General features: G+C 70.6%; 50 protein-coding genes, 1 tRNA gene and 1 pseudogene (1 of these 52 cut by a window edge). 22 read left to right on the top strand and 30 right to left on the bottom strand.

Going from position 1 to position 56,503, the window contains the following annotated elements; translation table 11 throughout:
- Positions 1–598, bottom strand: partial view of a sugar phosphate isomerase/epimerase family protein gene (locus BM287_RS09715; RefSeq protein ID WP_090038807.1) — the 5' portion only. It extends 146 nt beyond the left edge of the window; the window shows 598 of its 744 coding nt (coding positions 1–598); its start codon is at positions 596–598; its stop codon lies beyond the left edge, outside the window.
- 143 nt (positions 599–741) lie between these two features.
- Between BM287_RS09715 and BM287_RS09710 the strand changes: the two genes are divergently transcribed.
- From BM287_RS09710 to BM287_RS09690, 5 genes are all read left to right on the top strand, one after another.
- On the top strand, positions 742–1,932 hold the full coding sequence (locus BM287_RS09710) for an ROK family transcriptional regulator (RefSeq protein ID WP_090038947.1): 1,191 nt from the start codon (positions 742–744) through the stop codon (positions 1,930–1,932).
- A 76-nt stretch (positions 1,933–2,008) separates the two neighbouring features.
- On the top strand, positions 2,009–3,130 hold the full coding sequence (locus BM287_RS09705; protein ID WP_090038809.1) for a Gfo/Idh/MocA family protein: 1,122 nt from the start codon (positions 2,009–2,011) through the stop codon (positions 3,128–3,130).
- 86 nt (positions 3,131–3,216) lie between these two features.
- A complete protein-coding gene (locus BM287_RS09700; RefSeq protein ID WP_090038811.1) occupies positions 3,217–3,951 on the top strand; it encodes a ThuA domain-containing protein in 735 nt (244 codons plus the stop codon).
- A gap of 39 nt (positions 3,952–3,990) precedes the next feature.
- A complete protein-coding gene (locus BM287_RS09695; protein ID WP_090038813.1) occupies positions 3,991–5,034 on the top strand; it encodes a Gfo/Idh/MocA family protein in 1,044 nt (347 codons plus the stop codon).
- Entirely contained in the window at positions 5,031–5,870 is an 840-nt protein-coding gene (locus tag BM287_RS09690) for a YqaJ viral recombinase family protein (RefSeq protein ID WP_090038815.1), read from the top strand. Before BM287_RS09695 ends, BM287_RS09690 begins: the two co-directional genes overlap by 4 nt.
- A 50-nt stretch (positions 5,871–5,920) precedes the next feature.
- Here BM287_RS09690 and BM287_RS18075 read toward each other — a convergent pair.
- Positions 5,921–6,622, bottom strand: a pseudogene (locus BM287_RS18075) (DUF998 domain-containing protein); the annotation flags it as partial.
- Between the two features lie 151 nt (positions 6,623–6,773).
- Here BM287_RS18075 and BM287_RS09680 point away from each other — a divergent pair.
- Positions 6,774–7,742 (top strand): NADP-dependent oxidoreductase, encoded by a 969-nt coding sequence (locus BM287_RS09680; protein ID WP_090038819.1) that lies wholly within the window; start codon positions 6,774–6,776, stop codon positions 7,740–7,742.
- Positions 7,743–7,745: 3 nt separating this feature from the next.
- On the opposite strand, the gene BM287_RS09675 is transcribed toward BM287_RS09680, so the two are convergent.
- The 9 genes from BM287_RS09675 to BM287_RS09635 all read right to left on the bottom strand — a co-directional run bounded on the left by BM287_RS09675 (position 7,746) and on the right by BM287_RS09635 (position 15,373).
- Complete coding sequence (locus tag BM287_RS09675) at positions 7,746–8,291, bottom strand: GNAT family N-acetyltransferase (RefSeq protein WP_090038823.1); 546 nt, start codon at positions 8,289–8,291, stop codon at positions 7,746–7,748.
- Positions 8,292–8,384: 93 nt separating this feature from the next.
- Positions 8,385–10,379, bottom strand: a complete 1,995-nt coding sequence (locus tag BM287_RS09670; RefSeq protein ID WP_244528119.1) for a S53 family peptidase — start codon at positions 10,377–10,379, stop codon at positions 8,385–8,387.
- Between the two features lie 208 nt (positions 10,380–10,587).
- Complete coding sequence (gene rplA, locus BM287_RS09665) at positions 10,588–11,277, bottom strand: 50S ribosomal protein L1 (RefSeq protein WP_090038825.1); 690 nt, start codon at positions 11,275–11,277, stop codon at positions 10,588–10,590.
- Positions 11,278–11,347: 70 nt separating this feature from the next.
- Positions 11,348–11,779, bottom strand: coding sequence for a 50S ribosomal protein L11 (gene rplK, locus BM287_RS09660; RefSeq protein ID WP_090038827.1), 432 nt, complete (start codon positions 11,777–11,779; stop codon positions 11,348–11,350).
- A 109-nt stretch (positions 11,780–11,888) separates the two neighbouring features.
- Positions 11,889–12,809, bottom strand: coding sequence for a transcription termination/antitermination protein NusG (gene nusG / locus BM287_RS09655; RefSeq protein ID WP_090038829.1), 921 nt, complete (start codon positions 12,807–12,809; stop codon positions 11,889–11,891).
- A gap of 52 nt (positions 12,810–12,861) precedes the next feature.
- Entirely contained in the window at positions 12,862–13,134 is a 273-nt protein-coding gene (secE, locus tag BM287_RS09650) for a preprotein translocase subunit SecE (protein WP_090038831.1), read from the bottom strand.
- A gap of 42 nt (positions 13,135–13,176) precedes the next feature.
- Positions 13,177–13,249, bottom strand: a tRNA-Trp gene (locus tag BM287_RS09645).
- A 196-nt stretch (positions 13,250–13,445) separates the two neighbouring features.
- A complete protein-coding gene (locus tag BM287_RS09640) occupies positions 13,446–14,126 on the bottom strand; it encodes a LuxR C-terminal-related transcriptional regulator (RefSeq protein ID WP_090038833.1) in 681 nt (226 codons plus the stop codon).
- Positions 14,123–15,373: an ATP-binding protein gene (locus BM287_RS09635; protein WP_090038835.1), complete on the bottom strand. Its 1,251-nt coding sequence runs from the start codon at positions 15,371–15,373 to the stop codon at positions 14,123–14,125. The genes BM287_RS09640 and BM287_RS09635 overlap by 4 nt, the downstream gene beginning before the upstream one ends.
- A 115-nt stretch (positions 15,374–15,488) precedes the next feature.
- Here BM287_RS09635 and BM287_RS09630 point away from each other — a divergent pair, with 115 nt between their 5' ends.
- The 3 genes from BM287_RS09630 to BM287_RS09620 all read left to right on the top strand — a co-directional run bounded on the left by BM287_RS09630 (position 15,489) and on the right by BM287_RS09620 (position 19,134).
- A complete protein-coding gene (locus tag BM287_RS09630; RefSeq protein WP_090038837.1) occupies positions 15,489–16,625 on the top strand; it encodes a PspC domain-containing protein in 1,137 nt (378 codons plus the stop codon).
- Between the two features lie 26 nt (positions 16,626–16,651).
- Entirely contained in the window at positions 16,652–16,918 is a 267-nt protein-coding gene (locus tag BM287_RS09625) for a hypothetical protein (RefSeq protein ID WP_244528117.1), read from the top strand.
- Positions 16,919–17,013: 95 nt separating this feature from the next.
- Positions 17,014–19,134, top strand: a complete 2,121-nt coding sequence (locus tag BM287_RS09620) for a RecQ family ATP-dependent DNA helicase (RefSeq protein ID WP_090038839.1) — start codon at positions 17,014–17,016, stop codon at positions 19,132–19,134.
- A 31-nt stretch (positions 19,135–19,165) separates the two neighbouring features.
- Here BM287_RS09620 and BM287_RS09615 read toward each other — a convergent pair whose 3' ends face one another.
- From BM287_RS09615 to BM287_RS09590, 5 genes are all read right to left on the bottom strand, one after another.
- Positions 19,166–19,969 (bottom strand): hypothetical protein, encoded by an 804-nt coding sequence (locus tag BM287_RS09615; RefSeq protein ID WP_090038841.1) that lies wholly within the window; start codon positions 19,967–19,969, stop codon positions 19,166–19,168.
- 122 nt (positions 19,970–20,091) lie between these two features.
- A complete protein-coding gene (locus tag BM287_RS09610; RefSeq protein WP_090038843.1) occupies positions 20,092–21,231 on the bottom strand; it encodes a UDP-N-acetylmuramate dehydrogenase in 1,140 nt (379 codons plus the stop codon).
- Positions 21,228–21,659 carry a MaoC family dehydratase gene (locus tag BM287_RS09605; protein WP_090038845.1) on the bottom strand — a complete coding sequence of 144 codons (432 nt, stop codon included), beginning with the start codon at positions 21,657–21,659 and terminating at the stop codon, positions 21,228–21,230. The genes BM287_RS09610 and BM287_RS09605 overlap by 4 nt, the downstream gene beginning before the upstream one ends.
- Entirely contained in the window at positions 21,659–22,105 is a 447-nt protein-coding gene (locus tag BM287_RS09600) for a MaoC family dehydratase N-terminal domain-containing protein (RefSeq protein WP_090038851.1), read from the bottom strand. Before BM287_RS09600 ends, BM287_RS09605 begins: the two co-directional genes overlap by 1 nt.
- Positions 22,106–22,468: 363 nt before the next feature.
- Positions 22,469–23,314 (bottom strand): helix-turn-helix transcriptional regulator, encoded by an 846-nt coding sequence (locus BM287_RS09590; RefSeq protein WP_090038853.1) that lies wholly within the window; start codon positions 23,312–23,314, stop codon positions 22,469–22,471.
- 101 nt (positions 23,315–23,415) lie between these two features.
- Here BM287_RS09590 and BM287_RS09585 point away from each other — a divergent pair, with 101 nt between their 5' ends.
- A complete protein-coding gene (locus BM287_RS09585) occupies positions 23,416–24,366 on the top strand; it encodes an SDR family NAD(P)-dependent oxidoreductase (protein WP_090038855.1) in 951 nt (316 codons plus the stop codon).
- A 133-nt stretch (positions 24,367–24,499) separates the two neighbouring features.
- Complete coding sequence (locus BM287_RS09580; RefSeq protein ID WP_090038857.1) at positions 24,500–25,675, top strand: MalY/PatB family protein; 1,176 nt, start codon at positions 24,500–24,502, stop codon at positions 25,673–25,675.
- An 18-nt stretch (positions 25,676–25,693) separates the two neighbouring features.
- Here the strand turns inward: BM287_RS09580 and BM287_RS09575 are convergent, their stop codons facing one another.
- From BM287_RS09575 to BM287_RS09565, 3 genes are all read right to left on the bottom strand, one after another.
- Positions 25,694–25,882 carry a hypothetical protein gene (locus tag BM287_RS09575; RefSeq protein ID WP_090038859.1) on the bottom strand — a complete coding sequence of 63 codons (189 nt, stop codon included), beginning with the start codon at positions 25,880–25,882 and terminating at the stop codon, positions 25,694–25,696.
- 81 nt (positions 25,883–25,963) lie between these two features.
- Positions 25,964–26,629, bottom strand: a complete 666-nt coding sequence (locus BM287_RS09570) for a GAF domain-containing protein (RefSeq protein WP_139230651.1) — start codon at positions 26,627–26,629, stop codon at positions 25,964–25,966.
- A 268-nt stretch (positions 26,630–26,897) separates the two neighbouring features.
- Positions 26,898–28,193 carry an O-acetylhomoserine aminocarboxypropyltransferase/cysteine synthase family protein gene (locus BM287_RS09565; RefSeq protein WP_090038951.1) on the bottom strand — a complete coding sequence of 432 codons (1,296 nt, stop codon included), beginning with the start codon at positions 28,191–28,193 and terminating at the stop codon, positions 26,898–26,900.
- A gap of 197 nt (positions 28,194–28,390) precedes the next feature.
- Here BM287_RS09565 and BM287_RS09560 point away from each other — a divergent pair, with 197 nt between their 5' ends.
- On the top strand, positions 28,391–29,383 hold the full coding sequence (locus tag BM287_RS09560; protein WP_244528115.1) for a class I mannose-6-phosphate isomerase: 993 nt from the start codon (positions 28,391–28,393) through the stop codon (positions 29,381–29,383).
- 62 nt (positions 29,384–29,445) lie between these two features.
- Positions 29,446–29,988 (top strand): GIY-YIG nuclease family protein, encoded by a 543-nt coding sequence (locus BM287_RS09555; RefSeq protein ID WP_090038863.1) that lies wholly within the window; start codon positions 29,446–29,448, stop codon positions 29,986–29,988.
- Positions 29,989–30,238: 250 nt separating this feature from the next.
- On the opposite strand, the gene BM287_RS09550 is transcribed toward BM287_RS09555, so the two are convergent.
- Positions 30,239–31,969, bottom strand: a complete 1,731-nt coding sequence (locus BM287_RS09550; RefSeq protein ID WP_244528113.1) for an MFS transporter — start codon at positions 31,967–31,969, stop codon at positions 30,239–30,241.
- A gap of 182 nt (positions 31,970–32,151) precedes the next feature.
- On the opposite strand from BM287_RS09550, the gene BM287_RS09545 reads away from it, so the two are divergent.
- The 5 genes from BM287_RS09545 (at position 32,152) to BM287_RS09525 (ending at position 36,763) form a co-directional block, all read left to right on the top strand.
- Positions 32,152–32,718, top strand: a complete 567-nt coding sequence (locus BM287_RS09545; RefSeq protein ID WP_090038865.1) for a TetR/AcrR family transcriptional regulator — start codon at positions 32,152–32,154, stop codon at positions 32,716–32,718.
- A gap of 68 nt (positions 32,719–32,786) precedes the next feature.
- Positions 32,787–34,514 (top strand): cation:proton antiporter, encoded by a 1,728-nt coding sequence (locus tag BM287_RS09540; RefSeq protein WP_090038867.1) that lies wholly within the window; start codon positions 32,787–32,789, stop codon positions 34,512–34,514.
- Between the two features lie 79 nt (positions 34,515–34,593).
- Complete coding sequence (locus tag BM287_RS09535; protein WP_090038869.1) at positions 34,594–34,788, top strand: hypothetical protein; 195 nt, start codon at positions 34,594–34,596, stop codon at positions 34,786–34,788.
- Between the two features lie 32 nt (positions 34,789–34,820).
- Entirely contained in the window at positions 34,821–35,273 is a 453-nt protein-coding gene (locus BM287_RS09530) for a Fur family transcriptional regulator (protein ID WP_090038871.1), read from the top strand.
- On the top strand, positions 35,270–36,763 hold the full coding sequence (locus BM287_RS09525; protein ID WP_090038874.1) for a catalase: 1,494 nt from the start codon (positions 35,270–35,272) through the stop codon (positions 36,761–36,763). Before BM287_RS09530 ends, BM287_RS09525 begins: the two co-directional genes overlap by 4 nt.
- Positions 36,764–36,962: 199 nt before the next feature.
- Here the strand turns inward: BM287_RS09525 and BM287_RS09520 are convergent, their stop codons facing one another.
- Positions 36,963–37,682 (bottom strand): PhzF family phenazine biosynthesis protein, encoded by a 720-nt coding sequence (locus tag BM287_RS09520; protein ID WP_090038876.1) that lies wholly within the window; start codon positions 37,680–37,682, stop codon positions 36,963–36,965.
- A 59-nt stretch (positions 37,683–37,741) separates the two neighbouring features.
- Between BM287_RS09520 and BM287_RS09515 the strand changes: the two genes are divergently transcribed.
- Positions 37,742–37,996: a three-helix bundle dimerization domain-containing protein gene (locus tag BM287_RS09515; RefSeq protein WP_090038878.1), complete on the top strand. Its 255-nt coding sequence runs from the start codon at positions 37,742–37,744 to the stop codon at positions 37,994–37,996.
- A 68-nt stretch (positions 37,997–38,064) separates the two neighbouring features.
- On the opposite strand, the gene BM287_RS09510 is transcribed toward BM287_RS09515, so the two are convergent.
- Both BM287_RS09510 and gabT read right to left on the bottom strand, forming a co-directional pair.
- Entirely contained in the window at positions 38,065–39,576 is a 1,512-nt protein-coding gene (locus BM287_RS09510; protein WP_090038880.1) for an NAD-dependent succinate-semialdehyde dehydrogenase, read from the bottom strand.
- Entirely contained in the window at positions 39,573–40,970 is a 1,398-nt protein-coding gene (gene gabT / locus BM287_RS09505; RefSeq protein ID WP_170857496.1) for a 4-aminobutyrate--2-oxoglutarate transaminase, read from the bottom strand. The genes BM287_RS09510 and gabT overlap by 4 nt, the downstream gene beginning before the upstream one ends.
- Before the next feature lie 92 nt (positions 40,971–41,062).
- On the opposite strand from gabT, the gene BM287_RS09500 reads away from it, so the two are divergent.
- Positions 41,063–42,514 carry a PucR family transcriptional regulator gene (locus BM287_RS09500; RefSeq protein ID WP_090038882.1) on the top strand — a complete coding sequence of 484 codons (1,452 nt, stop codon included), beginning with the start codon at positions 41,063–41,065 and terminating at the stop codon, positions 42,512–42,514.
- Positions 42,515–42,642: 128 nt separating this feature from the next.
- On the top strand, positions 42,643–43,566 hold the full coding sequence (locus BM287_RS09495) for an aldose 1-epimerase family protein (RefSeq protein ID WP_090038884.1): 924 nt from the start codon (positions 42,643–42,645) through the stop codon (positions 43,564–43,566).
- 256 nt (positions 43,567–43,822) lie between these two features.
- On the opposite strand, the gene BM287_RS09490 is transcribed toward BM287_RS09495, so the two are convergent.
- The 7 genes from BM287_RS09490 to BM287_RS09460 form a co-directional block, all read right to left on the bottom strand.
- Complete coding sequence (locus BM287_RS09490) at positions 43,823–45,427, bottom strand: alpha-amylase family glycosyl hydrolase (RefSeq protein WP_244528111.1); 1,605 nt, start codon at positions 45,425–45,427, stop codon at positions 43,823–43,825.
- A 75-nt stretch (positions 45,428–45,502) separates the two neighbouring features.
- A complete protein-coding gene (locus BM287_RS09485) occupies positions 45,503–46,264 on the bottom strand; it encodes an isocitrate lyase/PEP mutase family protein (protein WP_090038888.1) in 762 nt (253 codons plus the stop codon).
- Between the two features lie 70 nt (positions 46,265–46,334).
- Entirely contained in the window at positions 46,335–47,345 is a 1,011-nt protein-coding gene (locus BM287_RS09480) for a LacI family DNA-binding transcriptional regulator (RefSeq protein WP_090038890.1), read from the bottom strand.
- Positions 47,346–47,406: 61 nt separating this feature from the next.
- Positions 47,407–48,273 (bottom strand): carbohydrate ABC transporter permease, encoded by an 867-nt coding sequence (locus tag BM287_RS09475; protein ID WP_090038891.1) that lies wholly within the window; start codon positions 48,271–48,273, stop codon positions 47,407–47,409.
- Positions 48,270–49,211, bottom strand: a complete 942-nt coding sequence (locus BM287_RS09470; RefSeq protein WP_244528109.1) for a carbohydrate ABC transporter permease — start codon at positions 49,209–49,211, stop codon at positions 48,270–48,272. Before BM287_RS09470 ends, BM287_RS09475 begins: the two co-directional genes overlap by 4 nt.
- A 70-nt stretch (positions 49,212–49,281) precedes the next feature.
- A complete protein-coding gene (locus tag BM287_RS09465) occupies positions 49,282–50,604 on the bottom strand; it encodes an ABC transporter substrate-binding protein (RefSeq protein WP_090038895.1) in 1,323 nt (440 codons plus the stop codon).
- 37 nt (positions 50,605–50,641) lie between these two features.
- Positions 50,642–52,792 carry a glycoside hydrolase family 36 protein gene (locus BM287_RS09460; protein WP_090038896.1) on the bottom strand — a complete coding sequence of 717 codons (2,151 nt, stop codon included), beginning with the start codon at positions 52,790–52,792 and terminating at the stop codon, positions 50,642–50,644.
- Positions 52,793–53,055: 263 nt separating this feature from the next.
- Between BM287_RS09460 and BM287_RS09455 the strand changes: the two genes are divergently transcribed.
- Complete coding sequence (locus tag BM287_RS09455) at positions 53,056–55,761, top strand: CBM35 domain-containing protein (protein WP_090038898.1); 2,706 nt, start codon at positions 53,056–53,058, stop codon at positions 55,759–55,761.
- Positions 55,762–56,503 lie beyond the last annotated feature (742 nt).

Genomic DNA, 56,503 nt, shown 5'->3' with positions numbered 1-56,503 from the left:
CGGCGACCTGATCCTTCGTCTCGGTGGTGCCGGGGCCGTCCTTGATGTGCAGTGCCACCACGCGGTCGCCGAGCTTCGGGAGCAGGGCCACCGGGTCGACGCCGCCGACGGTCACCCAGTAGGTGTCGACCTCGAGCACGACCTCCGGGGCCAGCTGTGCAGCGAAGAACTCGAGAGCGGTCGCGCCCTCGATCGTGCTCTCCAGCTCGTGGGCGTGATTGTGGTAGCCCACGCGCACCCCGTGCCGGGACGCGACCTCGGCCGCAGCGTTCAGCTGGTCGGCGATCTGCGCCACGTCATCCGCCGTCTGCCACCGGTCCGGAGCCACGAACGGGTCGATGACCGTCTCGACGCCGAGCTCTTTCGCTGCGCCGAAGACCTCGTCCAGGTCGCCGCCGATGAAGCTCTGGTGCGTGGTCGGAGCGGACAGGCCGGCCTCCGCCAGTCCGTCGCGCAACGCATCGCCGAAGGAGACGAACGCGAACGGCTCGACCTGGGTGAAACCGATGTCCGCGATCCGCTTGAGCGTACCGACCGTGTCTTCGGTCAGGAGCTCGCGCACCGTGTACAGCTGAACGGAGACTTTTGACGTCGACACTGTTCTCCTCGTCGAGTTGTGGGGATGGAGGCGCCGGATGGCGTGGGTCCATTCAAGTCCGACTTCTGCCGGATGTCAATCAAAAGTCGAGCGGGCGGAGCGGATCTTTGAGACGCCGCCCGGCAATGTGGTTCAATACCCTCATGACGGACAGCCCGCGCGACTCGGTGCTCGTCGCGGCAGACGCCGCGGAGTTGCTCGCGATCCTGCGCGACGGCATCCCGCGCACCCGCGCGCAGCTGGCCGAGACGACGGGGATGGCGCGCTCCACCATCGCCTCCCGCATCGACCTGCTGGCAGAAGCCGGTCTCGTGGCACCGGCGGGCGACGACGTGTCCTCCGGCGGGCGGCCTCCCTCCCGCATCCGCTTCAACCCGGACTCGCGGGTGGTGATCGCGATCGACCTCGGCGCCACCCACGGCGTGGTCGCCCTCGCGAACCTCGCGGGAACGATCACGGCCAGCGAGTCACGGCGGCTCCGGATCGCCGACGGGCCGTTGTCCGTGCTCGACTGGGCGCTCGAGGTCGCGAGCGAGCTGTTCATCGCCTCCGGCCGGCAGCCCGGGGAGCTCATCGGTGTCGGGGTCGGCGTCCCCGGCCCCGTGGAGCACTCGACCGGCCTTCCGGTCAACCCGCCGATCATGCCCGGCTGGGACCGCTTCGACATCCCGGGGTACATCCGCCGCGTCTTCGACGTTCCGGTGCTGGTCGACAACGACGTGAATCTGCTCGCCCTCGGCGAGCAGACGCTGATGTGGCCCGACGAGACCGACCTGCTCTACATCAAGGTCGCCACCGGTGTCGGCGCGGGGATCATCAGCGGCGGCCGGCTCCAGCGCGGCGCGCTCGGTTCCGCGGGCGACCTCGGGCACGTCCGCGTCCCGTTCGGCAGCGACACGCCCAGCCACGGCGAGCAGGACGCCGACCTCGAGTCCCTGGTCAGCGGGCCGGCGATCGCTCGCGCACTCACTGCGGCGGGCATCCCCGCTGAGACCAGCGACGACGTCGTCACCCTGGCACGCACCGGCAACCCCGCGGTGCAGAATGCGATCCGTCAGGCCGGGCGCGATCTCGGCGCGGTCGTCGCGACCTGCGTCAACCTCCTCAACCCGTCGATGATCGTCGTCGGCGGCAGCCTCTCTCGCGTCGGCGAGCAGCTCCTCGCCGGGATCCGCGAGGTCGTCTATCAGCGGTCCACGCCGCTGGCGACGCAGCACCTCACCATCACGGAGTCCCGCTCGGGCGAGACCGGCGGCGCGATCGGGGCGGCCATGATGGTCATCCAGCGGGCGCTCGATCCCGACGCCGGCACTGCCCGGTCCCTGTTCCGCTGACGGGCGGCATCCCGGAGCATCCCATCCACTCGTCCACAATCGAATCGATTCGAACACAGAAACCGAAAGGAGTGCCGTGAGCACGCAAGTCCCCCAGGTCGCCGACGGCGAACGCCTCGAGCGCCCCCTGCGCGCCGGAGTCATCGGCCTCGGCTGGGCCGGCCAGCAGCACATGGCCGCCTACGACGACCTCCCGGGCGTGGAGCTCGTCGCCATCGCCGGGATGGAGGACGGCCCCCGAGCCGAACTCGGCGAGAAGTACGGCATCGAGCGCCTCTACCGCGACGCGACGGAGCTCGTCGCGGACAGTGGTCTCGACGTCGTGAGCATCGCCGTCCCCACCTTCCTGCACGCCCCGATCGCCGTCGCCGCACTCGACGCCGGCATCCACGTGCTCAGCGAGAAGCCGATCGCCCGGACGGCCGCAGAGGCCCGGACGATGGTGGATGCCGCCCACCGATCCGGCCGTGTGCTGGAGGTCGCGTTCAACCACCGCCGCCGCGGCGACATCCAGGCCCTGAAGGCGGCGATCGACGACGGCCGGATCGGCCGGCCGTACCACGCGCGCGCCATCTGGCTGCGCCGCGCCGGCATCCCGGCTCTCGGCAGCTGGTTCACCAACCGCGAGATGGCCGGAGGCGGACCGCTGATCGACATCGGGGTGCACGTGCTCGACTACGCACTGCATCTGTTCGGCGAGCCGCGTGTGGTTGCGGTCTCGGCGGTGACGCACGCGGAGCTGGGGGTGCGCGGCCGGGGCGGCTCCACGTCGTCCAAGCAGCACGTCGGATCGGCCTACGAGGTCGAGGACCTCGCCAGCCTGCTGCTCCGCCTCGAGGGCGGCGGCTCGATCGTCATCGAGACGAGCTGGGCGGCCTACCGTCCCGCCGGCGACGAGTTCGGGATCACGCTGTACGGCACCGAGGGAGGCGCCGACCTGCGCGTCGTCGACTACGCGCCCTCCGGCGAGCTGACCATCTTCACCGGCGAGGGCGAGCAGAGCCAGGACATCTCGGTCACCGCCGATCCCGGGCGCGGCCATCTCGCCGTGGTCGAGACCTTCCTCGAGCACGTCGCGGATCCGGCGAACTGGTCGAACTGGGACGGCTCCCTCGCCCTCGACCGCGCTCGCGTCATCGACGCCGCCTACGAGTCCGCCCGCATCGGCGCCGAAGTCCGCCTGCCCCCCACCCCCTAGCCCCCACCATCGAGTACGCACTGACTGCACGAAATCTCCGCCGAAACCGCAAGTCATTGTGGACTCGACGGTGCTACGAAAGGAGCATGACCATGGCGCTGCGCGTCACCGTCTGGAACGAGGGCGTCCACGAGGCGACCCAGCCCGAGATCGCCGCGATCTACCCGCACGGCATCCACGGCGCCATCGCCGAGGGCCTCCGCGAGCTGCTCGGCGAGGAGGTCGCCGTGCGCACCGCGACCCTCGACGAGCCGGAGCATGGACTCAGCGAGGAGGATCTCGAGCAGACCGACGTCCTCCTGTGGTGGGGCCACATCGCGCACGACCGCGTGTCCGACGACGTGGTGGAGCGCGTCCGCCGCCATGTCCTCGGCGGGATGGGGCTGATCGTCCTCCATTCCGGCCACTTCTCGAAGATCTTCATCCGGATGCTCGGGACGACGTGCTCGCTCCGCTGGCGCAATCCGGAGGGCGGCGAGCGCGAGCTCGTGTGGAACGTCGACCCGACGCATCCCATCGCCGAGGGAGTCGAGCAGCCGATCGTCATCGAGGCGCAGGAGATGTATGGGGAGTTCTTCGACATCCCGACCCCGGACGACCTGGTGTTCATCAGCTCGTTCACCGGCGGGGAGGTGTTCCGGTCGGGCGTGACGTTCACGCGCGGTCGGGGCAAGATCTTCTACTTCAGCCCCGGGGACCAGGAGTACCCGGTGTACTTCCACCCGCAGATCCGGCGCGTGCTCGCCAACGGCGTCCGGTGGGCCGCGCCGGTCCCCGGGATCCGTCAGGCGCCCGAGGTCTCGAACCCGCAGCCGGTCTGAACCCGCACGGACCCCGGACGACACCAGGAGACGACACCCATGGCCGACACGCTCGCCGCCCTGCCCGGACCGCGCCATCCCGATCCCGCGGACGCCCTGCCCCTGCGCTGGGGCGTCCTCGGGCCGGGAGCCATCGCCGCCGGCTTCACCGACGCACTGCACCGTCACACGCGCCAGCGGGTCGTCGCCGCCGGCTCGCGGTCCGCCGAGCGCGCCCGGGCCTTCGCGGCTGCGCACGGCGTCGAACGCTCGTACGGGTCCTACGAGGCGCTCGTCGCCGATCCCGAGGTCGAGGTGGTCTACGTCGCGACCCCGCACAGCGAGCACCTCGCGCATGCGCTGCTCGCCATCGCCGCCGGTAAGCACGTCCTCATCGAGAAGCCGATGGCGGTGACGGCCGACCAGTCCCGCCGGATCGTGGAGGCGGCACGCGCCGCCGGCGTCTTCGCCATGGAGGCGATGTGGACGCGCTACCTGCCGCAGACCGACATCGTGCGGCAACTGCTGGCCGACGGAGCACTGGGCGAGGTCCGGCTCGTCACTGCCGACTTCGGCGGACGCTCCCGCTACGACCCGGCGAGCCGGCTCTGGCACCCGGCCCTCGCCGGCGGAGCGCTCCTCGACCTGGGCGTCTACCTGGTCTCCTGGTCGTCGTTCGCCATCGGGCCGCCCGCCGGCATCGTCGCGACGGGGACGCTCGCCCCGACGGGCGTGGACGACCAGGTCGCGCTCGTGCTCTCCTCGGCGCACGGGGCGCAGGCGCTGCTGAGCACGACGCTCCTGGCCTCCACTCCGTCGCTCGCGACGATCAGCGGCAGTGCAGGCAGGATCGAGACCGACAGCCCGTTCTGGGGTCCGAGCGGCCTCCGGGTCTTCGACTCCGACGGGACGCTGCTGTCCCACTGGCGCGACCCGTACGGCCGCCCGCACCGCGACGGCATGGCGTACGAGGCGGCGGCGCTTGCGCGCTACGTGGCCGAGGGACGCAGCGAGTCGCCGCTGCATCCCCTCGCGGAGGCCGTCGACACGCTGGCGACGATCGACGAGGCACGCCGCCAAGTCGGGGCGACCCGCGTGGAGTGACGCGCACCGTCGGCACCGCGAGGCACAATGGACAGGTGCTCGACTCCGCTTCCTCCCGCACGGCCGACCTCTACCGGCCGGGAGTGCTCGCGGACCTGAGCCCGGCGCGTCCCGCGCCTGTCCCGGTCGTTCCGGCCGTCCCGGGGCAGACCGGGCACCTCGCGCGCGTCGTCGCGCGCTCGAGCGACCGCGCGGGCTGGCTGCGAGCCCGCAGCCGGGGCATCACCGCGACGGACGTGGCCAAGCTCTCGTCGCCGCGCTCGATCCGCGCCGCCGCCTACGACAAGCTGCACGGGACGGGCTTCAGCGGCAACGTCTTCACCGAGCACGGCCGCTCCCGCGAGCCGGAGATCGCGGCCTGGGTGGCGGCGACCCACGGCATCCAGCCCTCCGACCTGCTCTTCCACGCGGAGCGCGACCGCCGGCACCTGGCCACACCGGACGGCCTCATCCTCCGGAGCTCCGGCCGCATCGAGCTCGCCGAGATCAAGACGACGAACAAGCCGCTCCGCAGCATCCCGCGTCCCTATCTTCGTCAGATCTGGTGGCAGCAGTACGTTCTCGGCGCCGAGCGGACGCTCTTCGTCTGGGAGCAGCACGACGGCTTCGTCCCGCTGGGAGACGAGCCCCGCTGCCGCTGGGTGGACCGCGATGAGGCCGAGATCGCGAAGCTGGTCGCTCTTGCGGCCGACCTGATCGAGGTGCTCCGTCAGGCGACCTCGACGGCCGCGCCCGCTTCCGGTCCGACCCCCGTGGATGACCGGGCGGCATCACCGGCCGCCGCGACCGCATCCGCCGCGGCCATGACCGGGATGCGCGTCAGCGCGACGGCATAGACCGCGATCCAGCCGACCGCAACGGTCGTTCCGACCAGCTCGAACCACGCACCGACATCGGCTCCCACGCGGACGATGGCGAGCAGTCCCCCGATGATCGTGATGACCGCGACCGTCGCGCAGGTCACCCGGGACAGCCGGGAGATGCGTGGAAGGCTCCGGCTGAACCCCACCTGCAGCATGGCGAAGCAGGCGGCGGCGAACCCGACCACGGCGGACACCGTGTGGATGAGGTCCTGCGGTGTCGACTTCGGGTCGACCAGGGGGACCGGGCAGTAGGCGGTGCACGTCACCTGCGACGCCAGCACGAAGCACAGGGCCGCGAAGCCCAGAGTCAGTGCGGGCGACCAGCGGTTGAGGATCGGGGCGGACGAACGGATGTGCCCGCTGGCCAGGGCGATCGCGAAGCCGCCGGCCGCGATGAGCAGCAGCGCGACGGCGAACGGTCCGGCCGTCGCGGCGCCGCGCGCGCCCAGCTCGCTGACGTAGACGGCGTAGGGCACGGTCAGCCGGGCGGCCCAGATGACGGTGAGCCCGCCGAGCACGCACAGCGTTCCGATCGCCAGGAGCACAGGCACCGCGCGCTGCCAGCCGCGCGCCGATACCGGGAGGCCGAAAGGCTGGCGGGAGATCCGCAGCAGTCGTCGCACCTGTCGCTCCTCGGTCAGCCGTCGTGGTCCCGGTCGTCCGACCGGTGTGCCGCGGCCGACCGGTGTCAGCCACGCCGGCCGCGGTCGGCCGGGTCGCAGCATCCTAACCGGCGTGCGGCTGGGAACGACCTGGGGGTATCCGAAACACACTGTTCACATCTGGTGACCCGACCGTAACACCGGCGAAGCACGGGCAGGATTGACTGAGAGGACGCCACGCCGCCAGCGCGGCCGACCGACGAGGGGACGACGGATGCCGAAGACGATGCGAGCAGCGCTGCTGGATACGGCGGGAGCGCCGGAGGCTCTGCGCATCGGCGAGATCGCGTACCCCGATCGCGTCAATGCGGAGTTCATCGTCAAGGTCGTCGCATCCAGCGTGAACCCCATCGACGCGAAGACGCGGGCCGGACGCGGAGTGTTCAGCGCCATCCATTCGTTCCCGGTGGTGCTGGGCCACGACTTCAGCGGTGTGGTGGTGGAGTCGCCGTACAGCGCGCATCCCCTCCGCCCCGGCGACGAGGTGTTCGGGATGGTGATGGTCCCGCGACTCGGCGGAAGCTACGCCGAGTACATCGCCGTGCCGTCGCTCAGCGTCGTGCGGAAGCCGGCCACGCTCAGCCACATCGAGGCGGCCGCCGCCCCGCTCGCGGCCCTGACCGCGTGGGGCATGGTCGTCGACGTCGCCAAGGCGCACGACGGACAGCGGATGCTCATCCACGCGGGCAGCGGAGGGGTCGGCCACTTCGCTGTGCAGTTCGCCTCCTACTTCGGAGCGCACGTCATCGCGACCGCATCGGGATCCAAGGCGTCCTGGCTGCGTTCGCTCGGCGCCGCGGAGGTCGTCGACTATCGCACCACCCGTTTCGAGGACGTGGTGCACGACGTGGATGTGGTGATCGACCTCCTGGGCAACGTGCACGACAACACCGGGAGCCGCTCACTCGCATCCCTCCGCCCCGGCGGGCTCATCGTCAACGCGCCGACGGGAAGCTGGCCGACGTTCGCCGAAGACACCGCTGCGGCGGGCGTGCGCGGCACCGACTACAAGGTTGCGCCCGACGGCAACACCCTGGGCGTCATCGCCCGCCTGCTGGAGTCCGGGAACGTCCGTGTCCACGTCGACCAGATCTTCGAGCTCGAACAGATCGCCGACGCGCATCGCGCGATCGAGAGCGGCCACACCCGTGGCAAGATCGCGCTGAAGGTCGCGGAGGGCTGAGCGCTACGGGGCCGGCGCGAGCGCCCGCTCCATCACCCAGTCGTCCTCGTACCGATCGCCGACGAGGAAATGCTTGGACCCCACCTGCTCGAAGCCGTGCTTCGCGTAGAAGCGCTGGGCCTTCGCATTCTCCTCGTTGACGCCCAGCCACATCCCCGCAGCGCCCGCAACCGTTCCGGCGTCGAGACTCGCGGCCAGGAGCCGGCCCGCAACGCCTTCGCCGTGGTGCCCGGGGAGCACATAGCACTTGCTCAGTTCGGCGGTGGGGCGGATGCGCAGGCAGGTACGCACCTCCGCATCGGACGGTTCGCCCAGGTTGACCATCGTGTAGCCGACTGCGGAACCGTGGGCGTCCTCTGCGATGAGCAGCCGGCGCGACGGATCGGCCAGATAGCCGGCGAACCGTTCCTCCGACAGCACCGAGGCGATGAAGGCGGCCTTCGCCTCCGGGGTCGTGTGCGGCGGGCAGGCGAGCGGAAAGGTGGCCGCAGCGACGGCGGCCAGGGCCGCGGCGTCGCCGGTGAGAGCCGGGCGGATGGTGACGGTCACCCTCTCAGAGTAACCAACCGGCCGGCGGCCGGCACGCAACGGACCGGCCGCCTCCGATCGGGAGGCGGCCGGTACGGGGATGCTGCGGGTCGGTCAGTGCCGACCCTGTGCCACCCGGCTGAGCAGGTCGAACGAGACGCCTCCGAGGCCGGTGACGTCGTCGTAGCCCTTCGCCGTCTTCAGCGACGTGTCCTGGTCCATGCTCACCAGGTAGGTGTTTCCGCTGATGTGGCTCGTGTAGACCAGCGCCTGCGGCGGGTTCTGCGGCAGCACATCCCGGAACGCGCCGGGCAGGATGCGCTTCACGCCGTACAGCGTCGGGTTCGCGAACCCGATGGTGGCATGCGTCGCCTGCTGCACGATCGCGATCTGGGCTGCAACGATCGGCGAGGCCAGCGACGTGCCGCCGTAGGTCTCGTTGATGTAGTCGCCTGTCGCCAGCGTCGTGTCGTCGACGATCGGCCGGATTCCGATCTGGAAGCCGGTGTACGGGTCGGCCAGGGCCGCGACGTCCGGAGAGACGCGCTTGCCGTTCGCCAGAGCCGCCGGCACGATGCCGCGCTGGTAGTCCGGCTGCGCGAAGACCGCGCTGACTCCACCGCCCGCACCGCCGACGAACCGGGTGCCGGGCAACGGCAGCGCGTAGCTCAGCGTGCCGTCCGGGTTCTTGACGATCTGGTCGAACTGGTCTCCCCAGCCGGTCTCCCACGCGATCTTGCCGTTCTTGTCGATCGCCGTGCTCGTGCCGCCCACCGAGGTCACCCACGGGGAGGACGCTGGGAAGTCCGGGGAGGCGTAGCCGAGGTTCGCGACCTCGTCACCGTTGTCACCGCTGGAGAAGTACAGCCCGATGCCCTCGCCTGCAGCCTGCAGCTGCAGGTTCACCTCTCCCTGGATCACGTCGGCCGGAACGGCTTCGCCCACGTTGCCGTAGCTGTTGCTGACGATGTTCGCGAGCTTGTTGTCGAGGATCTTCGACATCGCGATGTCCAGGCCGCCCGAGCAGTCCGTTCCGCCGACATACAGGATGCGCGCACCCGGTGCGATGCCGTGCACGGACTCGACGTCGAGCGTCTGCTCGCCCTGCCATCCACTCGGCTGCTGGCACAGGGCCTGGTCGGTGAACTCGCTCGGGTTCGGCACCAGCTGCTGGTAGGTGGAGTTCGTCAGCCCGGGCTCGCCGTTCTGCAGCGAGTAGCTGTTGACGTCCTTCACGATGCTGGGGCTAGCATACGCGTCGATGATCGCGACCGTCTGTCCGCTGCCGTTGATGCCGCGGTTGCCGAGGTCGGTGAGTCCGTACGCGCTGCGGAGCTGCTCGGGCGTGTAGCCGCAGTTGTACGTGCTGTACTGCGTCTGACCGTCGTAGGCGGCCGGGACGGTCACGACGTTCTCGCCGATGTAGTGCGAGCACGGCGTCTGGATCACCGGAGCGGCAGCCGCCTTGCGGGCCGGCTGCGGAGCGCCGGACGGCCCGAGGTCGCCCTGCACGATCGAGTCCGGTCGCGTCGTGGTACGCGACTGCTCGATGCTGATCGCCGACACTTCAGGGGCGATGGATGCGGGCACCGACGGTGCGGAGGCCGGAGCGATCAGCTGGCGGCCGCCGTGCTTGAACGAGTGGAGGGAGGTGCCGAACACCGATCCGAGCTGGTCCGGAGTGCCGCGGAACACGACGTACTGCCGGCTGGCCGGAACCCCCTGGATGGTGAGGCCTGCCGCCTTGATGAAGCTGACGAGTGCGTCGAAGTCGGCCTGTGTCGGCGAGAAGCGGTTGATCCACTGCTGCGGCGACAGCGCTTTGCGGTAGCCGCGGTCGAGCGGGCTGGAGACGGCCTTTGCGAGCGCCTCGGCGCCCTGCTGGTCGCGGAGAGGCAGATAGATCTCGCCCTGTACCGTGGTGTCGGCCGGGGCTGCGCCTGCATCGTTGCCGGCGGTGGCCCAGGACGGGACGGAGCCGGCGTAGGTCACCCGGTCGGCGGCGCCGGCAGCAGATGCTCCCGCCAACGACAACGCCACCACGGCAGACGTGGTGGCGATGATACCGAGCGCCCTCTTGTGGAGGGACCGCGTGGTGCGAAGTGCCATGAATGTCATCCTTTGGTTCGGACGGACTCGACAGCGAGCCATCGCGCGACGCGCGACATGGCGAGACTAGACCTGGACGTTCTACCTCTACAAGAGGGGGTAGACGGTTCCGTTCGCACCCGGGCCTCCGCACCGTCCCCTCCACTGACGCCGACGGGGCCGGGACCGGCAACCGGTCCCGACCCCGTCGGTTGTTCCTGGAACGGACTCAGATGGCGTTGACGTCCAGCGGGATGCCGGGGCCGAACGTGGTCGACACGGCGCCCTTCTGGATGTAGCGGCCCTTCGCGGCGGACGGCTTGAGGCGCACGACCTCCTCGAGGGCGGTGGTGATGTTGTCGCTCAGCTGCTCGGCGGTGAAGCCGGCCTTGCCCACGACGAAGTGCACGTTCGCGTGCTTGTCGACGCGGAACTCGATCTTTCCGCCCTTGATGTCGGAGACGGCCTTCGCCACGTCCGGGGTGACCGTGCCGGTCTTCGGGTTCGGCATGAGGCCGCGCGGGCCGAGCACCTTACCGAGACGACCGACCTGGCCCATGAGCTCCGGGGTGGAGACGGCCGAGTCGAAGTCGGTGTAGCCGCCGGCGACCTTCTCGATCAGCTCAGCGCCGCCGACCTCGTCCGCGCCGGCCGCGATGGCCGCCTCGGCCGCAGGGCCGGTCGCGAACACGATGACTCGGGCGGTCTTGCCCGTACCGTGAGGAAGAATGACGGTACCGCGGACCATCTGGTCCGCCTTGCGGGGGTCGACGCCGAGCTTCAGCGCGACCTCGACGGTCGAGTTGAACTTGGCGGAGCCGGTCTCCCGCGCCAGGGCGACGGCCTCGGCGGGGGTGTAGAACTTTCCGGCCTCGATCTTCTCGGCCGCGGCCCGGTAGGCCTTGGACTTCTGTGCCATGTGATTTCTCCTAACGAGAATGTGGTGCGAGCCTGGCCGGCTCTTCCACGATGTGTCTGGGGAGTCGGGCTTACGCCTCGACCGTGATGCCCATCGAGCGGGCGGTGCCTGCGATGATCTTCGACGCCGCGTCGATGTCGTTGGCGTTGAGGTCGACCATCTTCTGCTCGGCGATCTGGCGCACCTGCTCCTGGGTCAGCTTGCCGACCTTGGTGGTGTGCGGGACGCCGGAGCCCTTGGCGACGCCGGCCGCCTTCTTGATGAGCTCGGCTGCGGGCGGGGTCTTGAGGACGAACGTGAACGAGCGGTCCTCGTACACGGTGATCTCGACCGGGATGACGTTGCCGCGCTGCGCCTCGGTGGCCGCGTTGTACGCCTTGCAGAACTCCATGATGTTCACGCCGTGCTGACCAAGCGCCGGGCCGATAGGCGGGGCGGGGTTGGCGGCGCCGGCTTTGATCTGAAGCTTGATCAGACCGGTGACCTTCTTCTTCGGTGCCATGTCTCTTCCTTCTTTGTGTGTTCGAGCGGTTCAGGCCGCAGCCCTCGTCGCTCTCCCGGTTTCTCGGCCCTTCCGAGACCCGGTGTTCTGAAAATCGTGGGGGATGTTCCTACTGCTTCGTGACCTGGTCGAAGCTGAGCTCGACGGGGGTCTCGCGCTCGAACAGGGAGACGAGCACGGTGAGCTTGCCGCTCTCCGGCTTGATCTCGCTGATGGAACCGGGCAGGCCCGCGAACGAGCCCTCCTTGATGGTGATGGTCTCGCCGATCTCGAAGTCGACCTCGGTGATGACGGTCCGCGCGGTGCTCTTCTGGCCCTTCGCAGCGCCCTTGGCCGGAGCGGCCTCGACCTGCACGAGGCTCTTCAGCATCGAGAAGGCCTCCTCGAAACGCAGCGGGGTCGGGTTGTGCGCGTTGCCGACGAACCCGGTAACACCCGGGGTGTGGCGCACGACCGACCAGCTGTCCTCGTTGAGGTCCATGCGCACCAGCACGTAGCCCGGGATGCGGACACGGTTGACCATCTTGCGCTGGCCGTTCTTGATCTCGACCACATCCTCCATGGGGACCTGCACCTCGTAGATGTAGTCCTCCATGTTCATCGAGACCATGCGGTTCTCGATGTTTGACTTCACGCGGCGCTCGAAGCCCGCGTAGGAGTGGATGACGTACCACTTGCCCAGCTTGGAGCGCAGCTCGGCGCGGAACTCCTCGTACGGGTCGGTGGAGGTGTCCTCCTCGTCCTCGACGGCCTTCACGGCCGCCTCGGCCTCCTCGGCGCTGTCGACCTCGAGGGCCTCGTCGACGGCGCGATCGGCCTCGGGGTCCACGGCCTCCGCCATGGCGTCGAGCACCGCATCGAGGTCGATCTCGGTTCCGTCGTCGGCGACCACGTGAAGCGCCTCGTGCTCGGCGGCCTCGGACGCTTCGTCCTCGCTCGCGAGCACGTTGCCGGTCTGCGCCTCGTCGTCCTCGGAGGACTGCTCAGCAGCGGGCGCCCAGTCCACGTCGTCGCGATTCGTCTCAGACACTGAATTCATTCCATTTCTCGTCGGGAGGGCCGTGCGGCCCGGTCGACATCGTCTACTTGGGGTGCCCGAAGACCCAGACGACACCCAAGCCGAACACCCAGTCCAGGAGCGACACGAGGGCCATCATGATCACCACGAACACCAGCACGACGCCGGTGTAGCTGAACAGTTCCTTGCGGGTCGGGGTGACGACCTTCTTGAGCTCGCCGATGACCTGCCGGATGAACAGGGCGATCCGCGCGAAGGGGTTGCGCCGTGCGGCGCGATCCTTCTTCGCGTTCGCGACGACATCCTCGCTCGGCTCGTCGATTACCTTTCGGGCCACCTCGTTACACCTTTCGTGGATCGGCACCTGGGTACCGACTTGCAGGGCGGACAGGAATCGAACCTGCAACCTGCGGTTTTGGAGACCGCTGCTCTGCCAATTGAGCTACCGCCCTAGGACAGCGAATCGCGCACTTCCTCCGCTGTCGTTCCAGGCTAGCCGATCGAACATCCGAACGTGCTGCGGATGCGCGGCCGGGGCGGGGCAGTACTGCCGTCGCCACCCGGAAAAATGGGCGCAGAAAAGCTTGGCAGATTCAACCACCGCGTCAAGTGTACGGGACGCGGCGTGCCGCTCGCAAAGCGGCCGCGCTACAGGAGTTTGCGCTCCAGCGCCCACGCCGTCAGCTCATGCCGCGAAGACAGCTGCAGCTTCCGTAGGACCGCGGAGACGTGGGTCTCGACGGTCTTGATCGAGATGAACAACTCGGCTGCGACCTCTTTGTATGCATAGCCACGCGCGATCAGCCGCATCACCTCGCGCTCCCGGGCCGAGAGGCGATCGAGCTCGTCCGTCGACTCCGCCTGCTCCCCCGAGGCCGCACCGAAGGCGTCGAGCACGAAGCCGGCCAGCCGCGGCGAGAACACGGCGTCCCCACCGGCCACCGCGACGACGGCGTCGCTCACCTGGCCGCCCGAGCTGCCCTTCGTGAGGTACCCCCGCGCGCCCGCCCGGATCACGCCGACGACATCCTCGGCGGCGTCCGAGACGCTCAGCGCCAGGAACCGGGTCGACGGCGCCTCCGCGCTCGTGCGCCGCACGACCTCGGCCCCGCCGCCTCCCGCGCCACCGGGCAGGTGCACATCCAGGAGCACCACGTCCGGCCGGGTCGCAAGGACCGCCGCGACCGCGGCATCCACGTCGGCTGCCTCGGCGACCACCCGCAGCCGCTCGTCGAGGTCGGCGCGCAGCCCCGAACGGAAGATGGAGTGGTCGTCGACGATCACCACCGAGACGGGTCGGCTGGTGCTGTCAGGGGCCGGATCGGTCATGTCGTCTCGCTCGGATCGTGTTTCGGCAGCTCGATGGTCAGCTGGATCTCGGTGCCGCTCTCCCGCGCGACGACGGCCGCCTGCCCGCCGGCGCGCCGCATGCGGCCGATGATCGATTCTCTGACGCCGAGGCGTCCTTCCGGAAGCGACCCCAGGTCGAATCCGGGTCCGCGGTCGCGCACGAACACATCCACCCGGTCCCCGGCGTGCTCGACGTAGACCGACACCTCTCCACCGGCATGACGCGCAGCGTTGAGCATCGCCTCGCGCGAGGCCGCCCCGAGCTCCGACGGCGCCCGCCGCACCGGCTCCCCGACCGAGACGACGTCGAAGTGGACGGCGTGGTCCACCTCGAGCGCGGCGGCGACCTCCCGCAGCTCGGCGGCGAGGTCGCGATCCTCCGCCGGCGACGCGTCGCCGCCATCCGTGTAGAGCCACTCGCGCAGCTCGCGCTCCTGCGCCCGGGCGATGCGGCCCACCTCGCTCGACGCGCCGGCGCGGTTCTGGATGAGCGCGAGGGTCTGCAGCACCGAGTCGTGCAGGTGGGCGGCCATCTCGGCCCGCTGCTCCTCCTTGATGCGCGCGGTCCGTTCGGTGATGAGCTCCCGCCACAGCCGCAGGCCCCAGGGCGCGACGAGGACGGCGGCTCCGGCGAACGTCGTGATCAGGATGCCGAGCCACAGGATCCCTGACCCTCCGGCGTTCTGGGTGAGGGCCAGCGCCAGCGCGACGACGACGAGGAAGGCGCCGCAGGAGAGCCGGAAGGCGGTCGGATTCAGCGGGGCGAAGGCGGCAGGCTCCTCGTCGGCCACCTGCTCCCATGCCACGGCCAGCACGAGCAGCGCCGCGGAGCCGACCAGGGCGCCGAAGCCCGGCGGAAGCGCTCCGCCCGCCGCGAGCACGATCGCGGCGACCCCCGCCACCGCGCCCGCGCCTGCCAGGACCCAGGGCACGTCGACCCGGCGGCGGACGCCCTCCGCCGGGTCGGTCCCGACCGGAGGACGCAGGGGCGCCAACGCCCAGAACCACAGGTACAGCAGGACGCCGGCGCCGCCGAGGAAGGCCGCTCCCACGAAGGCCCAGCGCACGGCGACCAGGGGCCACCCGAGGTGGTCGGCCAGCGCGACGCTCACGCCGCCCAGCACGCAGGAGCGCGGCCGGGCGAGCGGCGGCCGCGGGACGGGCGGCCGCTGCACGGGCGGCCGCTGGAACGCGGTCCGCCACCCGGTGCGGGCTGGTGACGACATAGCCCGATCCAAGCAGACCCCGAGCCGACCCGCATCCGGCGGCGGCAATGATCAGGGTCCGCTCAGGGGTTCACCCGATACCTGCCGGAGCCACGCCCCCGGCAGGATGAGGAGCATGTCACAGAACGAATCGACTCCCCCGGTGGGGACGCCCTCGAACCCCTACGGCGGCCCGAAGACCGGCTTCTCCGGTCGTGGAACGCGCTTCTTCGACTGGATGCGCGGGCTCGGCGTCGTGCGGGCGGACGGCTGGATCGGCGGTGTGAGTGCCGGAGTCGCGTACCGGCTCGGCATCGACCCGCTCATCGTGCGCGGCATCCTCGTCGTCGCCGGGATCCTCGGCGCGCCCGTCCTGCTCCTGTACGCGGCGGCGTGGGCGCTGCTCCCGGACCGCGAGGGTCGCATCCACCTGCAGCGGCTGTTCGAGGGCGACTTCGAGCCGCCGATGGTCGCGATCGGGGTCATCGTGCTGCTCTCGCTGATCCCCTGGACGAGCGGACTGTGGTGGGCAGGCGGGCCGTTCTGGAACGTCCCGGCCTGGGGGGAGGCTCTCGGCCGGGTCATCTGGACGCTGCTGGTGATCGGGGCGGTGGTCGCGCTGATCGTGCTCGCGGTGCGGCGCTCGGATGCGCGGGCGTCATCGGGCGCTGCTCCTGCTTCGGGGCCGGACGCCGAGACGGTCAGCGCCCCAGCACCCCACCTGGATGTCGCGACAGAGCCGGCAGCACCGCCGGCGCCCGCCGATGGTGCCTCGGCGGACGAGGTGGCCGACTGGCAGCAGCGCCAGGCCCAGTGGCGGGCGGAGCACGCCGCCTGGAAGCAGCGTCTGACAGCCGACATGCGCGCCGTGAAGGCGCAGCGGTCCGCCGAGCTGCGCTCCCAGGTCGCCGCAGCCTCGGCCGAGGCGGCCGCGCGGAGGGAGGCGTACCGGGCGGCGAATCCACGGGTCGGGGCCGCCGTCGGATGGCTGACCGTCGGGCTGGCCCTCGTCGCCGGGGCGGTCGCGGCCATCGTCTGGCCGCTCCTCGCCGACGTATCCCGGTTCACCACCGCCGCGGGCCTCGCAGCCGCCACGCTGGTCGTCGGCATCGTCGTCCTCATCGCCGGACTCGCGCGCCGCCGCAGCGGCTTCCTGATCTTCCTCGGGATCCTGCTCGCCGTGCTGACCACCGCTGCGCTGTTCCTCGCCGGTGACGGCGCCGCCGGCATCCACCTCACCAGCGAGGGCCTTCCGGCCCTCCTCCAGCACTGAACATCGTGTCCGACCAGGAGAAGACCATGACCGAACCGCAGCATCCCTCGATCGCACCCCTGCGCTGGGGCGGCGTCGTGTGGGGAGCCCTCCTCGCACTGTTCGCCGCCGCCGTCCTCTTCGTGCTCTCCTCGCGCGAGCGGATCGACGAAACGGGAGGCTGGCTCGCCTCGCTCACCCCCGGGTCCGCGTGGGCGCTGGCCGCTGCCGTGGTGGGTCTCGTCATCGTCGTGTCGGCCGTGCTCGGCGGCATCCGCGCCTCGCAGCGCCGTCGCATCCATCCGGGCCTCTGAACGGATTCCGTCCACAGGCTGCGTCACGACGCCCCACTCCACCGATCTGACGGATCCGGGAGCGGGGCGTCGGACGTCCCTGCGACGATGGCTCCATGACCACAGGCTCCACACCTCCCGGCTCCCCCTCTTCGGCAGATGACGCCCTCTCTCGTCTCCGCGCACTCGTCGGGCGGCCGGACGCGGAGTTTCACGACGGCCAGCTCGAGGCCGTCACGGCGCTCGTCGAGGATCACCGGCGGGCTCTGGTGGTGCAACGGACCGGCTGGGGCAAGTCGGCGGTCTACTTCGTAGCGACGATGCTGCTCCGGGCCCAGGGAGCCGGGCCGACCATCCTCGTCTCCCCGCTCCTCGCCCTGATGCGCGACCAGGTGGCCGCGGCGGAGCGCGCCGGCGTCCGAGCCGTCACCATCAACTCCGCGAACCGGCACGAATGGGAGGACGTGGCGTCACGACTGCGGGAGGACACGGTGGATGTCCTCCTGGTGTCCCCCGAACGCCTCAACAACCCCGGGTTCCGCGACACGCAACTGTCCGCACTGGTCGAACGCAGCGGACTCCTGGTCGTCGATGAGGCGCACTGCATCTCGGACTGGGGACACGACTTCCGGCCCGACTACCGGCGGCTCCGCGATCTGATCGCACTCCTCCCCGATGGCGTCCCCGTACTGGCGACGACCGCGACGGCGAACGAGCGGGTCGTGGCCGACGTGGTGGAGCAGCTCGGGGCCGGCCGAGCGGCCGACGTGCTGACGATCCGCGGCCCGCTCGCCCGTCGCTCGCTGCGGCTCGGTGTCCTCCCCCTGCCGGATGCGACGAGCCGGCTGGCCTGGCTGGCCGGCCATCTCGGCGACCTGCCCGGGAGCGGCATCGTGTACACGCTGACGGTGTCGGCCGCGGAGGACACCGCACGCGTCCTGCGCCGCGCCGGCCACGAGGCGCACGCCTACACGGGTCAGACGGACACGGCCGAACGGGAAGACCTCGAGGGTCGGCTGAAGCGCAACGAGGTGAAGGCTCTGGTCGCGACCAGCGCTCTCGGGATGGGCTTCGACAAGCCGGATCTCGGGTTCGTGGTGCACCTCGGTGCGCCGTCCTCGCCGGTCGCGTACTACCAGCAGGTCGGACGCGCCGGGAGAGCCACCGAGAACGCCGACGTCCTGCTGCTCCCCGGGCCGGAGGACCGCGCGATCTGGCAGTACTTCGCGACCGCATCGATGCCGTCCCGCGAGAAGGCCGCTTCCGTGCTAGAGGCACTGGGATCGGAGCCGCTGTCGACGCGCGCTCTGGAGAGCAGGGTCGACCTGCGGGCGTCCACCCTCGAGCTGCTGCTGAAAGTGCTCGACGTCGACGGTGCCGTCCGCCGCGTCAGCGGGGGCTGGGTGGCGACCGGCTCCCCCTGGCAGTACGACGAGGAGCGCTACACGCGTATCGCTGCCGCCCGCGAAGCAGAGCAGCGTTCGATGCTCGAGTACGAGACCACCACCGGATGCCGGATGGAGTTCCTCCAGCGGGCGCTCGACGACCCGGACGCAGGTCCCTGCGGCCGGTGCGACAACTGCGCGGGCGTGTGGTACACCGCCGAGGTGGATGGACGCGCGGCCGGCGACGTGAGTTCGCTGCTCGACCGGGTCGGCGTCGAGGTGGAACCGCGCAAGCTGTGGCCCACCGGCGCCGACCGGCTCGGCCTGCCTGTCCGTGGCAGACTCCGCCCCGACCAGCTGCTGCAACCCGGGCGCGCCCTCGCCCGCCTCACCGACCTGGGATGGGGTGGGCGGCTCCGGGAGCTGCTCGCCGACGACGCGCCCGACCAGCCGGTGCCACCGGCGATCCTCGACGCCTGCGTGCGCGTGCTCTCCGACTGGGACTGGAACGCGCGGCCAGGCGCTGTGGCGGCGATGCCGTCCCGGCGGCGGCCGGTCTTCGTGGAATCGCTCGCGCGCGGCATTGCGAACGTGGGGCGGCTTCCGTTCGCCGGAACCCTGGCGTGGCGAGGCGGACCGCCGTCCGGAAGTCCCGGCGGGAACAGCGCGTTCCGGCTGGCGTCCGTCTGGGATCGCTTCTCTGTCGACGGACTCGATCTCCCGGCCGGCGTTCCCGTGCTGCTCGTCGACGACCTGATCGACAGCCGCTGGACCGTGACCGTCGCAGGCCAGCAACTGCTGGGAGCGGGCGCGAACGCGGTGCTGCCGTTCGCCGCCGCGCTCCGCAGCTGAGTGTGTCGTGTTCCCGTGGCCGGGAGTGCGGCTAGATGAAGTCGCCTCCGCCGAAGTCGCCTCCGCCGCCCCAGTCGCCGCCACCGGTCCAGTCGCCGCCACCGGTCCAGTCGCCGCCACCGGTCCAGTCGCCACCTCCGGTCCAGTCGCCGGCCGAACCGGCGCCTGCGTCCCAGCCGGCCGCGTCGACGGAACCGTCCCCGCCCGACGCGCTCTCCGTGCCGGAACCGGCGTCGCCTCCCTGGTCTCCGTTCTGGTCGGTGGCTTGACTGTCCGCATTCTGGTCGCCGGCGCTGCCGTCCGCCTGCTGGTCCGCCGGCGAGGGAAGGAACGCGCCGACGAGAGCGGACCCGATGACATAACCGGCGACGCTCCCCAAGAGCGAGCTTGCGAACATGCCGCCGAACCCCATCCCACCGCCTCCTGCACCGCCGAAGGCCGCGCCGCGGCCGCCGCCGAGCGCGCGTTCGAGGGTGCCGGGCTGGCGGAGTTCCGAGCGTGTGGCGGCCTGCGCCAGCGAGCGCGGGTCGTCGCCGCGCGGTTGCTCGCCCGCGGGGGCGCTCTCGCTCAGCTGCTGGAAGAGCAGGCGCCGCTGCTCCGGAGTCAGCTTCGCGAACGCCTCCTCATGCACCTGTTCGATCGTCTCGGGAGGAGCGGTGCGCAGCAGATAGCGGTAGCGCTCGACGGCGATCTCGTCCTCGTTGCGAGGCACACCGGGCGCCCCGGAGGGGAAGGCGCCCGGGGCGGCAGCGGGCTGCCGGTCGGTGGCGCTCGGCGGCTGGGTGCTGCCCGAGCGCGGGTCTTCGCGTCCGAGAAGGCGGTCCAGGAATCCCATGTCGTCCCCTTCGATCCGTCCCGGCGCGGGCGCGCCGTGACTCCCTCAGCCTACGGAGCCGAGCGTGAGAACCCTCTCAGAATCGGCCGGGCATCTCCCGGACGGATGAGTCGAGGACTCGGTCAGAGCGTCAGCCCGACCAGCACCGGTTCCGGCTGCAGCAGGACGCCGAACTCCGCCTGGACGCGCGACTGGATGAACGCAGCCAGCTGGGCGATGTCCGTCGCGGTGGCGTTGCCCCGGTTCACGATCGCGAGCGTGTGCTTCGACGAGATGGCGGCCCCCGAACCGGGGAGGGCGAAGCCTCGGCCGATTCCGGCGTGCTCGATGAGCCAGGCCGCGCTGAGCTTCATCGTATACTCCCTGCCCGCGAGGCGCGGGACGTCGACAGGGTCCACGCCGCCCGGCGGAATGGTCAGGACGGTATCCGCCTCCAGCGGATCCTGCGGCCAGCGGGGCGCGTTCGCAGGGAGCGATCGGGCGAAGCTCTCCGACACGATCGGATTGGTGAAGAACGATCCCGAACTCACGGAGTCCGGGTCCGCCGGATCGAGGACCATCCCCTTGGAGGATCTCAGGGCGAGCACCGCCCGTCGCAGTTCGGCGATCGGCACCCGCGAGCCCGGCCGGACGCCGAGGGCGTCCGCGAGCTGGGCGTACGCGATGGGTGAGCTCAGCGGGGCCCCCACGTCCCCCGGGACCGTGCTGTCGGTGAGCTCCAGGTCGACGGACAGCACCACCCCACGCCGGTCGTGTTTGAGCACGGACGTGCGATATCCGAGGCCGAGCTCCGACCGTGCGAGGTACGAGACCTCGCCGGTCGCATCGTCGAGGAACTCGATGCCGAGGAGGGCCGACTCGAGCTCCTGGCCGTACGCACCGATGTTCTGGACAGGAGCCGCCCCGGTCGATCCGGGGATCCCCGACAGCGCCTCCACGCCCGACCAGCCGTGCCGTACCGTGAAGGCGACCACGTCGTCCCAGGGCTCGCCCGCCTCGATCCGCAGGCGGATGCGCCCCTCGGTCGCGTCGAGCCGCTCGATGCCTCGACTGCGGATGTGGATGACGGTCCCGTCGAATCCGTCGTCGCTCGCCACCGTGTTGGACCCGCCGCCGAGCAGCAGCCAGTCCTCGGCGGCGTCCCGGGCCTCGAGGACCGCATCCACCACGGCGGCACGGTCGTCGGCCACCACGAGCCGTTCCGGCACGCCGCCGACGCGGATCGTGGTGAGCTCGGCGAGCGCCGGTGTCGCGTCCGTCATGCCAGCCGGACGCGGACCTGCGCCTTGCCGAGCACAGTGTCGCCGCCGAAGGTCGTCGTCAGGTCGATGCGGGCGACGCGCGCCTCCGCATCCACGTGCCCCACCTTCGCCGAGATGGTCACCGTGGCGCCCTCCGTGGGGTCGACGACCACGGGACGGGTGAACCGCACCTGATAGTCCTCGACACAACCGGGGTCGCCGGCCCAGTCGACGACCGGCTGGACAGCGAGGCCCATGGTCAGCATCCCGTGGGCGATGACGCCGGGCAGCCCGACGGAGGTGGCGATGTCGTCGCGGTAGTGGATGGGGTTGAAGTCTCCCGACGCGCCGGCGTAGCGGACCAGGGAGTCGCGGCTCAGGTCCACAGTGCGCTCGGCGACGATGTCGCCGACGGTCAACGTGTCGAAGTCGGGGGCGGGGGCGGGCATCACTCGTCTCCTCGGACGACCAGGGTGGAGGTGGCGGTCACGACGTGCGCGCCGTCCGCGTCGACGATGGTGGACTCGGCGGTCACCATCGAGTGCGGGCCGAGCGACTTGACGGAGGTGACGCGGAGCGTCGCCGTCAGCTCGTCACCGGCGACGACCGGCCGGGTGAACGTGAATCGCTGGTCCCCGTGCACCACGCGACTGAAGTCGATCCCGGCGTCCGGCTCCGCGAGCAACTGTGCGAGAGTCGACTCCTGCACCACGATGGGAAACGTCGGAGGCGCCACCAGGTCGGGGTGACCGGCCGCGCGGGCCGCCTCCACATCGAAACTGATCGGCGACGTGGCGAACACGGCGGTGGCGAACTCCCGGATCTTCTCGCGTCCGACGAGGTACGGCCGGGCAGGCGGGAACTCCCGCCCCTGCAGCTCTGGATTCACTGGCACCTGTCGATTCTATCGGCGCGTCGGCAAGCCGCTCGGGACTCCGTGGACAGCACCGGCGAGCGCTCCCGGACGGCAGAAGACCCCGGAGGCCGATGGCCTCCGGGGTCTTCACGCTCGGTGCTAGCGCCTTACTGGCAGCTGTCGCACTGCAGCAAGTCCATGGGGTCGACGGGAACCGAGTAGCCGCCAACGCTGTCGTTTTCGTAGTCCATCATGGCCTCCCCTAGAAGTCGGTGGTCCGCGTTCCCGCGGTGTTCACCCACTATATAACCCGAATGACACGATTGTCATTCCACTACATGTAGTGTTTTGAAGATTTTTTCTCGCTGTCCCCAGATTAGGGGCGACCACCGACATCAGTGGTCACGGAACCAGGGACTGCGTGCCCAGGACGGTGGCAAGGGCCAGCCGTTCCGCATCCTCGGTCCCCGGCTCGGCGGTGTAGATCGAGATGCGCAGGTCGTCCAGGGCGGCGACGAGGGTGTCGCAGTCCAGCGTGATCGGGCCGACCACCGGGTGGAGAACGGTCTTCCGCCGCGAGAGGCCGGCCGGCGGCGGCGCCGCCTCGGTGTCCCAGAGCCCGGCGAAGCGCGCGCTGCCGGACCTCATGCCGGCGATGAGGCGACGCAGTGAGCGATCGGCGGTATAGCGGGAGGCCGTCAGTCGCAGATCCGCCACCAGCCGGGCTTCGTGGTCCGCCTGTTCGCGCGGAGTGTGCACCACCCGCGAAGGCAGGCCGGCCACATTCCGCCAGACGGCGTTGCGCTCGAGGCCTCGCCAGGACGTGGTCTCGCCCATCAGCGCGTCGAAGGGCGCGTTGGCGAGCACCAGCGTCCAACTCGCGTCGTACACGACGACGGGCGTAGTCGACAGCCGGTCGAGCATCCGCTGCACGCTCGGCGGCACGTGCGAGGGCACGACCTCCGGGCCCGGCGCGGCGTGGCCCGCCAGTGCGTAGAGCAGGTCGCGTTGGGCACCGGCCAAGCGCAGGGCGCGGGCGAGCGACTCGACCACCTGTGCGGATGGGGCGGTCGCGCGACCCTGTTCCAGCCGGGTCAGATAGTCGGCCGAGATCCCGGCGAGCGCTGCCAGCTCCTCCCGGCGCAGACCGGCAGCTCGTCGGCGCGGCCCGACGGGCACTCCGACGGCCTCCGGGGTCACCCGGTCACGCCACCGGCGTACTGTGCGCCCGAACTCCCACGTCTCCACCGCTCCAGTCTGCCCCTCCTCCCGCCCGGTGTCCTGGCCCTGGCAGTCCTACGAAAACCAGTCGACTGGATGAGGTGCGGCAGACCCCGCAGGCTGGCGGCATGACCCCTCCAGGAACTGTGCTCATCACCGGCCCGACCCGCAACCTCGGCCGCTACGCCACTCTCGCCCTGGCCGACCGGCCCGACGGCCGCCGGCCCGACCTCCTGCTGGTCGGCCGGGCCGGACCCGGCCTGACCGCCGTCGCGGAGGAGGCCCGCTCCCGCGGTGCCACCGTCCGCGAGATCGGCTGCGACCTGTCCAGCCTCGCCGAGGTCCGGACCGCGGGAGCGGCCGTGCGCGATCTGCTCGCCGCCGGCGACCTCCACCCGTTGCGGGCGCTGGTGGCCAACGCGGGCACCACGACCGCGGACACCCGGCGCGCCTCCGCCGACGGCTACGAGCTGACCTTCGCCGTCAACCACCTCGCCCACGCTCAGCTGATCGGCGACCTGCTCGACTCGCTCGCCGCTCCGGCGCGGATCGTCCTGCTCGGCTCCAACACCTACCACGCGAACATCTGGCGGAAGCTGCTGCACGTCCCGGAGGCCGTGTGGGCCGACCCGCTCGAACTGGCCCGCCCGGCCACCGGCGACCAGGCGCCGGGGATGAACGCCGCCGGCGTCGCCTACTCCAACGCCAAGCTGGCCGTCCTCTACTACGCCCACGAGCTCCAGCGCCGGGTCGGCGACGGTATCGCCGTCTCGGTCTTCGAGCCAGGGTGGATGCCCGGGACCGCACTCGGCCGGACCGCGCCGGAGGCCGTGCAGAGGATCGGTCGCGCACTGGCGCGGGTGCCCGGCGTGTCGACGCCCGAGCGTTCGGGACCGCTGCTGGCCTCGATGGCGCTCGACGACCGGTGGGCGCACCTGCGCGACGGCGCGTTCGTGGTGAAGACGAAGCTGACCGAGGTGCGCCCGGTCGCGCAGGACCGCGCCCGCGAGAAGCGTCTCTGGGAGGCGACCGCCGACCTGTTGAGCACGGCGCAGGCCTCACAGGATGCGTCGCGCTGAGCCTCCCGAGCGGGGCCGGCGTCCACGCGACGCCGGTCCCGCGCATCCTCGGTTCTCGGCGTCGCACGTCGCTTCACTACGCTTTTTGACGTCCGGGTCGCCCTCGCGCCCCGTCTCAGGGCACGATCTGTGCATGAGCTTCGCACCGGCACGCCCCTTGGAGCAGCTCTATGCCACCCGGTCGAGCATCAAGTGGCGCCGCTACCCGGCGGATGTGCTGCCCGTCTTCGTCGCCGAGATGGACTTCGACGTCGAGCCGGCCATCCTGGAGCGGGTCGCCCAGACCCTGCAGCATTCGGATACCGGGTACCTGGACTCCGCCGGACCGCTCGCTCCGGCCTTCGCGGACTTCGCCCGGGCATCGTGGGGCTGGGACGTCGACCCCGCCGACATCCATCTGGCCACGGACGTGACGGTCGGCGTCGTCGAGGCGCTGCGGCTGGCGCTGCCTGCGGAGGGCGGCCGCGTGGTCCTGACGCCGCCGGTGTACCCGCCCTTCTTCGAGATGGTGGAGGAAGCGGACGCGATCGCGGTCACCGTTCCGCTGCTCGAGGACCACGACTGGAGTCTCGACCTGGCCGGCATCGAAGCGGCCTTCTCCGCGGGCGCCGATGCGATGCTGCTGTGCAACCCGCAGAATCCGACCGGTCGATGTCACAGCAGCGAGACCCTCCAGGCCCTCGCCGCCCTCGCCTCCCGTTACGGCGTCTTCGTCGTCAGCGACGAGGTGCACGCGCCCCTCGCCCATCCGGGCACCCGCTTCCTCCCCTTCGCCCCGATCGCCCGTGAGGCCGGCTGCCGCGCCGTGACCGTCACCTCCGCGAGCAAGGCGTGGAACCTCGCCGCCCTGAAGTGCGCGGTCATCGTCGCGGCAGATGAGTGGTCGGCATCCCTCCTCACCGCCCTTCCGCAGGAGCTGGCCGCGCGCACGAGCATCCTCGGGCTCCACGCCAATGTCGCCGCCCTCTCCTGCGTCGGCTGGCGCGACGACCTGGTCGGACTGCTGGTGGAGAACTACCGCCTGCTCGAGGCGGAGCTCGCCGCCCATGCTCCTTCCGTGCGGCCTGTCCGGCCGGACGCCGGGTACCTGGCCTGGCTGGACTTCCGCGATGCCGGTCTCGGCGACGATCCGGCGGCCGTGCTGATCGAGGAGGGCCGCGTCGCCCTCAACTCCGGCCTCGCGTTCGGGGAGCCGGGCCGGGGCTTCGCCCGCATCAACCTGGCGTGCAACCCCTCGACCGTGATCGAGGCCGTGCGGCGGATCGCCGCCACCGTCTCGGCGCGCTCCACGGCCGCGCTCGCCGGCTGACGGTGCAACCCGCAGCGGCTAGCGGCCGGAGGACTTGTGCGCGGCCGCCTTTCGACCTTCGCGTTCGAGCTGCGCGGCCTTGCGCGCACTCTCATAGAACGCGTCGATGTTCTTCTGCTCGGAAAAGTCGACCGTCGTCCGCCGCTCGCGCGGCTGCACACGGATGACGCCGAAACCGGGCCCCCGTGCTGCCTGCGCCTCGCTCATGGCTTCAGTGTATGCCGCCGAGCTGAGATCGGCCGCGCAATCGGGGAGAATGCAGTCTTTGAGACGGAGCCACGAGTCGGTTCACGGGAGTCGACTCTCGACGATCGCGAACGCTGTCGCCAACAGGTCTGCGACGATCTCTGCCGTGTCCTTGTCGATCTGAGTGAATGATCCTGGGTGCGGCGAATCGATCGTCAGCATCCCGCACACGTTGCGGGGCTCATCATTGCGAGGGATAGGTGCCGCAATCGGAAAAGAGGCGAATGTCTTGTAGGTCCGGCGGCGGTCTGCGGCGCGCCACGGCTTCCGCACAGCGAGGTCGTCGTAGAAGATGAGAGGGTCTCCGCTGTTGAGGAAGGCGATCGCATCGACGGTCTCGGCTTCGCCGGGCCGGAACGCGCTGGGCTGGTGCTTCGTGGAAGATGCCATGCAGTTCAGCCCGTCCTTGTCCGGCGTGAGCTTGAACACGTTCGCGCGCACCGCCGGGACTCTCGGGTAGAGCATCAGCCGCAGAGCGCCCACGGCCAGATTCGCCACCATCTCCAGGCGGTCCTTCAGCCGCCCGTCATCCAGGTGCGGCATCTCGGCAATCTTCTCGATGGTCTGTTCCAGACCCGCTTTGATACTCGCGGTGAGGATCGTGGTGGCATTTGCCGCCGCGTCCTCTGCCGCCTGGATTCTGCGCACCGTTTCCCTCGCCTCGCGATGCTTCTCGCTCCGTTCCATCAAGAGCTTTGCAACGGTCAACGCGACTGTCAGGGCGGCGAGAAGAAAGCCCCAGAAGAGAGCGGCTTGTGGTCAGCGTCACCCTGCACCATTCGAAACTCCGTTGCTCGCTTCACGGACTTCCGCACGCGGCGGGATCTCCCGCCTTTCAAGGATACAGCCCGCTCACAGGTCGATTCCAGAAATGCAAGCAGTACACACGCAGAGCTTTAGTGTCTACCGCGCGGCCGGTCATCGTTGCTGGCTGTGCTGGTTACCGCCGCCCCGACGGCCGCATCAGGCTGACCGGTCAGCCGGCCGCGATCAGCCCGAGCTCGAGATCGGCGATGATGTCGCGCGCGCTCTCGATCCCGATCGACAAGCGGATGAGGCCGGGCGTGATCCCGGCGTCCGCCTGCTCCTCCGGGCTGAGCTTGGCGTGGATGGTGCTGCCCAGGTGGATGGCGAGGGTGCGGACGTCGCCGATGTGCGTCATGGGCGAGATCAGCCGCAGGGAGTCGATGAAGCGGCGTGCCGCATCCCTCCCTCCGGCCAGGTCGATCGACACGATCGAGCCGGCGCCTGCGGGAAGGTACCGCTGCGCGCGCTCGTAGTACGGGTTGGACGGCAGGCCGGGGTAGAACACCTGTGCGACCTCCGGCCGGCCCTCCAGCCACTCGGCGACCGCCTGCGCGTTCGCGATGTGCCGGTCCATCCGGACCGACAGCGTCTCGATGCCGTGCAGCAGCAGGAAGGTGCTGGTCGGCGGGATGGTGGGGCCGTACTCGAGGACGATGACCGCGCGGACGTACGCCAGGTACGCGCCGCTGGCGAACCGCTCCACGAACGACGGGACGCCCGGCCGCGGCTCTCCGGCTAGCTGCGGGAAGCGCTCCGCCTGGGCCGCCCAGTCGAAGCGGCCCGCATCCACGATCGCGCCGCCGATCACCGAGGCGTGACCGGAGAGCCATTTGGAGGTCGAATGGATGACGATGTCGGCGCCGTCCTCGATCGGACGCCAGAGATAGGGCGTCGGGACGGTGTTGTCGACCACCAGGGGGACACCCGCCGCATGCGCCAGCCCGGCGATCCGGGCGATGTCGACGACCTGGCCGAGCGGATTCGGCAGGGTCTCGGTGTACACCGCCTTCGTCTGCGGCCGGAACCGCGCCGCCCACTCCTCGTCGCTTGCGTCGTCGGGCACGTACTCGAAGTCGATCCCCTGCCGCTTCAGTACCCCGCTGAACATCTCGCGCGTGCCCTCGTACAGCGACCGCGTGGCGAGGATGTGGTCGCCCGCACCGGCGAGCGCCGTGATCGCCGTCGCGATGGCGGCCTGCCCGCTGGCGACCACGATGCCGTCGACACCGCCCTCGAGATCGGCGATCCGACGGCCCGCGACCGCGTTCGTCGGGTTCTCGTTCCGGGAGTACGCCCGGAACGCACTGCGGCCGGCGAACCGCTCCTCGCCGTCGTCGAAGCTGTCGAAGACGTAGGCGGCCGTCTGGTAGATCGGCGTCACCCGTGCCTTCGTCTGGGCGTCGACCACGGCTCCCGCGTGGATCTGACGTGTCTCGAAGTCCAGTGGGCGATCCTCATCGGGCATGCCCGTCACCCTAGTGATCCGTACCGTGGCCGCCAAAAGCGTGCGTCACCGAGTGTCACAGGAGCTCTCACGTCCCGTGTGGAACCGGATCGAGTCCGGCGATCCGGCAGCCCGCCGGGCGGTGATGCTCCCGCGACGCGGCCGGGCTGCGGCCATCGCGTCGGCGTCGCCTCCAGCAGGCGACTAGATTGCTGTCGATGACCACCGAAACACCCGTGCTCCTCGGCCCGAACCAGCCGCTCGACCGGCCCTACCGGGGTGGGGCGGGGATCGCCCGCTTCCGCGGCACCCCGCAGCCGAGCCCGTTCACCCCCGAGGACTTCGTGGGGTCGACGACGGAGGTGTTCGCCGGGGGTGGCGTCGGGCTCACGGTGCTACCCGACGGCCGGATGCTCCGCGACGCCGTCGCGGCGGATCCGGTGTTCTTCCTCGGCCCGCACCACGTGGAGCGCTTCGGCGCCCGCACCATGCTGCTGGTCAAGCTGCTGGACACGGCCGAGCGGCTGTTCGTCCACTACCACCCCGACGACGCGTTCGCCGCTCGCCACCTGGGCGGCCCACTCGGCAAGACGGAGGCCTGGGCGGTCATCGAGGCGGAGCCGGATGCTTACGCCGCGCTCGGATTCCGGCGCCCGGTCGCCTCCACCGAGGTCGAAGCGTGGTGGGCCGGGCAGGATGCGGACGCGATGCTCGCGGCGATGAACCGGGTGCCGCTCGCGGCGGGAGACACCCTCCTGGTGCCGGCCGGGCTGGCGCACGCGATCGGTCCGGGCGTGACGCTCGTCGAACTCCAGCAGCCGACCGACCTCTCGATCCTGATCGAGCGGCGATCGCTGCCCGAGAGGGATGCGCTGCTCGGCCTGGACCTCTCCACGGCGATCGGCGGGCTGGTCCGGGAGGTCACGCCCGAGGAGCGCATCTACGCGCTGCGCCAGGGCCGGGACGCCGAGACGCTGTTCCCGGCGGACGCGGATCCGTTCTTCGCCGCGGAACGCCTCCACGTGTCCGGATCGCGCGAGCTGGAGCCGGGCTTCTCGGTGCTCGTCGTCCTGGACGGGACGGGTGCCCTCCAGACGGCCACAGGCTCCCTTCCGCTCCGGCGGGGATCGACGGTGCTCACCGCCCACGGGGACGGTCCTCTCGGCCTCTCCGGCGAGCTCGACGTCATCCGGTGCCGGCCGCCGCAGTGACCTGGCGGGTCCGCACCGGCGCGTGTCGGAGGCCGCGGTTACGCTGAGCCCGTGACGAGGGCATGACCGCGCCGTGCGCGCTCTGCGGGTCCCCGGCGCACGCAGGTGCGCCCGTCGCGCTGTGCCTTCCGCACCTCCTGGAGGTGCACGACTGGGTGGCCGGAGAGTTCGGCGTCACGGACGTCCTGCCCTCCCCCTGCGCCTTCTGCGGCTCGCGGCTGGGGGTCCGCTACCCGTCCGGCTGGCTGTGCGCCGTGTGCGAGTGGCGAGTCGGCGACCCTCCCCCGGACGACCCGGCCGCCTCCCGGGTGGATGTCGTCTACTACCTGCGGTTTCGGGACCGCATCAAGATCGGGACGACCGCGAACCCGGTCCAGCGGTTCGCGAGCCTGCCGCACGACGAGGTCCTCGCGTTCGAGCGGGGGGACCGGACGCTCGAGCAGCGCCGCCATGCTGAGTTCGCGCCCCTGCGCATCCCGGGCACCGAATGGTTCGAGACCGATCCGGCGCTGGTCGCCCACATCGAGCGACTGCGCGAGGGCGCGCCCGATCCGTGGGCGCTACTCGTCCGCTGGCGGAGTGAGGCGGCCGCGTTGCGGGGCTGACCCTGGCGTGGCTGGCCTGGCCCGGTCGGCCCTGGCCTGCCCTGGCCTGGTCGGCTATCGAAGGAGATCGGGCGTCGAATCTCCTTCGAATGGCAGTACTGAAGGAGATTCGAACGCGATCGGTCCGAATCTCCTTCAGTGTGCAGGGGCCGGCGGCCCCGGAGGCCGGCGGCCCCCGGGGCCGGCAGCCGGGGCGGCGAAAGGCCCGGGCCGCAGTGGCCCGGGCAGTGGCCCGGGTCCTCGTGGGCGATCAGGCGACCTCGAGGGTCTCCCGTCCGCGTCCTTGCTCCGCGCCCTCGGCGGCGAGTTCGGCCTCGACCTTCGCTGCGAGCCGGGCCATCTCCGCTGCCTCCCGGAGTGCTGCCTCTCGCAGCGCCGGGTCGCGCAGCGTGCTGAGCCGCGACTCCCCCTCCGCAGCACCGATGGGAACCGACTCCCCCTCCGCAGCACCGATGGGAACCGACTCCCCCTCCGCAGCACCGGCGGGGACCAACTGCAGCGCCTCCGCCTCGACCTCCGCCTCGACCTCCGCCTCGACCAACGCCTCCGCCGCGACCAGCGCTTCCGCCTCGACGACCGCCGTCGTCTCCGCCTCGGCCGTGCGGCGCGCCGAGCGCATGATGCCGACGGCGACCAGCGTGACCACACCCGCGGCCAGCGCCAGGATGCCGGCCGTCGCGAAGCCCTCGGTGTAGCCGGACTCGGCCGGCAACCCGTCGGGGGCGATCGCGCCGGTCACCAGCGCGGTCATCACGGCCGCGCCGATCGCAGAGCCGACGGTGCGCAGGTTGGCGTTCATCCCGCTCGCGATCCCGGTCTGCGTCGCCGGGACGCTCTGCACGACCACACTGGTGATCGCCGCGTAGATGAGGCCGAGCCCGAGGCCGAAGACACCGGACGCCGCCGCCACGGCGAACAGCGAGCCGTGCAGGAATGCCAGCGAGAGGCTGGCCCCGCCCATGAGGGCGGCGGAGAGGACGATCTGCGACCGGAAGCCGATCCAGCGGGCCAGTGGGCCGCTGAGAAATCCGGTCACCGCCATCGTGACGAGCATCGGGAGCATCAGCATCCCGGACTCGGCCACGGAGGCGCCCAGGCCGTACCCGGTGGAGGCCGGAGTCTGCACGAACCGCGGGAAGAACGCGAACACCGCGAACATCGAGGCGCCGATGAAGACGGCGGCCGCATTCATCGACCAGACGCCGGGCTCGCGCATGAGCCGCATGTCGACCAGCGGATGCCGCGAGCGCAGCTCGACGAGGATCCACGAGGCGAGGAGCACGGCGGCGAGGACGAACAGGCCGATCACGCCGGGAGACGACCAGCCCAGCTGCGCCCCGGTGCTGAGCGGGAGGAGGAGCGCGACCAGCCAGCCGGAGAGCAGCACGGCGGCCCACGGGTTCACCCCGCCGACGGCACGCGTCGGCGACTCCGGGATGAAGATGAGCGCGAACACGGCGGCCGTCACGGTCAGGACGACCGGCAGCAGGAAGAGTCCACGCCAGCTGAGCGCAGCGGCCAGCGGACCGGCGAGCACCGTCCCCAGGCCGCTGCCGATCGCGATGATCGACGCGATCGCGCCGATCGCCGAGGGGAGGCGGCGAGCCGGGAACTCATCCCGGATGATGCCGAAGGCGAGCGGGAACATGGCCCCGCCGAGCCCTTGGATGACGCGGCCGGCGATGACCACGCCGATGCTCGGGGCGACGGCGGCGATCACGCTGCCGAGAGCCACCGCAAGCAGAGCGAGGACGAAGATGCGGCGCTTGCCGACGATGTCGCCAACGCGGCCGAGCAGCGGGGTGGCGACAGCGGCGGCGATGAGCCACGCGGTCATGGTCCAGGTGACACCCGCGGTGGTGGTGTGCAGGTCGGATTGGATGACGGGAAGGACAGGGACGACGAGCGACTGCAAGGTCGCGAAGGAGCCGGCGCTGAGCGCCAGGATGGCGAAGGTCAGGCCCGGGTGGGATCGAGACATTGTCGGGAGTTTCCGTTTCTCGAGGTGATGATGCCGGATGTGGGCTAGAATTGGAGGGAGGCTCCGTTCGGAGGCACCCTCCGGTTATGTGCTCCACAGTACCGGAGGGTGCCTCCGGTTCGCAAGCCCCATTTCCCGCTCCGGTCGACCGGACGGGAGAACGACCCGAAAGGACCGTCGCCGTGACCGGCACCGAGACACTCACCTCGAGCGTCGCCCGACCTCAGAGGGCGGATGCGCGACGCAACTTCGAAGCGCTGCTCACCGCTGCGCGAGAGGCGTTCGCGAAGCAGGGTCCCGGGGCTCCGCTGGAGGACATCGCACGCCGCGCCGGAGTGGGGATCGGGACGCTGTACCGCAACTTCCCCACACGCGACGCTCTCGTCGAGGCCGTCTACATCGACGAGGTCGAGGCCGTGGTCCGCGCGGCCGAAGACGCAGGCTCCCTCGACCCGTGGGAGGCCGTCCTGGTCTGGCTGCGCCGCTTCGTCAGCTACGTCGGCACCAAGCGCGCCCTGATCGAGGGACTCAACAAGGAGTCGCCCGTCCTCCTCAGCTGCCGCACCTCTCTCTACGACGCGGGGGCGCCCCTGATCGCCCGCGCCCAGGCCGCGGGCGAACTGCGGAAGGATGCGGAGGTCGGCGACGTCATCCGCATGGTCTCCGGCATCGCCGGGGTCGCCTTCGACGACGACGAACAGCGCGACCGGGTGATCGCGATGGCGATCGACGGGCTCCGCGCACGCTGAAGCGCCGCCCGCTGAACCCCGCTCAGGGAACCGCACTCTGATCCGGGCGCTCCCTCTACGCTGAGGAGATGGAGCTGGGCGTCTATGCGGTGATCGCCGTGGCGGTCATCGTCGGCGTGGCAGCCTTCGCCCGCAAGCTCGGCGTGGCCGCGCCGATCATCCTCGTCATCGTCGGCGTGATGCTCTCCTTCCTGCCCGGCGTGCCGAAGATCGGGGTGCCGCCGGAGATCATCCTGGATGGGCTCCTCCCGCCGATCCTGTTCGCCGCGGCCATCAGCGTCCCGCTCACCGACTTCCGGCGCAATCTGGCGCCCATAGCAGGACTCTCGGTCGTGCTGGTCGTGATCACCGCCTTCGCCGCAGGCTTCATCCTGTTCACGATGCTGCCCCACCTCAGCCTCGCGGCGGCGATCGCCCTCGGCGCGATCATCAGCCCTCCGGATGCCGTGGCGGCGACCTCGATCGGACGCAAGCTCGGCCTGCCGCCGCGCGTCCTCACCGTCCTGGAGGGCGAGGGCCTGGTCAACGACGCGACGGCCCTGGTGCTGCTCCGCACGGCACTGGCCGCCGCACTCGGGACGCTGACGACGCCGTGGGCCGGTGTCGTCGACTTCTTCTCCGCGGTAGTCATCGCCTCCGTGGTCGGGCTCGTGGTCGGGTTCGTCTCCGTCTGGGTCCGCTCGAAGCTGAGCGATCCCGTCCTCGACACCGCACTCTCCGTCGTCGTGCCGTTCGCCGCCTTCGCGCCGACCGAGGCGCTGCACGGCTCCGGGGTGCTGGCGGTCGTCATCACCGGCCTCTACACCGGGCACGCAGCGCCCAGCCGGTTCAGCGCCCAGGCCAGGATCAGCGACCAGATCAACTGGCGGACCATCCAGTTCCTCCTGGAGAACGGCGTCTTCCTGCTGATCGGACTGGAGCTGCGCACTCTCATCGCGGACGTCGAGAACCCCGAGGTGCTCAGCGTCTGGAACGCTGTCGGCCTCGGCGTCATCGCCGTCCTCGCCCTCATGGTGATCCGGTTCGTGCTGATCGTGCCGCTGATCCTGGGCCTGAAGAGACGCGCGGAGCGCGCCGAGCGCAGCGTCCTCCGCGAGTGGCTGATGATCAGCTACTACCGCGACCATCCGGTGCGCTACCGCTGGCAGGCGCTGCGCAAGCAACGCGCCGAGCGGCGCTACGAGCGGCATCGCAGCGACCTGGAGGAGTACCGCCAGGAGGCGATCGACGGGAAGGGCGGCGTGGTCCTGGGATGGGCGGGGATGCGCGGCGTCGTCACGCTCGCGGCCGCGCAGTCGCTGCCGAACAGCATCCCGTACCGCCCGCAGCTGATCCTCATCGCCTTCACGGTCGCGTTCCTCAGCCTGGTGGTGCAGGGAGGGACGCTGCCCTGGCTCATCCGCGCGCTCGGCCTGCAGGGTGCGGATGCGGGCGAGGACCGCCGGCTGCTGGCGCAGCTGCTCGACGACCTGAGCGAGGCCGGACTCGCCGTGCTGGACGATCCGGAGACGGCGGCGGCATCGACCACCCAGATCGACCCGGAGGTCGTGGAGCGCGTGCGGCAGTCCTCGTACCTGCGCGCTGAGTCGGCGTGGGAGCGGACGCTGCTGAACGACACCCCGCAGGAGAGCCGTCCGCACCACGTCTACCGGACGCTGCGGCTCGCCGTGGTCGACGCCGAGCGCACCCGCCTGCTTCTGGAGCGCGCCCGCGGTTCGTACCCGTCCCGCGTGCTCACGGAGGCGCAGTCGCTGCTGGACCTCGAGGAGACGCGGCTCCGCTCCCGCTCGCGGTAGATCCCCCGGATCGGCGTCATGACCGGTCGGCGGGCCCGTCTGTCATTAATGAGGCCCGCAGGGGGCGGAAAGGAGAGTCATGGAACTCACCGTGATTCGCAGCCAGGACCGACGACGCATGGTGGTCGCTGTCCAAGCCGACAACCAGCACGAAGCGCTGACCACCATCCGCAGGGCCATCGGTCCGGTGACGGTCGCCCTGGAACAGGTGATCGTCCGGACGGGGCGGCGCGAGATCGACCCGCGCCACGCCCGGAGCCGCGGCAATTTTTAGCAATTCAAAATAGGATCGGCTAGGGTCGACCCATGGACGCGGCACGCCTCGAGAGCGAATTGCGCGAGGCCGGCCTCAAGGCGACGCGAGGCCGGCTGGGCGTGCTCGAGGTGCTGACCCACCACCCGCACTCGGACGCGGAGACGGTCTTCCGATCTCTGTTTCCGATGCTGCCGGGAACGTCGATCCAGAACGTGCACAACGTTCTCGGCGACCTCACGGCGGCGGGGTTGTTGCGGCGGATCGAGCCGGCCGGCTCACCCGCTCGCTACGAGCGGCGCGTGGGCGACAACCATCACCACGTGGTCTGCACCGCGTGCGGCGCCGTCGGCGACGTCGACTGCGTCGTGGGTCACGCGCCCTGCCTGGATCCCTCGGATGCCGGCGGATTCGCGATCAGCACCGCGGAAGTCACCTTCTGGGGTCTGTGCCCGTCCTGCCAGGCGCGCTCCGAGCGCGCTCACCACGATGAAGGAGAACGATGACGGACGACTACACGACCACCCAGACCGGGAGCCCGGTCGCCAGCGACGCGCACTCGCTCACCGCCGGCCGCGACGGCGTCACCGCACTGCACGACCGCTACCTCGTCGAGAAGCTCGCCCAGTTCAACCGCGAACGGATCCCCGAGCGCATCGTCCACGCGAAGGGCGGCGGGGCGTTCGGCGAGTTCGTCGTCACCGGTGACGTGAGCGCGTACACGAAGGCTGCGGTGTTCCAGCCGGGCGCGACCACCCGGACACTCCAGCGGTTCTCCTCCGTGGCCGGCGAGCAGGGCTCCCCGGACACCTGGCGCGATGTGCGCGGGTTCTCGGTGAAGTTCTACACGACCGAGGGCAACTACGACATCGTCGGGAACAACACGCCGGTCTTCTTCATCCGCGACGGCATCAAGTTCCCGGACTTCATCCACTCGCAGAAGCGACTTCCCGGTTCCGGGCTCCGTGACGCGGACATGCAGTGGGACTTCTGGACGCTGTCCCCCGAGTCCGCGCACCAGGTGACCTACCTCATGGGCGACCGCGGCCTCCCCCGTTCCTGGCGCACCATGCCCGGCTACGGATCGCACACCTACCAGTGGATCAACGCGGCCGGGGAGCGCTTCTGGGTCAAGTACCACTTCCACTCGCTGCAGGGCAACGAGGAGATCGGCGGCGTCGAGGCGCAGCAGCTCGCCGGCGCCGACGCGGACTACTATCGCCGCGACCTGTACGAGGCGATCGAGGCGGGCGACCTCCCGGCCTGGCGGGTGTCCGTCCAGGTCATGCCGTATGAGGACGCCAAGACGTACCGCTTCAACCCGTTCGACCTCACCAAGGTGTGGCCGCACAGCGACTATCCGCTGATCGAGGTCGGGATCCACACCCTCACCGACAATCCGCAGAACTTCTTCGCCGAGATCGAGCAGGCGGCGTTCTCGCCGGCCAACACCGTCCCGGGTATCGACATCAGCCCGGACAAGATGCTGATGGCTCGTGTCTTCTCCTACCCCGACGCCCAGCGCTACCGCGTCGGCACCAACTACAACGAGCTCCCGGTCAACCGTCCGGTCGCTCCGGTCCACAACTACTCGCAGGACGGCGCGGGGCGTCACGGCTTCAAGCCGGCCGATGCGCCGGTGTACGCGCCCAACTCGTTCGGCGGACCGGCTGCTCAGCCGGAGCGCGCTGGCGAGGGCTCCTGGGAGTCGGACGGCGAGCTCGTTCGTTCGGCCGCCACCCTCCACGCCGAGGACGACGACTTCGGCCAGGCCGGAACGCTCTACCGGGAGGTCTACGACGACGCGGCCAAGGCCCGCTTCCTCGAGACCATCGCGGGCGCGGTGGGCGGCGTGACCCGCGAGGACATCCGCGAACGCGCCGTCCAGTACTGGACGAACGTGGATGCGTCGCTCGGCCGGGCACTCCGCGACCGGCTCGAGTCGGGCACCGAGACACCCGACGAGGCCGCCGAGTACGTCGGCGTCGCCGACTAGCAGTTCCTCCCGGCGCTGACGCGAAGCGCCGACGGAAAGGGAGGTGTCCGCGGCTCAATCCCCTACGGACGCCTCCCTTTCCCGCTTCCCACGGCGTGTCGCCCGCCACCCTCCTCCGTTTCCGCCGAGGACAGTGGCGGGCGCACGTCGGCCGGCCGGCCGGCCGGTCGGGCGGGCGGCCGGCCAGCCGGCCAGTCGGCTAGAGGGTCGCCTCGATCGTGCGATCGTAGACCGTCGTGCCACCGACGCGGATGCGGCCGTCGGCGAGCAGTTCCGTCACCAGCTCGGACCCCTCGCCCTGCAGGATGCGCAGCGGCCGTTCCAGCCGGGCCGTCAGGCCGATGGCGGCGGCTCCCGTCGCCTCGTCCTCAACGATGCCCATCTCGGGGGCGAACATGCGCGCGCGGAGGCGCCCGGCGCCCTCGTCGATCCACGCGTACGCGTAGTGCTGGCCCGTCGGGAAGGCGAACGGATCCAGCGCCTCGACGTCGGCCGGCGAGGCCAGTGGCAGCCAGTCGAACGAGGGCGTCCATTCGGGCCGCGCCGTGATCCATGCGGTGTCGTCGTCGACCGCCACCTCGACGTCGCCGGCCGCCTCGTGCAGCACATCCACGGGGGTGCGGCGGTCGGCCAGCCACCAGGCCGTCCCGACACTGGGATGGCCGGCGAACGGCAGCTCTTTCGCCGGGGTGAAGATGCGGATGCGCGCGGCACGCTCGGCCTGATGCACCGCATCCAGGAACACGGTCTCGCTGAAGCCGAGCGCGGTCGCGATCTCCTGCTCCCGCGCGCTCGTCGCCGGTGTGCTGCGCACGATGCCGAGCTCGTTGCCGTTGCGACCGCTCTCGTTGGTGAACACGCGGACGACGACCACCTCGATGGTGTCGCCGCTTTCGCTGCTTTCGCTGGTCTGATCCATGGCCACCACACTGCCAGACAGCCTTTCGGACGTTAACCACCGAGGTGCATAATCCCGCCATGAGGACCGACGACCGCCAGAACGCCGACGACGAGGACATCGCCGTCGAGCACGCAGCCGAGCGGCTCGCAGGCCGCTACCCCGACGTCCCGCGGGAACGCATCGACGAGCTGGTCGAGAAGCACCGCGTAGAGTTCGACGGCGCTCCCGTGCGGGACTTCGTGCCCGTGCTCATCGAGCACGATGTGAAGCAGGAACTGAACGCTTCGCGCCAAGGGGGCACGACCGGACAGCAGGAGGAACGCTCCCGCTGACGGGCAGCGGCGCGCTCCCGCCGCATCCCGGTCATCCCGGTCATCCCGGTCAGGCCGCGCATCCCCGGTCAGGCCGGAATCAGCGTGTACTTCGTGCTCAGGTACTCGTGGATGCCCTCGAGTCCGCCCTCACGCCCGAGGCCCGACTGCTTCACGCCGCCGAACGGGGCCGCCGCGTTCGAGACGAGCCCGGTGTTGAGGCCCATCATGCCGGTGTCGATGCGGTCGATCATCCGCTGGCCGCGCGTGAGGTCCTGGGTGAAGACGTAGCCGACGAGGCCGTATTCGGTCGTATTCGCGGCCGCGATGGCCTCCTCCTCGGTGGAGAACGTGGTGATCGCCAGGATCGGTCCGAAGATCTCCTCGGCCAGGATGTCGCTGCCGGGCTGCACATCCACGAGCACGGTCGGCTCGAAGAAGTTCCCCTCGCCGTCCGGCGCGCTGCCCCCGGTCAGGATGCGGGCGCCGCGGGACACCGCATCCCGGAGCAGAGCAGACATCGAGGCGATAGCGCGGTCGTCGATGAGGGGCCCGATGGTGACGCCCTCCTCGGTGCCGCGCCCCATCACGAGCGCCTCCACCTTCTCCGTGATGCGACGGGCGAACTCGTCCGCGACCGACTCGTGCACGATGAACCGGTTGGCGGCGGTGCACGCCTGCCCGATGTTGCGGAACTTGGCCAGCATGGCGCCGTTCACGGCCGCGTCGAGATCGGCGTCGTCGAACACGACGAAGGGCGCATTGCCGCCGAGCTCCATGGAGGTGCGGAGCACGTTCTGGCCGGCCTGCGCCAGCAGCGACCGGCCGACCGGTGTGGAGCCCGTGAACGACAGCTTGCGCAGGCGTGGGTCGGCGATGATCGGCTCGGAGACGGTCCGGGCCGTGCTGGTCGGGATGACGTTGACAACGCCGGCGGGGACGCCGGCGTCGGCGAGCAGCTGAGCGAAGAACAGCGTCGTCAACGGCGTCAGTTCGGCCGGCTTGACGACGACCGTGCAGCCGGCGGCGAGCGCCGGCGCGATCTTGCGGGTCGCCATCGCGAGCGGGAAGTTCCACGGGGTGATCAGGAAGCAGGGCCCGACCGGACGCTGCGAGACGACCATCGCGCCGGTCCCCTCCGGGTTCTGGCCGAAACGGCCGGAGATGCGGACCGCCTCCTCCGAGAACCACCGCAGGAACTCGCCGCCGTACGTGACCTCGCCGTTCGCCTCGGCGAGCGGCTTGCCCATCTCGAGCGTCATCAGCAGCGCGAAGTCCTCGCGGCGCTCCTGGAGCAGGTCGAAGGCGCGACGCAGGATCTCCGCACGGACGCGGGGCGCGGTGCCGGCCCACTCGTCGGCCGCCGCGACCGCGGCGTCGAGGGCCCGCATCCCGTCCTCCGGCGTCGCGTTCGCGATCCGCCTGAGGACGCGGCCGGTGGCGGGGTCCTGCACCTCGATCGGGTCGCGGGTCCCCGGCTCCCAGCGCCCGCCGATGAACAGCCCGTCCGGGATACGGGCGAGCAGGTCGGCCTCGCGGGCCGACGAGGCAGCAGAGATGGCGCCGGGGGCCGCTCCGCTCGGGTTCTCGACGATGGTCATGCGCCTGCCACCGCCTCCGTGACGACGTCCAGTCCCTCGATGAGGAGGTGGTCGGGGATGCTCAGCGGCGGCAGGAAGCGGATCACGTTCCCGTACGTGCCGCAGGTGAGGAGCACGACGCCGGCAGCGTGGGCGGCGGCGGCGACCCGGGCGGTGAGCGCGGCGTCCGGGTTCCCGGTGACCGGGTCGACCAGCTCGATCGCGACCATGGCGCCGCGGCCGCGCACCTCCGCGACGCGCGGGTCCGCATCCCGGAGCGCACCGAGCTTCTCGAACAGGATGTCGCCGATCCGGCGGGCACGTGCGGCGAGGTCCTCCTGCTCGTACGTCTCGATGGCGGCGAGCGCGGCGACGCACGCGAGCGGGTTCCCGCCGTACGTGCCGCCGAGGCCGCCGACCTGCGGGGCGTCCATGATCTCGGCGCGCCCGGTGACCGCCGACAGCGGCAGTCCGCCGGCGATCCCCTTGGCCGTGACGATGAGGTCCGGCACGATGCCGAACTGCTCCGAGGCGAACATGGTGCCGGTGCGGGCGAAGCCGGTCTGCACCTCGTCGGCGATGAAGACGACGCCGTTGGCCCTCGCCCAGTCCTGCAGCGCGGGCAGGAAGCCGTCCGCCGGGACGATGAACCCGCCCTCGCCCTGGATCGGCTCGATGATGAGGGCGGCGAGGTTGTCCGCGCCGACCTGCTTCTCGATCATGGTGATCGCGCGCGCGGCCGCCTCCGCGCCGGACAGCCCGCCGTCGCGCAGTGGGTAGCTGAGCGGCGCGCGGTAGATCTCCGGCGCGAACGGGCCGAAGCCGTTCTTGTACGGCTGGTTCTTGGCCGTCAGCCCCATCGTGAGGTTGGTGCGGCCGTGGTACGCGTGGTCGAACGCGACGACCGCCTGCTTGCCGGTGTAGTGGCGGGCGATCTTCACGGCGTTCTCGACCGCCTCGGCGCCGGAGTTGAACAGGGCGCTGCGCTTGGCGAAGTCGCCGGGGGTGAGCCGGTTGAGCGCCTCGGCCACGTCGACGTAGGAGTCGTACGGCGCGACCGTGAAGCAGGTGTGCGTGAAGGCGGCGACCTGCGCGGTCACGGCCTCCACCACGCGCGGGGCGGAGTTCCCGACGCCGGTAACCGCGATGCCGGAGCCGAAGTCGATCAGGGAGTTGCCATCCACATCCACCAGCACGCCGCCGCCCGCCGCCACCGTGAAGACGGGGATGGTGGTGCCGACGCCGGCCGCGACGGCCTGGGCCTTGCGCTCGGCTCGCTTGCGCGACTCCGGGCCGGGGATGGCGGTGACGAGCCGGCGCTCCTGCGGGAGCGAGGGTCCGCCGACGTGTGCGCCCTCGGGCGTGCCGGGGCGCGCGGCGCCGGCGGTCTCCTGTGCGGTGTCGAGGATGGTCATGTCCCGAATCGTAAGAAGACGGCGCTCTCGAAGGGCTGGACGCATCGTACAATCGCAGCGTCGGGGATCGACACCCTGGCAGATGGAGCCTCATGCCCGCGACCCTCACCCAGCTTCTCGCCCGCGGCGAGCTGGGCCTGCGCCTGCTCACTCCCCCGGACTCCGGGGCGCTGGATGCCCCCCTCGCCTGGGCGCACAGCTCCGACCTCCCGGATCCGACGCCCTTCCTGTCGCCCGGTCAGCTGCTCCTCGTGACGCAGCCGCCGGAGGATGCGGAGGCGTATGTGCGGCGCCTCGCCGACCACGGCATCGCCGGGCTCGGGTTCGGGACCGAGGTCGTCCGCGCCGGGACGCCCGCCTCCCTGGTGGAGGCGTGCACGCGGCACCGGCTGCCGCTGTTCGAGGTGCCGTACCGGACCCCGTTCATCGCGGTCGTCCGCTTCGTCGCCGACCGGGTGGCGGCCGACGCCTACGCCCGCAGCACCTGGGCACTGCGGGCCTCGCGCGCGATCTCGCTGGCCGCGCTGCGCCCCGACGCCCTCGGCGCCGTGCTCTCCGAGCTGTCGCGCCAGATCGAGCGGCCCGTGGCTCTCGTGGGCGCCGACGGCACGGTCGGGCGCTGCCACCCGGCGGGTGCTCTGGGTGCGCGGGCGCGCCAGGCGCTGATGGAGGCCGCCGACCCGCTGCTGCGGAGCGGCCGCCGGGCGGCGGGCACGGTCGGTACGGATGCCGGACCGTTCGCCCTGCAGACCCTCGGCGCCGCCGGGCGCCTCCGTGGGGTGCTCGCCGTCGGCTCGGAGGGGCTGGACGCGGCGGCCCAGCAGGTGGTCACCGGCGTGGTCGCTCTGGCCGGCCTCGCCCTCGAGCAGTCCCGCGCGGCGGACGCTGCCCGGGAACGGCTGCGCACCGCGGTGTGGCGCGCGCTCCTCTCCGGGAACACCGGAGTCGCCGCCTCCATCGCCGAGCCGGTCCTCGGATCGCTTCCGCCCGCTCCCCTGCGGCTCGCCGTCCTCTCCGGCGCAGCGGTCGCGGCGGGACTCGACTGGCTCGAGTCGCACTCCGACGCGTTCTTCGCGCGCGACGGTGCCGACCTCGTGGTGCTCGGCGACGACGCGGCGGCCGCGGCCCTCGCCGCGCGCTTCGACCTCCGCGGCGGACTCTCGGCGCCCACCGGTCTGGAGGCTCTGCCCGCCGCCCTCGGGCAGGCGCAGACCGCCCGCAACCGCGCGTCGGCCGACGACCCGGTAGCCGTCTTCGACGATGTCGCCGCGGCCGGGATGCTGGCGCTCCTGCACACACCGGACGCGCGCGCCGTCGCCCAGACCACCCTCCATCCCCTGGTCGCCGCCGACCCGTCGCTGCCCGCGGTGCTGCGGACGTGGCTGGATGCGGACGGCGTCTACGACGTCGCCGCCCGCCGGCTGGGCGTCCACCGGCACACCCTCCGCGCCCGCGTGGCCGACGCCGAACGCCTGCTCGGCCGCGACCTGTCGACGTTCGCCGCCCGGGCCGACCTCTACGCCGCCCTCCGCGCCACCGCCTGACCCCGCCCCACCGCCCCACCCGCCCCACCATCGAGTACACGAAGACTGCACGCTCAGACGCTCGAAAACGTGCAGTCTTCGTGTACTCGATGGTGGGGGGAGGGACGGGGGTGCGCGAGAATGGGCGGATGAGCATACCCATCTCCGGAACCCACTTCGGTCTCACCGCGGGCGATTACCATGCGACGATCGCGTCCGTGGGCGCGACACTGCGGACGCTTCAGTTCGACGGGCGGGACCTCGTCGTCCCGTTCGGCGCCGACGAGGTGCGGCCCGCCTTCCGCGGAGCCACCCTCGCGCCCTGGCCGAACCGGGTGGTCGACGGGCAGTACACCTTCGATGGAGTCGAGCAGCAGCTCCCGCTCACGGAGCCCGGAAGGGGGCACGCCCTCCACGGTCTCGCCGCCTGGCTCGACTTCGTGGCCGTCGACCGCGCCGCCGACAGCGTCACCTTCGCGGCGACCATCGAGGCGCAGGACGGCTATCCCCACCGCGTCGAGGTGACCGTCGCCTTCTCCCTGGATGAGGACGGCCTCCACACCAGCGTCACCGGCACCAATACCGGCCGTACCCGGGCGCCGTGGGGCACCGGCCCGCATCCGTACCTGGTCGCCGGCGACGGCCGCGTGGACGATTGGACCCTGACGCTTCCCGCGGAGCAGGTGCTCGCGGTGACAGAGGACCGCCTCATCCCCACCGGGCTGGCCGAGGTGACGACCGCGAACGGCGGCGCCTGGGACTACCGCACCCCGCGCGTCATCGGTGACACCTTCATCGACCACGCGTTCACGGGGCTCACCCGCACGGCCGATGGCGGAACGACGGTGCGACTGACGGCGCCGCAGGGCACCGGCGTCGAGATGGTGTGGGGTTCCGACTGCCCCTGGGTGCAGATCCACACGGCCGATCAGGCCCTGCCGGAGCTCAACCGGCTCGGCCTCGCCGTCGAGCCGATGACGTGTCCTCCGGATGCCTACAACTCGGGAACGGACCTCATCGTGCTCGAGCCCGGGGCCGCGGCCACCGCCTCCTGGACCATTCGCGCCATCTGACCCAAGCGACGATTCGTCACGAATGTGCACCTAGACGCGACCGGAGCGACGATTCGTCACGAATGTGCGGCTTGACGTGACCTAAGCGACGATTCGTCACGAATGTGCGGCTAGACGCGACCCAAGCGGCGATTCGTCACGAATGTGCGGCAAGACGCGACCCAAGCGACGATTCGTCACGAATGTGCCGCTAGACGCGGCCCAAGCGACGATTCGTCACGAATGTGCACCTACGCACGCCCCAAGCGACGATTCGTCACGAATGTGCACCACTCCCGGCGGACAGCCACGCGAAGCCGTACGGCCCGAGGGTGCGGCCGTCCCATCCCTCGGCGAGCAGGATCTCCGACCCGTCGACCGGGTCGAGCTCGACGGTCTCGTCCGAGAGGTTGTGGAGGGTGATCAGTCCGTCGCGGCGCAGCGCGAGGACCGACGGCCGGCCGACGTCGAGCGCCTTCCAGCCGTTGGCGTCGGCGTTGCGCTCGTGGCGGAGGCGGCCGATCGTGCGGACCAGCGCGAGCAACGACCCGGGGTCGCGCTCCTGCGCCTGCACGTTCACCGTCCGGTAGCCGTATGGTCCGTCGGTCTGCGCGGGCAGCGTTCGAGGGGATGAGCCGGCCGTCGTGAAGCCGCCCCACCGGGAGTCGTCCCACTGCATCGTCGTGCGCGCCGCACCGCGCCCCTCGACGCTGAGATCGTCGCCTTGGCCCAGCTCCTGGCCGGCCAGGAGCAGCGGCACGCCGGGCAGGGCGTAGAGCAGGCTCATCGTCATGCGGAGACGCTGGTCCGGCTGCATCATGGGCGCCCAGGCCCGGCGGATGCCGCGGCCGTAGATCAGCATGTCCGGCTCCGGCGCGAACTCGTCGAACGCCTCCCGCCGCTCGTCGTCGCTCAGCTGTTGCAGGTCGATCTCGTCCGCGTTGTGGAGGAAGTTGAGCCGGGAATCCGGCGGGATGGTGTCGTCGAGCCGGCGCAGCGCATCCACGATCGGCCGGGCGTCACTGCGGGTGAGCGCGAGGATCACCGCGTTGTTGAGCGTGAAGTCGATGACCGCTTCGAAGCGGCCCCGCTCGACCAGGGATGCCATCAGCTCCGGCGACTCGTCCGCCTCGGCGATGAGCGCGACGTCGTGCCGCACCTGGCGGAGCCGTGCCCGCAGGCGGTCGAAGAACTCGCCGTCCTCCACATCCGTGTCCGGCCGGCCCTTCCCCTGCACCAGGAGCAGCGCTGCGTCGATGCGGAAGCCGTCGACACCGACCTCCAGCCAGAAGGTGAGCACGCGCACGATCTCCTCGAAGACATCCGGATCGGTCGCGTTGAGGTCGGGCTGGAACGCATAGAACTGGTGGTGGTAATAGCGGCCCGCTCGCTCGTCGTACTGCCACACGCTGTCGTCCTCGCCGGGGAACATGGGATGGTCGCCCGGCTCGATCGAGTCGTCGTCGCTCCACACGAAGAACCGGCCCGCCTGCCCGCGCGAGTCCTCCCGCGCGGCCAGGAACCACTCATGCCGATCGGAGGTGTGGTGCAGGACGGCGTCGATCAGGACGCGCATCCCGAGCTCGTGCGCCCGGCCGAGGAGGGCGCGCAGCCCGTCCACGTCTCCGAAGCGCGGGTCGATGGCGAGGTGGTCGTCGACGTCGTACCCGTTGTCCCGCCGGGCGCTCGGATAGAACGGCAGCAGCCAGATCCACGTCACACCGAGCGAGGCGACGTGATCGAGGTGCCGCATGGCCCCGGCGAAGTCGCCGAAGCCGTCCCCGTCGCCGTCCGCGAAACGGGAGAGGTCGAGCCCGTACATGAGCTCGCCCGGGTCTCCCGCCCAGTTGGCCCAGCCTTCCTGATTCGTCGAAGTATCCACGCTCCCACTAATACCCTCGGGCGATGCGTGGCGGCCCAGGCGCCGCCCCGGCGGGCGACGCCGCCCTCGCACGTCTCACCGGCTGAAGTCGAGGAGCTGCTGCTGGAACAGGGCGTAGGAGGTCGCGGTCGGCGGTTCACGGCCGTCCCGGACCGCAGTGGCCACGCCCACCGCTGCGTCGATCGCCACGCGGTACGGGAGCGAGCCGGTGCTCACCCGCCGGACGCCGAGCTGCTGCAGGTCGGCGAGGGTCAGTCCCGGCACGACGAGGACGTTGAGCGGAAGCGGGATGCTGGACGCCAGCTGCTCCAGCGTCGCAGGATCTGCTGCGCCCGGGACGAAGATCCCGTCGGCGCCGGCATCCGCGTAGACCTTCGCCCGGTCGCGGACCGCCTCGACCGTGTCGTCCTCGTGGAACCAGTAGGAATCGACACGCGCATTGACGAACACCTCCGGGGCCGCCCGCTTGATCGCGGCGATCTTCGCCGCCGGAATCGACGGGTCGACGAGCCGGCCGCCGGCGGAGTCCTCGAGGTTGACCCCCGCCGCGCCGAGCCCGGCGACGAGGTCGGCGACCTCGGAGGGGTCGTCACTGTACCCGTCCTCGATGTCGGCGGTGATGTACACGGGCAGGGCCGAGATCCGGCCGATCAGCGCGAGGGTGGCCTCCCTGCTGGCGCTCTCGGCGTCCGGGCGCCCGGCCGAGGCGTTCACGCCGAAGCTGGTCGTGCCGACCGCTGGAAAGCCCGCCGCGGCGAAGGCGAGGGCCGAGCCGACATCCCAGGCGTTCGGCAGAAGCAGCGGCTCGGGTCCGAAATGCAAGTCGTGGAACGACATAGTGCACCTCCCTTGAGGGGAGGTTAGCGCCCGGCCTCCGGCAACGGCACCCCTCCCGCACAGCGAAGGCTCACGCGGGAGGCGGCGCCGTGCTCTCGCGGATGATGACCGTCGGTCGCTCGGAGGAGAACCTGCGCACCTTCCCTCCGGCCATCACGGCCTCGAGCAGGTCGTAGGCGCGCGACCCCAGGCCGACGAAGTCCTGGTCCACCGTGGTGAGTGGCGGGCTCCACATCCGGGCGAGGGGATGGTCGTCGAAGCCGACCACGCTGACGTCGTCCGGCACCCGTTTTCCCTTTTCGACGAGCCCGCGGATGACACCCATCGCGATCTCGTCGTTCCCGCAGAACACCGCGGTGACGGTGGGGTCGTCGGCGAGCGCGCGGCCGATCTCGCGGCCGGATTCCGGCTCCCAGGTCGCGTCGACCGGCGCGGGGACCGGCGCGCCGTGCTTGGTGAGCGCGCGCTTCCAGCCCGTGGTCCGCCCATCCTCTTTGCGCGACGGAGGGACACGGACGTGATGCACCGTCGCGTGGCCGAGTTCGAGCAGGTAGGCGGTGACCTCTTCCGCCGCCTCCGCCTCCGCGAGGACGGCCTGCGGCACACCGCTCTCACGCACGCCCGAGATCGACACGGTCGGGATCGACTTCGGGATGCGGTGGAGCGCCGCCACGCCGGGCGGGTCGAACTTGAGCACGACGACGCCGGCGATCGGCTGGTCGAGCACGAGGGAGACGGTTCCCTCGACGATGTCGTCGTCGGCCGACTCCACCACCGTGATGCTGACCGTGTAGCCGGCTGCGCGTGCCCGCTCCTCCACCCCGCGGATGGTCTCCGCGTAGCCGTAGCGGGACGTGTTCCCGGCGATCACCGCGATCAGCTTGGGCTGCCGGGCGACCAGCGCGCGCGCTGCCGCCGACGGCCGGAAGTCGAGCTCCTGGATGGCCTGCATCACCCGGGTCCGCTTCTCGTCGGAGACGTAGGCGGCGCCGTTGAGGACGCGCGACACCGTCGGCACCGAGACGCCCGCGCGGCGTGCGACGTCGCTGATCACGGGCGGTTTCGGGGCATTGTTCGGCATCGCCCTCAGCATAGCGACGCGCCCGTCGCAGCCGAACCGGCAGCCGCACCCGCCCCACCGATCACTTCACCGCTCCGCTGGTGACGCCGGCGATGATCCGCCGCTGCATCACCGTGAAGGTGATGAGCAGCGGCAGGCTCATCAGGATGATGTAGGCGAAGATCAGGTGCCAGTTCTGCAGGTACAGCCCGGAGCTCGCGACCTGGTAGAGGTTCAGCGGCAGCGTGTCCAGCCGGCCGCCGATCACGAACAGCGCGTAGAACACGTCGTTCCAGATGTAGAGGCAGATCAGGATGGTGGCCGTCGCGAGTGTGGGCGCGAGCAGCGGCAGGATGATCCGGAAGAACACCTTCACCGGGCCTGCGCCGTCGACCCGGGCCGCCTCCTCCAGCTCGACCGGGATCGTGCGGACGAATCCGGTCACGAAGAAGATCACCGTCGACATGTACATGCCCATGTAGACGCCGATCATCCCGATCGCGGTGCCGGCCAGCCCGAGCTGCCTCAGCAGCAGCACGATCGTGACCACGGCCGGCGGCAGGACGATCCCGCTGATGCCGAGCGCGTAGACGAATGCGATCGGCTTGCTCCGGCGGCGCCCGAGGATCCAGGACGCCATGGCACCGAGCAGGAGCACGCCGAACACCGACGGGACCATGATCAGCAGGCTGCCGAGGAAGGCGGGAATCATCCGGCCCTGGTCGAGCACGGTGCCGAAGTTCTGGAGGAGCTGCCAGCTGGTCGGCAGGGCGAGGCTCGGGTTCAGGGCCTCGGCCTGGTCCTTCCCGGCGGTCACGACGACCAGCCAGAACGGGATGCCGAGCAGCAGCACCACGAGCAGGATCGCGACGGCCGGCTGGATCAGCCGCGCCGGCCGCAGGGACCGGCGGCGACGCGCCGGGGTGGAGGTGGAGGCGAGCGCGCTCACAGCACGTTCTCCCTTCTGCGCAGGAAATAGATCACGGGGAAGGCGAGGACCGTCACCATGAGGAAGAGGGAGAGGCTCATCGTCGTCGCCTGGGCGAACAGGCCCTGCCCGAACGTCCGGAAGATGAAGATGTTGAGCAGTTCCGTCGTCCCGCCCGGTCCCCCGGCCGTGGTCGCCTGCACGATGTCGAACCCGTTCATCGACCCCAGCAGCGCAGTGGCCACGTTGAACGTCACGGCGGGCGCAAGGAGCGGGAAGCGGATGCTGCGGAAGGTGGTCCACCATCCCGAGCCGTCGAGCCGGGCCGCTTCGAGGATGTCCTCGTTGATGGTCTTCAGGCCCGCGAGGTAGATCAGCATCGAGAGGCCCATCCACTTCCAGGCGTGGATGAGGGCGACGACGACGATGGTCCACGTCGTGCTGCCGAGCCAGGCGATCGTCACGTGCTGGCCGGTGAGGAAGCCGAGGATCTGGTTCAGCGCGCCCGCCGGCTTCAGCATCGCCTGGAAGATATAGCCGACGGCGAGCGCCGACATCACGACCGGCACGAAGAATGCGACCCGGGCGAAGCGGTTGACGGCGGTGTCCCGCTCCAGCACGAGAGCGAGGATGAGCCCGAACAGGTTCTGGAAGATGGCCACCAGCACCGCGTACACCAGTGTGATCCGCAGGTCGTTCAGCAGGCTGCCGTTGGTGAAGAGCGCTGCGAAGTTGTCGAAGCCGACGAAGCCGATGTCGCTGTGGAAGCTCGACCAGTTCGTGAAGGCATAGACGAAGTTGAAGACCGTCGGGACGAAGAAGAAGATGACGAGGACGACGAGCGCCGGCACGAGGAACCAGGCGGGGTGATCCTGACGTCGGCGCCCGCCGGAGCGCGGCGGTCGCCTGCGCGCCTGCGCTGCGGCAGTGGGGGCCGGCGGGGCGAGTTGTGCGGTCACGGGGTGCTGCCTTTCCGGGGGTCGCTACGGGTGCGCCGGGGCGGCTCTCGGAGCCGCCCCGGCATCCCGGCTAGAAGCCCTTGACTCCTTGTGCCTTCGCCAGCTGAGCGAACTGGTCCTGCGTCGTCTGCGCCACCTGGACCGGGGTCTTGGTGCCCTGGATCATGTCGGCGAGGTTGAGGTACAGGTCCGGGTTCGCGACAGCGAGGGCCTGCATGGAGCCGACCGAGCTGTCGAGGGACGCGGCGACATCCTTGAGCGCCTGCGGCACATCGGACGGCGTGTCGACGCCCTTGATCAGCGAGACCGTCGACTGCGCCTTGACGAAGTCCTTGTACCCGTCGCCCAGCCAGTAGGAGAGGAACTGGCGCGCGGCCGCCTCGCGCTTGCTGTCGCCGGACTTGAAGGCGACCAGAGCGTTGGACTGGTCGGGGATGTAGGTGCCGACGTTGCCCGTGGGCGAGATCGGGAAGAAGCCGATCTTCTTGTCCAGGTCAGCGGTGTTCGAGGTGGCCTGCAGTTCACCGAAGAAGGAGTTCACCTGCATGGCCATGGCCGCCTTGCCGCCGAGGAGCGCTGTGCCCTGATCGACGAAGGTAGCCGTCTTGATGTCCGAGTTGAACAGTCCCTGCTGGATCAGCTTCTGGTAGTTGTCGATGGCGCCCTGGATGGTCGGGTCGGTGAACTTCTCCTGGTTCTTGTTCACCTTGTCCCACAGGCCGTCCTTGGCGGCATCGGCGAGCTGCGCCTGCACCCACCACTGGGTGGCCCACTTGTCGCCGCCCATCTCGTAGAACGGGTCGACGCCCTTGGCCTTCAGCTGCTGGGCGAGCTGGATGAACTCGTCCCAGTTCTTCGGCGTCGTGGTGATGCCGTTCGCCGCGAAGACTTCCTTGTTGTAGTACACGCCGATGACGGCCGGCGTCGTGACGAGCGCTGCGTACCGGGTGTCGCCCAGCTTCCCGGTCATATCGGCCAGGTTGCCGGTGTAGTTCTTGACCCAGGGCGCGCCATCCAGCGATTGGAGGTTCTGGGTGGCGTTCAGAGCGGTGAGCTCGGACGCGGTGGGCTGCCAGAAGGCGAGGTCCGGCTTGTCGCCCGTCGCGACCTTGGTCTGGACGCCCTGCTCGTACGGGTCAGGGATGGTGACGACCTTGACCTTCGCGCCCGTCAGCTTCTCGAAACCGGAGATGACGCTGTCGGCCGTCTTATTCGAGTTCTGGGCGGCCCAGATGGTGAGGTTCACCCCGTCGAGCTTCGTGTTCTGCGCCGGCCAGGATGCGCTGCCGGCGCTTCCGCCTCCGGAGCCGGGGTCACTGCATCCTGTGAGGGCGAGGGCGGCGGCCGCCGCGATGGCCGCGATGGTCGCGGCGCCTTTCCAAGCGATCTTCATCGAACTGCTCTCCTTGTGTGACGTAGCGACCGTAGCGCTACTGGGTTCGTGTTGCGGAATGCGATGCGGACGCGACCTTCGTCGCGGCCTCCAGGCGGAGGACTCGCGCGCCGATGACGCCTGTGCGGGCGACGATGCGGAGTTCTCCAGTCCCCGCGTCCCAGTGGGTCTGCCACTTGGGAAGGGTTCGCGGGAAGACGGGCGTGACCGCGAGCTCCCGCCCGGCGAACGCCGGGAGGGACAGCACGGTCTCGGGTACTGCGGGGTCGCGGTTCCAGACGGTGACGAGAGCGCCGCCGTCCGTCCCCGGTCGTTCCGTCCTCAGGCCGAGGGCGGTCCAGGCGCCGTCCCAGGTGGGGACGCCGAGCGGCCAGAAGGGAGTGGATGCGGCGAGCTCGCCGCGCAGAGCCTTGGCGGCCTCCACGGCCTCGGACACCAGGGCGAGACGTTCGGCGTCCATCCGGGCCAGGTGCCCGGAGACGTAGTAGCGGCCGAGCAGCCCGGTCGCCAGGCAGAACGCGACCTCCTCGATGGTCATCTCGGGCTGGGGGTACGCCCAGCTCGCGGCCTGCTCGGGGAGCATCGCGGCCGGCGCGCTGGCGGCGATCGGCGGGTACTTGAGGAAGTCCTGCTGATCGGAGGTGGACTGCAGCTGCAGCCGGGACAGCATCCCGAAGTCGGAGCGCATGGCGCCCGAGGCGCAGTTCTCGATGACGAGGCCCGGGTGCCGGTCGAGGAGGCCGTCCAGCCACTCCAGGTGCGCCCGGTTGTGGGCGAGCAGGCCGGCGCCCACGCTGTCGGCGTCGCGGTCGGTCCCGGGCCCGGGGTTGATGTTGTAGTCCAGCTTGAAGAAGCCGATGCCGAACTCGGCGACCAGCCGGTCGACCACACCGTCGAGGTGCTCGCGCGCCGCGGGGTGGCGCAGATCGAGGTGGAAGCGGTGGTGCTCGACGACCCGCTCGCCCGCACGCTGCAGGAACGCCTCGTCGGGCAGCTGCGCCGCCATCGGGCTCTTCACCCCGATGACCTCGGGCTCCAGCCAGAGCCCCGGCACCATCCCGGCGTCGCGGATGCGGTCGATCACCTGCGCCAGGCCGCCCGGGAAGCGGGTCGTGCTCGGCATCCACTCGCCGACCGTGTCCCACCAGTCGCCGCTGTCGTCGTACCAGCCGGCGTCGATGCAGAACACCTCGGCGCCCACGGACGCTGCCGCGTCGATCAAGGGCAGCAGCTTCTCGGTCGTGGGATCGCCGTTGAGCGTGTTCATGTAGTCGTTGAACACGACGGGCATGGCGACGTTGTCGGGATGCGGACGGCGCGCGGCCCGCCGGTACCGGGTCAGCTGACCGATCGCGGAGGTCACGTCGGCGGCCAGCGCGATGGCGGCCGGGACGGTCGTGAAGGTGTCGCCCGGCCGGAGCTCCTCGCTCCACTGGTGGTCGGTGTCGGTGGGGCCCGAGAGGGCGAGGTAGCCGCTGGCCGTGTCCTCCCCGATCTCCCAGCGCCAGGCGCCGTTGTGCTCGATCTGCCAGGCCCAGGCGGCGCCGAGCCGTGGCGACCGGACGGCCGCGATCGGCAGGTGCTTGCCGGTGGACCAGGTGCCGGAGGAGATGACGCTGAACTCGCCGCGCGGGTTGTGGTTGGTCAGGTGCTGCTCGAGGCGGGGGAAGCGGACGCCGCCCAGCGGCTCGTGCATCCACCGGCCCTCGCCGAGCCAGTCGCTCAGGGCGTGGTACACCTCCCACTCGCGGATGTCGCTGCGGCCGTTCCCGCCCAGGTACAGGGCGAGCGTCGGGATGCTGCGGAGCACCACGGCCTCTTCGCCGCCGTTGGCGACCGTGACCGTCGAGCGCAGGACGGCGAGTCCGTCCGGGAGCTCCAGGCGCAGTTCGACGCTCAGGCCGCTCGCGGCATGGGCGAGGTGGATGCGCAGCTCGCTCCCGCGGGCACTCGTCGTCTCCTCGTGGCCCGCATAGCGGAGGTCGTGGCCGATCGCGGTGTGCACCAGACGGTCGCTCGCGAGGGAGTGTCCGTGCCGCACGGTGAGGACATCGACCAGCGGCAGCCCAGCCGGCATCTCCAGCCGGAGCCCGGCGCTCTCGACCGCGGCGATACGGGGTGCCGAATCGGCCGACCACTCGAACTCGACAGTCAGCGTCCCGGTGCCCCAGCTCAGGCGGTCGGTCATCGGTCTCCTCATCATTGCGGACTCGTACGGACGGTGCGGCCGGCTGACCGCGTCGACTTATGATAGCGCTATCAGAACGAAATGCAAGTGACAACTGGTAGCGGTATCAGATAGACCAGTACTGAGCCGTTCGCCCTATTGCGCTCAGGCACGGTATCGCTATCATGATAGCGGTTTCAGGATGTGCCCGGGCCGGCGATTCGCCGGTCGGGACCCGACGCTGACCGGAACCGTCCAACCGATCCGTACGAAGGAGTACCCGCTTGAACGGCACATCTCGCAGGCATCGTCTGCGCAGCATCCTCCCGCCCTCCATCGCTCTCGCCGCCGGCGTCGCCCTCGCGGCCGGCGGCCTCACCCTCCCCGCTTCCGCAGCAGGCGTCGACCACCTCGGTGTCGACTTCTCGCACACGACCGGCACGTTCCGCGGAGGTTCGACCGGAACGCTCTACGGCCTCGGCGACGACGGAGTGCCGAGCCAGGCCGTCCTCGACGGAGCGCACCTGACGAACACCTCGCAGAAGCCGCCGCAGGGAGCACAGCACCCCAACGGCGATGCGCTCCAGGTCGAGTCGTCGTTCTTCGCGGCAGGCGGCCAGGACCTCTACGTCTACGTGCAGGACATGTACCCGGACTGGCCGTACAACGGCGGCAAGCGCCCGGGCGACGCGAACGGCGACGGCGTCTGGGACTACCTGCCCATCCTGAAGCAGGCGGTCGAAGCGGTCGCGACGACGTCGAAGCATCCCGAGAAGTACGTGTTCATCCCGTTCAACGAACCGGACGGCGGCAACTGGTACCCCAACTGGTCGACGCAGAAGGACCAGTTCCTGACGGACTGGTCGGCGGCGTACCAGGTCATCCAGAGCGTGTACGCCGAACACGGACTCGGCCACGCGCGCATCGGCGGCCCCGGTGACTCCACCTGGCACGCCGACCGGAGCGCCGACTTCCTGAGCTACGCGAAGGCGCACTCCGAGCTGCCCGACGTCTTCATCTGGCACGAGCTCGGCACGAACAACCTGGCCACCTTCCGCGGCCACCACGATGCGTACACCGCCCTGCTTCAGCGACTCGGCATCGCGCCCATCCCCGTCAACATCACGGAGTTCGGGATGCTGCGCGACATGGGCGTGCCCGGCCAGCTGGTGCAGTGGATCTCCATGTTCGAGAGCGAGAAGGTCGACGCGCAGACCGCGTACTGGAACTACGCCGGCAACCTCTCCGACAACTCCTCCCGCAACAACGGCGCCAACGGCGGCTGGTGGATGTTCAACTGGTACGGCAGCCTCGCGGGTTCGACGACGGCGGAGGTCACTCCCCCGCAGCTGAACGTGCCGGACACCCTCCAGGGCCTCGCCGCCATCGACACGAAGGCCCGCAAGGCGACCGTGCTGTTCGGCGGAGGCAGCTCGGACGTCGCGGTCGACGTGAAGGGCCTGGACGTGTCCACCTTCGGCGAGACGGTGGATGTGCAGGTGCGCGCCGACCGCCTCAACGGAGCCGAGGGCGCGTCGCTGCAGCCGCCGGTGATCCTGTCGACCACCGCGAAGATCGTGAACGGCGCCGTCTCGGTGACCGTGCCGAACAGCGACCGCTACGCCGGATACCAGCTCCAGATCACCCCGCAGCTCACCGACCCGCAGCCCGTGGCGACGGACCTGGTGAACAGCACGGAGGCCGAGAACGCGACCATCGCGAACGCGACCGTCTACACCCAGGATCCGTCACGCGAGTGGTCGTTCATGGCCTCCGGGGGCAAGGATGTCGGCTCGTTCAACCGGGCAGGCTCCTCCGCGACCTGGAACGTGACGGTGCCGGCCACCGGCGACTACCGGCTCTCGATCCTGAGCGGGTCGAACGCGACGCCGGGCAAGCACGCGCTCTTCGTCGACGGCTCCTTCGACCAGCTGGTGAAGTACTCGGCGGACCTCAACTGGGGCTACCGCGGAACGGCCGACGTCACCCTCCACCTGACCGCCGGCACGCATGCGCTGTCGCTGCGGGCCAGTAAGGACGGCACCACGGTGCTGCCCGGAGCGGACATCACCCTCGACCGCTTCGACCTGTACGACGTCACCTCGGGCGAGCGCGCGACGTACCCCGCAGTGGATGCGACGCTGGCGGGCGGGGCGACGCTCTCCTGGCAGCAGCCGGTGGCGCGCGGGTACGCCTCCCTCACGGGCGACGCCAGCGCGACGTTCTTCGCCGCGACGGCGGAGACCGGGTACTACGACGTGACGACGCACTTCGCCACCGCCGGCGGCGGAGGCACGCCCGTGCTGACCGCGAACGGCCGCAGCATCCCGCTGCCCGCCGCCGCCGGGCCCGGCGTGTACGACGCGACCGTCCGCGTGTTCCTGCCGCAGGGCGTGAACGAGCTCAGCGTGCGTGCGGCGACCGGCAGCATCCTCGTCGGTGACGTCTCGACCCTCCGGGGTGCGGCGCAGAAGGCGGCCGACGCGGATCCGTCCCTCGTGTTCCACAGCGAGGCGGAGGCGCTGCCCCGGTCGGGCGCGGCGGTCGTCCAGACGGACCCCGCCAACTCGAACGGGTCGGCGGACACCCAGGGCGTCGTGCGCGACGTCGGCTACCTCGGAAACGGCGCGGCCAACACGCTGACGGTCCCCCGGCCCAGCGGCTTCGCCGCCGGCGAGTACCAGCTGGTGCTCGGCGCATCCAACGCGGACAAGTCCGCCGCGATCAACTACAACCCGCAGGTGATCAGCCGCTTCCTCGACGTGACGGAGACGGGAGGCGCCACAGCGCGGGCGGCGTTCCGCCACAACTACTCGTGGAACAGCTACTGGGACAAGACGATCCCGCTGTCGCTCACCACGGACGGCGGCGCGCTGACCCTCGGCAACCCGACCGCGTACGGTCCCAACCTCGACACAGTCACCCTCGCGAAGTTCGTGGCCGCGGCCCCGGCCCTCGCGCGCATCCACCCCGGCCTCGGCCGGGAGTAACCCGCCGCCCCGTCCCCGTCCCCGTCCCGTCCCGTCTCGTCCCGTCCCCGTCCCGTCCCCGTCCCGTCCCGTCTCGTCTCGTCTCGTCCCGTCCCGTCTCGTCCCGTCCCCGTCTCCCGTCCCGTTCCGTTCGTCCCCCCTCGTCGGCTGCCGCCTCTCGCCGAGGTGCTCGTTGTTGCACCCGGACACGGCGTGTCGCCTGCAACAACGAGCACCTCGAGGCTGGAGGACTGGGGCCGGGACCGGAGACCAGGACGGGGGCCGCGACGGGAGACGGGGGACGGAACCGGGAGGGACGGGCCGCGGAGGGACGGGCGAATCGCCGAGGTGCTCGTTGTTGCACCCGGACACCGCGTGTCGCCCGCAACAACGAGCACCTCGAGGCCGGGGGCCGGGACGGGAGACGGGGACGGACGGGCCGCGCAGGGACTGGGAGGGACGGGCCCCGGAGGACAGGCGAGGGCTGCGGAGGACGGGCAAATCGCCGAGGTGCTCGTTGTTGCACCCCGGCACGGCGTGTCGCCCGCAACAACGAGCACCTCGAGGCCGGGGGCCGGGACGGGAGACGGGGACGGACGGGCCGCGCAGGGACTGGGAGGGACGGGCCCCGGAGGACAGGCGAGGGCTGCGGAGGACGGGCAAATCGCCGAGGTGCTCGTTGTTGCACCCCGGCACGGCGTGTCGCCCGCAACAACGAGCACCTCGAGGCCGGGGGCCGGGACGGGAGACGGGGACGGACGGG

Origin of the sequence: Leifsonia sp. CL147 (assembly GCF_900114565.1) — a bacterium.
Classification (GTDB): domain Bacteria; phylum Actinomycetota; class Actinomycetes; order Actinomycetales; family Microbacteriaceae; genus Leifsonia.
The sequence above is the reverse complement of the archived record's forward strand: the minus strand, read 5'-3'. Positions and strand labels throughout refer to the sequence as shown.

What these genes read in the sequence shown, in the direction of transcription:
- rplK (WP_090038827.1), bottom strand. Translation starts at nt 11,779, where the DNA reads ATGGCACCGAAGAAGAAGGTCACCGGTCTGATCAAGCTTCAGATCAAA.
- BM287_RS09585 (WP_090038855.1), top strand. Translation starts at nt 23,416, where the DNA reads ATGACCCCTCCAGGAACTGTGCTCATCACCGGCCCGACCCGCAACCTC.
- BM287_RS09605 (WP_090038845.1), bottom strand. Translation starts at nt 21,659, where the DNA reads ATGCCCGCCCCCGCCCCCGACTTCGACACGTTGACCGTCGGCGACATC.
- BM287_RS09525 (WP_090038874.1), top strand. Translation starts at nt 35,270, where the DNA reads ATGACGGACGACTACACGACCACCCAGACCGGGAGCCCGGTCGCCAGC.
- BM287_RS09465 (WP_090038895.1), bottom strand. Translation starts at nt 50,604, where the DNA reads ATGAAGATCGCTTGGAAAGGCGCCGCGACCATCGCGGCCATCGCGGCG.
- BM287_RS09565 (WP_090038951.1), bottom strand. Translation starts at nt 28,193, where the DNA reads ATGCCCGATGAGGATCGCCCACTGGACTTCGAGACACGTCAGATCCAC.
- BM287_RS09510 (WP_090038880.1), bottom strand. Translation starts at nt 39,576, where the DNA reads ATGACCATCGTCGAGAACCCGAGCGGAGCGGCCCCCGGCGCCATCTCT.
- BM287_RS09695 (WP_090038813.1), top strand. Translation starts at nt 3,991, where the DNA reads ATGGCCGACACGCTCGCCGCCCTGCCCGGACCGCGCCATCCCGATCCC.
- BM287_RS09610 (WP_090038843.1), bottom strand. Translation starts at nt 21,231, where the DNA reads ATGACGGACGCGACACCGGCGCTCGCCGAGCTCACCACGATCCGCGTC.
- BM287_RS09635 (WP_090038835.1), bottom strand. Translation starts at nt 15,373, where the DNA reads ATGTCGTCACCAGCCCGCACCGGGTGGCGGACCGCGTTCCAGCGGCCG.
- BM287_RS09620 (WP_090038839.1), top strand. Translation starts at nt 17,014, where the DNA reads ATGACCACAGGCTCCACACCTCCCGGCTCCCCCTCTTCGGCAGATGAC.
- BM287_RS09625 (WP_244528117.1), top strand. Translation starts at nt 16,652, where the DNA reads ATGACCGAACCGCAGCATCCCTCGATCGCACCCCTGCGCTGGGGCGGC.
- BM287_RS09495 (WP_090038884.1), top strand. Translation starts at nt 42,643, where the DNA reads ATGAGCATACCCATCTCCGGAACCCACTTCGGTCTCACCGCGGGCGAT.
- BM287_RS09710 (WP_090038947.1), top strand. Translation starts at nt 742, where the DNA reads ATGACGGACAGCCCGCGCGACTCGGTGCTCGTCGCGGCAGACGCCGCG.
- BM287_RS09575 (WP_090038859.1), bottom strand. Translation starts at nt 25,882, where the DNA reads ATGAGCGAGGCGCAGGCAGCACGGGGGCCCGGTTTCGGCGTCATCCGT.
- BM287_RS09520 (WP_090038876.1), bottom strand. Translation starts at nt 37,682, where the DNA reads ATGGATCAGACCAGCGAAAGCAGCGAAAGCGGCGACACCATCGAGGTG.
- BM287_RS09535 (WP_090038869.1), top strand. Translation starts at nt 34,594, where the DNA reads ATGGAACTCACCGTGATTCGCAGCCAGGACCGACGACGCATGGTGGTC.
- BM287_RS09540 (WP_090038867.1), top strand. Translation starts at nt 32,787, where the DNA reads ATGGAGCTGGGCGTCTATGCGGTGATCGCCGTGGCGGTCATCGTCGGC.
- BM287_RS09560 (WP_244528115.1), top strand. Translation starts at nt 28,391, where the DNA reads ATGACCACCGAAACACCCGTGCTCCTCGGCCCGAACCAGCCGCTCGAC.
- BM287_RS09670 (WP_244528119.1), bottom strand. Translation starts at nt 10,379, where the DNA reads ATGGCACTTCGCACCACGCGGTCCCTCCACAAGAGGGCGCTCGGTATC.
- BM287_RS09680 (WP_090038819.1), top strand. Translation starts at nt 6,774, where the DNA reads ATGCCGAAGACGATGCGAGCAGCGCTGCTGGATACGGCGGGAGCGCCG.
- BM287_RS09555 (WP_090038863.1), top strand. Translation starts at nt 29,446, where the DNA reads ATGACCGCGCCGTGCGCGCTCTGCGGGTCCCCGGCGCACGCAGGTGCG.
- BM287_RS09580 (WP_090038857.1), top strand. Translation starts at nt 24,500, where the DNA reads ATGAGCTTCGCACCGGCACGCCCCTTGGAGCAGCTCTATGCCACCCGG.
- BM287_RS09480 (WP_090038890.1), bottom strand. Translation starts at nt 47,345, where the DNA reads ATGCCGAACAATGCCCCGAAACCGCCCGTGATCAGCGACGTCGCACGC.
- BM287_RS09530 (WP_090038871.1), top strand. Translation starts at nt 34,821, where the DNA reads ATGGACGCGGCACGCCTCGAGAGCGAATTGCGCGAGGCCGGCCTCAAG.
- BM287_RS09615 (WP_090038841.1), bottom strand. Translation starts at nt 19,969, where the DNA reads ATGGGATTCCTGGACCGCCTTCTCGGACGCGAAGACCCGCGCTCGGGC.
- BM287_RS09630 (WP_090038837.1), top strand. Translation starts at nt 15,489, where the DNA reads ATGTCACAGAACGAATCGACTCCCCCGGTGGGGACGCCCTCGAACCCC.
- gabT (WP_170857496.1), bottom strand. Translation starts at nt 40,970, where the DNA reads ATGACCATCCTCGACACCGCACAGGAGACCGCCGGCGCCGCGCGCCCC.
- BM287_RS09550 (WP_244528113.1), bottom strand. Translation starts at nt 31,969, where the DNA reads ATGTCTCGATCCCACCCGGGCCTGACCTTCGCCATCCTGGCGCTCAGC.
- BM287_RS09485 (WP_090038888.1), bottom strand. Translation starts at nt 46,264, where the DNA reads ATGTCGTTCCACGACTTGCATTTCGGACCCGAGCCGCTGCTTCTGCCG.
- BM287_RS09500 (WP_090038882.1), top strand. Translation starts at nt 41,063, where the DNA reads ATGCCCGCGACCCTCACCCAGCTTCTCGCCCGCGGCGAGCTGGGCCTG.
- BM287_RS09700 (WP_090038811.1), top strand. Translation starts at nt 3,217, where the DNA reads ATGACCATGGCGCTGCGCGTCACCGTCTGGAACGAGGGCGTCCACGAG.
- BM287_RS09640 (WP_090038833.1), bottom strand. Translation starts at nt 14,126, where the DNA reads ATGACCGATCCGGCCCCTGACAGCACCAGCCGACCCGTCTCGGTGGTG.
- rplA (WP_090038825.1), bottom strand. Translation starts at nt 11,277, where the DNA reads ATGGCACAGAAGTCCAAGGCCTACCGGGCCGCGGCCGAGAAGATCGAG.
- BM287_RS09515 (WP_090038878.1), top strand. Translation starts at nt 37,742, where the DNA reads ATGAGGACCGACGACCGCCAGAACGCCGACGACGAGGACATCGCCGTC.
- BM287_RS09460 (WP_090038896.1), bottom strand. Translation starts at nt 52,792, where the DNA reads ATGACCGACCGCCTGAGCTGGGGCACCGGGACGCTGACTGTCGAGTTC.